The organism is Pseudomonas rhizophila (assembly GCF_003033885.1).
GTDB classification, from domain to species: Bacteria; Pseudomonadota; Gammaproteobacteria; order Pseudomonadales; family Pseudomonadaceae; genus Aquipseudomonas; species Aquipseudomonas rhizophila.
Window position 1 is genome coordinate 1,367,814 of sequence record NZ_CP024081.1, and the last position, 55,954, is coordinate 1,423,767.

Sequence of the window (55,954 nt, forward strand, 5' to 3'; positions counted from 1 at the left end):
AACCGCTTCGAATTCGCCGGCGTGGTCGATAGCATCACCCGCAAGCTGATCCGCCGCCATCCCCATGTATTTCCTACCGGTGACCTCTACGCGCCCGTGGACATCCCGCGCCTGAGCGAAGAACAGGTCAAGCAGCGCTGGGAAGAAATCAAGGCCGAGGAGCGGGCCGAGAAGGCCTCGGCACCGGAGCAGCTGTCGTTGCTTGACGATGTACCCGTTGCCTTGCCGGCGTTGTCCCGCTCGGCGAAGTTGCAAAAACGTGCGGCTCAGGTCGGTTTCGACTGGCCAGGCCCGTTGCCGGTGCTCGACAAGGTCCGGGAGGAGCTGGACGAAGTCCTCGAAGCGATGGCTGACAACGATTCGGTGGCCATCAGCGATGAGATCGGCGACCTGCTGTTCAGCGTAGTGAACCTGGCCCGGCACCTGAAAATCGACCCGGAAACGGCCCTGCGTGACGCCAATGGGAAATTCGAGCGACGTTTCCGATTTATCGAACAGGCATTGCGCGACACCCACCGTCCCATGGAAGATTGCACCCTCGAAGAGTTGGACGCCTTATGGGGCGAAGCCAAACGTCAGGAAAAGAATTTGCCCAGCTGTGGCTGAGGCTGTTGCCTAAGTGAGTAAGCACCATGAGCCTTTCCCTTCGCGACCAGTTGCTCAAAGCAGGGCTGGTCAACCAAAAGCAGGCCAAGCAGGTCGGCAAAGAGAAACAGAAACAGCAGCGCCTGGCCCATAAGGGCCAGATCGAACTGGATGACTCCCAGCAGCGCGCCGCCCAAGAGGCCATGGCCGAGAAGGTCAAGCGCGATCAGGAACTCAACCGTCAGCAGCAGGAAAAAGCCGAGCAGAAAGCCCGGGCCGCGCAGATCAAGCAATTGATCGAAGTCTCGCGTTTGCCGAAGCTGACCACTGAGGATTATTACAACTTTGTCGACGACAAGAAGGTCAAGCGCATCTCGGTCAACACGCTGATGCGCAACAAGTTGAGCAGCGGCTCGCTGGCGATCGTCCATCATGCCGGCGGCTACGAAGTGATCCCGCGCGAAGCGGCCCTGAAGATCCAAGAGCGCGATCCCAAGCGCATCGTGCAGCTCAATACCCAGACCGAAGAAGTGGATGCTGATGATCCGTATGCGGCGTATCAGATCCCTGATGATTTGATGTGGTAAGGATGAACTGAACACTAAACTGTGGGAGCGAGCCTGCTCGCGATGGCGGTCTGTCAGCCAACATTGATGTCGCTGATCCACCGCTATCGCGAGCAGGCTCGCTCCCACAGAGATTCTTATCGTTCAGGATTCTGTCATTTCAGCCGAGCGCTGCCTTTCCTGGCATTCCAGCTCGGCTTTGTAGTTATGGGCATCCGTCTCGGAGTGGAACATCCCCACCAGCAGGTCCTGTTGGTGTACATCCCAGATGCGGATACCGGCGGCAATACCTTCGTGGGACATGTGAGCGTCATCGCGTTCAGTTACTTTCACAGTCATCTTGCAAGCTCCAATCTCTGTTATCTGCAGCAAGGCGTGTGCAGGACTTTGTTATAGATTTGGGTAGCCGGCTAAGTAAATGCCTGGGCCTGTTAAGAAAATTTCATGAAAAACTCAGCGATCCCGCAGGTCAGGCAATGCGCGGCATTCGGTCGCAGGGTGTTTTTCATGAAGAAGTTTTCATGTTTCGGGGGGGTGAAATGTCGGGCAGTCACCTTGTGGGAGCGAGCCTGCTCGCGATAACGGTGTATCAGTCAATACCGATGCCGGCTGACCTAGCGCTATCGCGAGCAGGCTCGCTCCCACCGATTCATCTTCCACAGGCTGACTTTGCGCGGGTGCAGTTTTAGTGTTCAGGAAATCCGCGCATAAAAAGCCCCGCACTGGGCGGGGCTTCTCTTGATATCGGTGTGGATCAGCTGCCTTTGACAGCCTTGCCGTTGACCGTACCGTCCTGGAGCATGATGTTGTACTCCTTGCCGTCGGTCTCGACCTGTTGCAGGCGTACCAGCAGGTAATCCCAATCCTTGGCGAACCAGAGCACCGTGATGCGTTTGCTTTTTGTCGGGTCGCGCACGCGCTCGACCTTGATCGCGTCGATCTGGCCGGCTTTGGTATCGACCTTCTCCGGGCCCAGTACGCGGAAGTCGTAGGTGTCGATCTCGCCATCATCGACAACCTGATAACTCATGCTTTTCTTGCCGGCCGCCACGTCGTGCTGCAGGGCCAACTGATAAGTGGATTTATCGACCATGCCACGGTTGAGTGGCAGTTTGACCGGATCGCCGCGATCGGTGCCGGTGACCATCTTCGTGTTCCAGTCGAAATCCAGGTCGGCTTTCTTGGCCTTGCCCAAGCCGCCACGTTCAAAGTGGTAGGACTGTGGCAGCAGTGTGTCCTTGTCCAGGGTCAGGGTGCTTTCTTCCGTCAGGCTGGCGATCATCATCGAAGCCTTGAAGCTCAGCTTCCAGGTGCCGTTGGCCTCTTTGGTCAGGCTGCGCTCGGCGGTGCCGCTCATGGGCAGCTGTTTCCAGTCGGCGGTGTAGCTGGCGGAGAACGGTTGAAGGTCTGCGGCCTGTGCCAGGGGCAGGGCAAGCAGAGCGCAAGCGAAGAGCAGGGCGCGACGCATAAAATCTCCTAGTATCGAATCAAATGGCCGCTGGCGGCGAGCAACTGGCCGTCCAGTGAGGCACCGCGATCGTCGAGGGTCAGCCGGCCTTCGGCAAACCAACGCACGGCCATCGGGTAGATCTGGTGTTCCCGGGCGTGAACCCGTTGGGCCAGGCTTTGCGGCGTGTCGTGCAACTCTACCGGTATTACTGCCTGTACGACCAGTGGTCCGCCATCGAGTTCCTCGGTGACGAAGTGCACCGAGCAGCCATGCTCCGTGTCTCCGGCCTCCAGCGCGCGCTGGTGAGTGTGTAACCCTTTGTATTTGGGCAGCAGCGATGGATGGATATTGAACAGGCGGCCCTGGTAGTGACGCACGAAGCCGGCGCTGAGGATGCGCATGAAGCCGGCCAGGACCACCAGTTGCGGATTGAACGTGTCGATCTGTTCGATCAGCGCGGCATCGAAGGCTTCGCGGCCATCGAACGCTTTGTGATCCAGGACGCGGGTGTCGATACCCGCATCCCTGGCGCGTTGCAGGCCGTAGGCATCGGCGCGGTTGGAAATCACCGCGCGGATGCGGACCGGGCTATCGCCGGTCCGCGTGCTGTCGATCAGGGCCTGCAAGTTGCTGCCGGTGCCGGACAACAGCACCACGACATCACAGGTTGCAGACTTCTGTTCTTGCATCAGTGAGCCTTAAGGTTTTTCAGCTCGACCTGGGCAGCGCCTTCGGCGGCGGTACTGATCTGGCCGATGACCCAAGGTTGCTCGCCGGCTTCACGCAGTACATTCAAGGCCGTTTCAACGTGCTCCTGGGCCACGCAGATCACCATGCCTACGCCGCAGTTCAGCACGCGGTGCATTTCGGTTTCATCGACGTTGCCTTTCTCTTGCAGCCAGTCGAACACGGCCGGACGGGTCCAGCTCGCCACGTCAACCACCGCCTGGGCGCCTTTTGGCAGTACGCGCGGGATGTTGTCCAGCAGGCCGCCGCCGGTGATGTGGGCCATGGCCTTGACGGCGCCGGTGTCCTTGATCAGCTTGAGCAGCGGCTTGACGTAGATGCGGGTCGGGGCCATCAGCAGGTCGGCCAGTGGCTTGCCGTCGAGCTGGGTGTTTTCGATGTCGGCACCCGAGACTTCGATGATCTTGCGGATCAGCGAATAACCGTTGGAGTGCGGGCCGGACGATGGCAGGGCGAGCAGGGCATCGCCAGTGGCGACTTTCGAACCGTCGATGATTTCGGATTTTTCCACGACACCGACGCAGAAGCCGGCCAGGTCGTAGTCTTCGCCTTCGTACATGCCTGGCATTTCAGCGGTTTCGCCGCCGACCAGGGAGCAGCCGGACAGCTCGCAGCCGGCGCCAATGCCGGTTACCACCTGGGCGGCGGTGTCGACGTTCAGTTTGCCGGTGGCGTAGTAGTCGAGGAAGAACAGCGGCTCGGCGCCGCACACCACCAGGTCGTTCACGCACATGGCCACCAGGTCGATGCCGATGCTGTCATGCTTGTTCAGGTTCAGGGCCAGACGCAGCTTGGTGCCGACGCCGTCAGTGCCCGAAACCAGCACCGGTTGCTTGTAGCCGGCCGGGATCTCGCAGAGGGCGCCGAAACCGCCCAGGCCGCCCATGACTTCCGGGCGCGCAGTGCGCTTGGCGACGCTCTTGATGCGTTCGACCAATGCTTCACCGGCGTCGATGTCTACACCGGCGTCCTTGTAGCTCAGGGAGGGTTGCTTGCTCATGATCCAGGCCTTTAGGGGGGATTTCTGGGTAACGACCGACCGCCGGGGCCATTGAATAACCGTTGTACGAATTATTCCGGGTGCCCAGCCATTGCCGGTCTGCGAAGGCGCGCGATTTTATCAGGCTTGAGGGGCAGCGGCCATCCTCGCGCCGACGGGCAGGGACATATCCTTGGAAAAAAACCGATATTTCTCCTATTGGTGCTGCGCGATGCGTCTGTATAAGGTGTAGCGGTAACCGGCTATGGTTATGACAGTGCGAAACTTCCAGCGGGTGTGTGAATGTTTTGCCAGGTGCTGTGGTCACAGCCATGCTCAATTTTCTTCACACGGCCTGTTCCAGCCGTTATGTCCGGGAATCTTCCATGCGTTTTTTCAAACTCTTGTCTGTGGGCTGCCTGTCGTTGATCAGCGTGGCGAGCCATGCCGAAAACCTCAATAGCCTCTATCAGGTGCTCGAGCCGGTCAGCAGCCAGGCCCCGCAAGAACGTGACCAGGCGACTTTGCGCGCCCTCGACACGCTGGTGCTGCGCCTGACCGGCGATGCCAAGGCCGCGCAGAATCCCGGTCTGGCGGCGATCCGCAAGGATCCCCAGCAGATCATTCTTCAATATGGTTACGACGCCGGGCCGCCGGAAAGCCTCAAGGTGGATTTCGATCCAGCGAGCACTGACCGGGCCTTGCGCTCGGCGGGCTTGTCGCTGTGGGGCGCGAATCGGCCTGCGATCCTGGGCTGGTGGCTGAACGACTCGGCTGAAGGTTCCAACCTGGTAGGCGATGGCCAGGGCAGTGCCGAGCCACTGCGCCGCGCCGCCCAGCACCGCGGCCTGCCGCTGCACCTGCCCCTGGCGGATTTGAGCGAGCAGATCGTTGCTACCGCACCAAACCTGGAAGGCAGTGATCCGGCCCCGCTGCGCGAGGCATCGCAGCGTTATGGTGCAGACGCCTTGCTGGCGGTCCATGCCAAGGAAGAGGGCGGCCAATGGCAGGCGACCTGGCGCTTGTGGCAGGGTGACCAGCGCGAGCAGGGCAATGCCCAGGGCGCCGACCCTGCCGCCCTGGCTGATGCGGTGATGCTGGCGGTGAGTCAACGCCTGGCGCCGCGTTTCGTTACCAAGCCGGGCGTGGCCACCGAGCAGCTGCTGGAAGTGCAGGGCATGAACCTGGAGCGTTATGCGGCGCTTGGGCGTTTGCTCGAGCCGTTCGGTGGGCAGTTGCAGCGGGTTGAAGGGGACCGGATCATTTATCGAGTCAACGGCAGCGCCGAACAGTTGAAAGCGCAATTGGCCCTGGCGAAACTGCAGGAAATTCCTGCCGGCGAAGCCGTCGCGCCAGTGCCAGTACCCCAGCCAGCCGCTGATGGCTCCATTCCGGCCGCCGCGCCAGCGCCAGCGCCGACCGCCAACCTGCGGTTTCGCTGGTAGTTTTTCTTTCTTATATAGCTAGGAGTGGTTCATGGGCGATACGCGGCGTTGGTTCTGGTTGGGTGGGGTCGCCCTGCTGTTTGTGTTCATCTATTTGCTGCATCCGATCCTCACGCCGTTCCTGGTTGCGTTGCTCCTGGCCTATCTGTTCGACCCACTGGTAGATCGCCTGGAAAAACTCGGCCTGTCCAGGACCTGGGGCGTGGTGTCGGTGTTTGGGCTGATCATCTTGATTGTCATTGCTCTGATGCTGGTGCTGATACCGATGCTGGCCAAGCAACTGATGCGCCTGTACGAGCTGGCGCCGCAGATGCTCGACTGGTTACAGCACACTGCCGTGCCGTGGGTGCAGTCGAGGCTGGGGTTGGCTGAAGGCTTCTGGAAGTTCGACAAGGTCAAGGCGGCCATCAGCGAGCATATGGGCCAGACCTCTGACATCGTCGGTGTGGTGTTGAGCCAGGCCACAGCCTCGGGGCTGGCGTTGATCGGTTGGCTGGCGAACCTGGTGTTGATTCCGGTGGTGGCTTTTTATCTGCTGCGCGACTGGGACTTGATGATGGCCAAGATTCGCAGCCTGCTGCCACGCCATCGTGAAGAACGCATCATGACCCTGGCCGGCGAATGCCATGAAGTGTTGGGGGCGTTTGTGCGAGGGCAATTGTTGGTGATGGTGGCGCTTGGCTTCATCTATGCGGCGGGATTGATGCTGGTGGGCCTGGAGCTGGGGCTATTGATCGGCTTGATCGCCGGGCTTGCGGCCATCGTGCCCTACATGGGCTTCGTCATCGGTATCGGCGCGGCGTTGATTGCCGGCTTGTTCCAGTTTGGCGGTGATCTGTACCCGATGGTCGGCATCGTGGCGGTGTTCATGGTCGGGCAAGCGCTGGAAGGCATGGTGCTGACACCGTTGCTGGTGGGTGATCGCATCGGCCTGCATCCAGTGGCGGTGATCTTTGCGATCCTGGCAGGGGGTGAGTTGTTCGGTTTTACCGGGGTCCTGCTGGCGCTGCCGGTGGCGGCGGTGATCATGGTGCTGGTGCGTCATATGCACGATCTGTACAAGGATTCAGACATCTACAGTGGCGTCGAAGACCCCGAGCTATAGCGCCAATGGCGGGCGCGGCGGTTGTCCCAGCGTCAGGGAAACCGTCGCTCCATCGTTCTGTCGCTGCAAACCTTTGATTTTGCTCGTGGTCCGGCGCATTGTGCGGTCCGCGTCACGGGTATAAACTTTGCGCACTTTACACAGAGGCCACTAACGGTTCTTTTGGAACTGTTCAGTCAGCATGAAACCGATTCAGCTGCCCCTAGGTGTGCGTCTGCGTGATGACGCCACCTTTATCAACTACTACCCAGGCGCCAATGCCGCTGCACTCGGCTATGTCGAGCGGCTTTGCGAAGCCGACGCCGGCTGGACCGAGAGCCTGATTTATCTGTGGGGCAAGGACGGGGTGGGGCGCACGCATCTGTTGCAGGCCGCTTGCCTGCGGTTCGAGCAATTGGGTGAGCCGGCGGTGTATCTGCCATTGGCCGAGTTGCTGGATCGCGGCGTAGAGATCCTCGACAATCTTGAACAGTACGAACTGGTCTGCCTGGATGATCTTCAGGCGGTGGCCGGCAAGGCTGATTGGGAAGAAGCGCTGTTTCACCTGTTCAACCGGTTACGCGACAGCGGCCGGCGTTTGCTGATTGCTGCATCGACGTCGCCGCGGGAGCTGCCGGTGAAGCTGGCCGATCTCAAGTCCCGTCTCACCCTGGCGCTGATTTTCCAGATGCGCCCGCTCTCCGATGAAGACAAGCTCCGTGCATTGCAGTTGCGCGCTTCCCGGCGTGGCCTGCACCTGACCGATGAGGTCGGGCACTTCATCCTTACCCGCGGCACCCGCAGCATGAGCGCGTTGTTCGAACTGCTCGAACGTCTCGACCAGGCGTCGCTTCAGGCCCAGCGCAAGCTGACCATCCCTTTTTTGAAAGAAACCCTTGGCTGGTAGAAGTCGCAGCAATAGTGGCTTATAGCCTGTTTCTACCACGGCACAGCCCGCGTCCCTTCTGGGCTGCAGGCTGCAGAGGGTTGAAAACGGTTGGGGCGCTTAGATGTAAACCTAAAACCGAGAAGTCACATTTGCATCGATTGAATTTGCAAATGAGCTTGATAGTGGGCATAGTCTCGCCATCTTTACAACTTCAGCCACGGTCGTGCCCATGCTAAGTCGCTTCGCACCCCTGGTGCCTCTCGCACTCGTTACCCTGTTGTTCGGTTGTGCTGCCCACTCTCCAGTGTCCCAGCAAGCGCAACAACCACAGGTTCAAAATTCCGTTACTGCCCAGTCTTCCTCTGTTGCACTTGAGGAAGAAATGGCCACCGACAAAGAGCTGGCAGACTTCGCCGGCAGCAAGCCTTATCAGCTTCCGGTGCTGGCTGACAGCATCCTGGAGCGGGGCATGTCCTTGATCGGTACCCGCTATCGTTTTGGCGGTTCCTCCGAGGCCGGCTTCGATTGCAGCGGTTTCATCGGGTATCTGTTTCGCGAAGAGGCTGGCATGAGCCTGCCGCGCTCCACTCGCGAAATGATCAACGTGAAGGCCCCGCTGGTTGCTCGTAACGAGCTTGAGCCGGGCGACCTGCTGTTCTTCGCTACCAACGGTCGTCGTGGTCGCGTCAGTCACGCCGGTATCTACCTGGGTGACAACCAGTTCATCCATTCCAGCAGCCGTCGCAGCGGTGGCGTGCGAATCGACAGCCTGGGCGACAGCTACTGGAGCAAGACCTTCATCGAAGCCAAGCGCGCACTCGCGATGGCACCGACCGTGGTCACTGCTCGCAAGTAAGCTCACAGTTTGTAAGGCAAACTTAAAGTCTTACTTGAAGTTTGCCTCATAGCCGCTAGAATCCATGATCATTGATTGATGGCAATCCGCCTGCGTACTCCGCAGGCGGCTTTGTTTTCATGCCCACGGCAGAAAAGCCGCATCCAGATCAGGATTGTTCTGCATATGTCGACGTCGGCCCGCCTCGCTCTCATGCTCCTTGCCGCGCTGCTCAGCGCTTGCGCCAGCCGTACTCCGCCACCTGCGCCCGTGCGGGCTCCGGTGGTATTCGCACCCGCGCAAAGCTTTTCCCCGGTTGCCGAAGACGTGCTGTTCCGGGCGCTGGGGTTGGTGGGGACACCCTATCGTTGGGGCGGTAATACGCCGGATTCAGGCTTTGATTGCAGTGGCCTGATCGGCTATGTGTATCGCGATGCGGCCGGTATCTCCCTGCCGCGTTCCACCCGCGAGATGATTGGTATGCGCGCCCCGAGTGTCGGTAAGGAGGCGTTGCAGACCGGTGATTTGATTTTCTTCGCCACCAACGGTGGCTCTCAGGTCAGCCATGCCGGGATCTATGTCGGGGAGGGGCGTTTCGTCCACGCGCCAGCGACCGGGGGTACGGTCAAGCTCGATAGCCTGTCCAAGGCTTATTGGCAGAAAGCCTATCTGAGTGCCAAGCGTGTGCTGCAACCGGCGCATCTGGCGCGTAATCCCTGACGATTCAAGTTCGCTTTTTGCGCCGGCTCAGCAGAGCTCTTGTGGCGAGAGAACAATCCCTCGCCACAGGTTCCAGTGTTCAGGTCAGCTTCTTCAGCGGTTATTTAGCCCAAACCCGCCAAATCTTGTTCCCCACATCATCTGCCACCAACAGCCCGCCCTGTTTGTCGATCACCACACCCACTGGTCGGCCTTGGGCTTTTTCATCTGCATTCAGGAAACCGGTCAGCACATCCACCGGTTGCCCCACCGGCTTGCCGGCGTTGAAGGGTACGAAAATCACTTTATAGCCGCTGTGGGGTTTACGGTTCCATGAGCCGTGCTGCCCGATGAAAGCCCCTTCGGTAAACGGCGCTGGCAAGGTGCTGCCTTCGGCGAACGTCAGCCCCAGTGACGCGGTGTGTGGGCCGACGGCGTAATCCGGGGCGATGGCCTTGGCCACCAGTTCCGGTTTTTGTGGCTCGACCCGCTTATCGACGTGCTGCCCGTAATAGCTATAGGGCCAACCATAGAAGGCGCCGTCCTTGACTGAGGTGATGTAGTCCGGGACCAGGTCGCTGCCGATCTCATCGCGCTCATTCACCGCGGTCCATAGCGCGCCACTGCGCGGCTCCCAGGCCAGGCCGTTGGGGTTGCGCAGGCCCGAGGCGAAGATGCGGTGATTGCCGCTGGCACGGTCCACTTCCCAGATGGCCGCGCGGCCTTCCTCGGCCTCCATGCCGTTTTCCCCGACATTGCTGTTCGAACCGGTAGTGACGTACAGCTTGCTGCCGTCCTGGCTGGCGATCACGTTTTTGGTCCAGTGGTGATTGAGCGTGCCACCCGGCAGGTCGACGACCTTGGTCGGCTGCGCCTTGATTTGCGTATCGCCCTCTTTATAAGGGAAGCGAATCAGTCGGTCGGTGTCGGCCACGTACAGATCATTGCCCACCAGTGTCATGCCGAACGGTGAATTGAGGTTTTCCAGAAAGACCGTACGGGTTTCGGCGATGCCGTCATGATTGGCATCACGCAACAGGGTAATGCGATTGGGGCTGGGCACCCCCGCGCCGGCGCGGCCCATGACTTTCTCCATGACCCAGCCACGAATGCCTTTGGAGTCGTCCGGTTTGGGCGGCGCGTTGGTTTCTGCCACCAGCACGTCACCGTTGGGTAGCACGTAGAGCCAGCGTGGATGATCCAGCCCTTCGGCGAATGCGCCCACTTGCAGGCCCTGGGCCGGGGTAGGTTTGGCGCCATCCGGCCAGCCGATAGCCTCGGCAATGTTGACGGTGGGGATCAGGGTCTTGTTCGGTTCCGGCAGTTTTGGCGAGGGGCCAGTGCCGTCGGAAACCTGCAGTGTGGAGGACTCGCCGCAAGCAACAAGCCCTGCGGCCAATGCGACGATCAGAAGGTGTGGTGGCTTGAGCATGCGGGCTTCCCTATGAGTGCATGGTGGTTATTCATAGAGAAGCTTAGACCCGCGATGGTTCAACCGGTCAGCCGTGGGCCTGCTTGAACAGCACGGCGATGCCCGGATGATACTGCCCGGCCTCATTGCGCAACTTGCGATAGGCATAAGGGAAGTACCAGGCCACGGCGCAGGTATTTTCCTTCTGCAGTTCATCGATCATGTCCTGCAGTTCTTCCGGCGTGGCGCTCTGCTGGGCCTTTTGCGGTGCGACGAACAGGCAGCCCAATCGCAGGTCACTGGAATAGCTGATACGTTTGGCATCGCTGGTGATGTCGAGCAGCGGCTGGGTGAGATTGAGGTTCTTGACCTTCGGCCAGCGTTGAGTGGCCTGGATGAACGCGCGCTCCTCGGTGCCGGCGATGAACAGATCGGCGCTGACGTTGCGTTCGCCTTCTTCATTCTGTTTGCGAGTGGGGGTGTTCTGCAGCGTGACCATCTCGGCCATCCAGGCTGCGGCCGAGAGCAAGCCAAGATTGGCTTTTTCATCGAACCAGTAAGGTGTGTCGTTATCGCCGCGCACGGCGTTGTAACGGTCGATACAGTCAAACCAGCGTTCCAGCACCGGGCGCAGGAATTCCAGTTTTGGATTGCTGATGATCATGCCTTGCATGCTTTTGCCCTCTTGTTATTGTGATATCGGGTCGTGATGCCTATTTGATATCACTTGCCGCAGCATGGCACAAGATTGGCGTCATTTTATTGATCAGGGCCAATGTCCGCTGTTGAACCTGTGCCGGCTTTAATTGACGCTCCACCCCCAACCCTCTAACCTTCGCGGCTTGTTTCAGGTGCTCTGTGACCGGGCGATCGTTGGGTCGACAGAGTGAAACAGGGAAGCCGGTGAGTGCATACGAACCCGGCGCTGCCCCCGCAACGGTAAATGAGTCAACGCTGCGCCTGGCACTACACAGGCCACCAGCCACTGTGTCCGTAGACATGGGAAGGCGCGCAGCCCGGCATCACGCCGCTCATGAGCCCGGAGACCGGCCTGATTCATCCAACGGCATCACGGTGGGCGATGCCAGGCTTGTTGCCGTCTTTTTTGTGCCCGCCCGCCGTTATCCAATCCCAACGGAGAGCTCCCATGACCCACACCCCCGATCGCGACGAACGCCACCTGGCGCGCATGCTGCGCAAGAAAGCCGTGATCGACGAGCGCATCGCCAACTCGCCCAACGAATGTGGCCTGCTGCTGGTGCTGACCGGCAACGGCAAGGGTAAGAGCAGTTCTGCGTTCGGCATGCTGGCCCGGTCCATGGGCCATGGCATGCAATGCGGCGTGGTGCAATTCATCAAGGGGCGTAACAGCACCGGTGAAGAGCTGTTTTTCCGTCGCTTCCCGGAGCAGGTGCGCTTTCATGTCATGGGCGAAGGCTTCACTTGGGAAACCCAGGATCGCCAGCGCGACATCGCCGCGGCTGAAGCGGCCTGGGCAGTTTCGCGTCAATTGCTGAGCGACCCGTCCATAGGCCTGGTGGTGCTCGATGAACTCAACATTGCCCTCAAGCACGGTTACCTTGACCTGGACCAGGTGCTGAGCGACTTGCAGGCCCGTCCGCCGATGCAGCATGTGGTGGTGACCGGTCGCGGCGCCAAGCCGGAATTGATTGAACTGGCCGACACCGTCACCGAAATGGGCATGATCAAGCACGCGTTCCAGGCGGGTATCAAGGCGCAGAAGGGCGTCGAACTGTGAGCGATGTTCCCTTGGCGAGTCGTCACTGCCCGGCGGTGCTGATCGCCGCTCCTGCTTCCGGGCAGGGCAAAACCACGGTCACCGCCGCCCTGGCCCGCTTGCACCGCAAGCAGGGCCGTAGGGTGCGGGTCTTCAAGTGCGGACCTGATTTCCTCGACCCGATGATCCTGGAGCGGGCCAGCGGCGCGCCGGTCTACCAACTGGACATGTGGATGGTCGGCGAGCAGGAGAGTCGTCGATTGTTGTGGGAAGCTGCTGCCGAAGCCGACTTGATTCTGATCGAAGGGGTGATGGGGCTGTTCGATGGCACGCCATCGAGTGCCGATCTGGCCCGGCACTTCGGCGTGCCGGTGCTGGCGGTGATCGATGGCACGGCCATGGCCCAGACCTTCGGTGCCCTGGCCCTGGGCCTGGCGCGGTATCAGCCGGACTTGCCTTTCGCCGGGGTACTGGCCAATCGGGTCGGCACCTTGCGTCATGCGCAGTTGCTCGAAGGCAGCCTGACCGAAGGCCTGCGCTGGTACGGCGCCCTGTCACGGGAAACCGGTATCGAGCTGCCAAGTCGCCACCTTGGGTTGGTCCAGGCCAGTGAATTGAATGATCTGGACCTGCGCCTCGACGCCGCCGCCGATGCCTTGGCTGGCAGTTGTGAAGTGGCGTTGCCGCCGGCTGTGGAGTTCGTCGCGCCAGCGGTGATTGCCGCGCAGCCGTGGCTGGAAGGTGTGCACATCGCCGTGGCCCGGGACGAAGCGTTCGCCTTCACCTATGGCGCCAGCCTTGATTTGTTGCGAGCCATGGGCGCGCAACTGAGCTTCTTTTCACCTATTCATGACAGCGAACTGCCGGCGGCGGACAGCCTGTATCTGCCCGGTGGCTATCCGGAATTGCACCATGTTGCGCTGGCGCAAAACGCGCCGATGCTGGCGGCGATCCGCGCGCACCATCAAGCAGGCAAACCCTTGCTGGCTGAATGCGGCGGCATGCTTTATCTGTTGGACTCGTTGACGGATGTGGACGGCACCCGCGCCGAGCTGCTTGGGTTGCTGGCCGGTGACGCGCAGATGCAAAAGCGTCTGGCGGCCCTGGCGCTGCAATCGGTGGAGTTGCCGGAGGGCACTTTGCGCGGGCATACCTATCATCATTCCCTCACCAGCACCGGGCTGGAGCCGATTGCCCGAGGCCATAGCCCCAATGGCGGGCGTGGCGCGGAGGCGGTTTTCCGGCAGGGTCGGATGACGGCTTCCTATGTGCACTTCTATTTTCCGTCGAATCCAAGGGCGATTGCCGCGCTGTTTGCGCCTGATCCTGAGGCCGCTATCGCCAACAGGCTCGCCCCCACCTCTGATCACCTGACCCCTGTGGGAGCGAGCCTGCTCGCGAAGCGGTCATGACAGACAACTCCTTCTCCCAGGCCGAACGCGATGCCGTCTACCGGGCCATCGCCGAACGCCGCGACATGCGCCACTTCACCGGCGGCACCGTTGAGCCAGCGTTGCTGCGCCGCCTGCTGGAAGCCGCGCATCAAGCCCCCAGTGTGGGTCTGATGCAGCCGTGGCGGTTCATTCGCATCAGCGACCGCGCCTTGCGTGGGCAACTCCGTCAACTGGTGGAACAGGAACGCATCCGCACCGCCGAGGCCCTGGGCGAGCGCAGCGATGAATTCATGAAGCTCAAGGTCGAAGGCCTCAACGACTGCGCCGAAGTGCTGGTGGCGGCGTTGATGGATGATCGCGAGCGCTATGTCTTCGGTCGACGAACCCTGCCGGAAATGGACCTGGCCTCGCTGTCTTGCGCGATTCAGAATCTGTGGCTGGCTTCTCGCGCCGAAGGGCTGGGGATGGGCTGGGTTTCTCTGTTCGAGCCCCAGGCCCTGGCCGAGCTGTTGGGCCTGCCCGCCGGCGCCAAACCGCTGGCAATATTGTGCCTGGGGCCGGTCGAGGGGTTTTACCCGGCACCGATGCTCGCTCTGGAAGGCTGGGCGCAGCCGCGTGCGCTGGATGAATTGCTCTACGAAAACCATTGGGGAGTAAGCCCATGAGTGTGGCGTTGCTCAGTGCTGCCGCGGTGGCGCTGGATGCGCTGTTGGGCGAACCCCGACGCTGGCATCCGCTGGTGGCGTTCGGTCGCTTTGCCGATCGTATCGAACAACGTTTCAACTCCGGCGGGCGTGGCTGGCGCAGCCATGGCGTGACGGCGTGGATCATCGCCGTGGTGCCGTTGACCCTGCTCGCGACGGCGCTGTCCTGGGCGCCGTTGGTGGGCTGGCTGGTGGAAATCCTGGCGCTGTACCTCGCCCTTGGCCTGCGCAGTCTCGGGGAGCATGTCGAGCCAGTGGCCCGGGCTCTGCGCGGCGGGGATCTGGATGAAGCGCGCCGGCGGGTCGGCTATCTGGTCAGTCGCGAAACCGCTGAACTGGATGAGACTGCCGTTGCCCGTGCCGCCACTGAGTCGGTGCTGGAGAACGGCAGCGACGCGGTGTTCGCCGCGCTGTTCTGGTTCGCCGTCGCGGGCGCGCCAGGTGTGGTGTTGTACCGCCTGAGCAATACCCTCGACGCCATGTGGGGCTATCGCAACGAGCGCTTTGAGCGCTTTGGCTGGGCGGCGGCCAAGATCGATGATGGGCTCAACTACATTCCGGCGCGCCTGGTGGCGCTGACTTACGCCGTGCTTGGAAAAACCCGCCTGGCGCTCAAGTGCTGGCGCACCCAGGGCCCGACCTGGGACAGTCCCAATGCCGGGCCCGTGATGGCCGCCGGCGCGGGTGCGCTGGGGGTCGAACTGGGTGGCGCGGCGGTGTATCACGGCCAATTGCATCAACGTCCGCCCTTGGGCGAAGGCGCGCCGGCGAACGCCGACGCCATTGATCGCGGCTGGCAACTGGTTCAGCGTGGCGTATGGTTGTGGTTGCTGATTCTCTGCCTGGGAGCTGAGTTTTATGCTTGAGCACGGTGGGCGCCTGCGCAACGCGGCCCGGCAATACGCGATTGCCGAGGCGCACTGGCTGGATCTGTCCAGCGGCCTGGCGCCCTGGCCGTTCGACGTGCCGGCGATTGCACCGCGGGCCTGGGCACGCCTGCCTGAGACCGATGACGGGTTGGAACAGGCCGCCTGCGATTATTACGGCGCCATGCATGTGCTGCCGGTGGCGGGTTCGCAGATGGCCATCCAACTCTTGCCGCGCCTGCGTCGGGCCGGCAAGGTCGGCGTCCTCTCACCCTGTTACGCCGAACACGCCGAAGCCTGGCGCCGCAGTGGTTACATCGTGCGTGAAGTGCTGGAGCCGGAGGTGGACTTCTTCCTCGACAGCCTTGACGTGCTGGTGGTGGTCAACCCCAACAACCCCACGGGCTTGCTGTTGAGCCCCGAGCGCTTGCTGGACTGGCATGCCCGATTGGCCCAGCGCGGTGGCTGGCTGGTGGTGGATGAGGCGTTCATGGATGTCACGCCACAACTGAGCCTGGCCGCCCATGCCCATCAGGTCGGATTGATCGTGCTGCGTTCGTTCGGCAAGTTTTTTGGCCTGGCCGGGGCTCGCCTGGGATTTGTATTGGCCGAGCGCCACTTGCTCAAGTTGCTCGCCGAACAAGTCGGGCCTTGGGCCGTCAGCGGGCCGACCCGGGTGGTGGGCCAGGCGTGCCTGCTGGACACCGACGCCCAGGCCCGCCAGCGCCAACGCTGCGAAGACACCAGTCAGCGCCTGGCGCTGACGCTCGAACGCCACGGCTTCAAGCCTCAGGGCGGCTGCGGGTTGTTCCAATGGCTGGTCACTGAGCACGCCCAGGCACTTTACGATTTCATGGCCCAGCGCGGCATTCTTCTGCGGTTGTTTACCCATACCAGCAGCCTGCGCTTCGGGTTGCCGGCCGATGACGGTGAATTCCTGCGCCTGGAACAAGCTTTCGAGGCCTACGCCAAGGACATCCAATGACCACTGTAATGGTGCAGGGCACCACGTCCGATGCCGGCAAAAGCACTCTCGTCACGGCGTTGTGCCGCTGGGTCAGGCGTCAGGGGGTGAGCGTGGTGCCGTTCAAACCACAGAACATGGCACTCAACAGCGCGGTAACGGCCGATGGCGGTGAAATCGGCCGTGCCCAGGCCGTGCAGGCCCAGGCGGCCGGTCTCCAACCGCATACCGACATGAACCCGGTGCTGCTCAAGCCCAACAGCGACACCGGCGCCCAGGTCATTATCCATGGCCGCGCCGTCACCACCATGAATGCCGTGGCCTATCACGATTACAAAGCCATCGCGATGCAAGCGGTGCTGGCCTCCCACGAACGTTTGAGCGCGGCGTATCCGGTGGTGATGGTGGAGGGCGCGGGTTCCCCGGCGGAGATCAATCTGCGCGCCGGTGACATTGCCAACATGGGCTTTGCCGAGGCGGTGGACTGTCCGGTGCTGCTGATTGCCGATATCAATCGCGGCGGCGTCTTCGCCCACCTTGTGGGTACCCTGGAGCTGCTTTCGCCCAGCGAACAGGCGCGGGTCAAGGGCTTCATCATCAACCGTTTTCGCGGCGACATCGCCCTGCTGCAACCGGGCCTGGACTGGCTTGAGGCGCGCACCGGCAAACCGGTGATTGGCGTGTTGCCGTACGTGATGGACCTGCATCTGGAAGCCGAGGACGGTCTCGATCAACGGCAGGCCGACAAGGCCGAGCAGGTGCTCAAGGTAGTGGTGCCGGTATTGCCGCGCATCAGCAACCACACCGATTTCGATCCGCTGCGCCTGCATCCGCAGGTCGATCTGCAATTCATCGGCCCAGGCCAGCCCATTCCCGCGGCTGACTTGATCATCCTGCCGGGTTCAAAGAGCGTGCGCAGTGACTTGGCCTACCTGCGCGCCAACGGTTGGGAGACGGCCATCCATCGTCACCTGCGTTATGGAGGCAAGTTGCTAGGCATCTGCGGTGGTCTGCAGATGCTCGGCCAGCAGGTCCACGATCCGCTGGGGCTGGAAGGGGCCGCGGGCTCCAGCACCGGGCTGGGCTTGCTGGCTTTCGAAACGACCCTGGAACACGAGAAGCAGTTGCGCAATGTGCGCGGTCGACTGGCCCTGGAAGAGGCCGAGGTCAGCGGGTATGAAATCCATGCCGGTGTAACCTCAGGCCCGGCATTGGAAAACCCGGCGGTGCAGTTGGATAACGGTCGCTGTGATGGCGCCCAGAGTCTGGATGGGCAGATTTTCGGCACCTACCTGCATGGGCTGTTAGAGTCTCCGGCGGCCAGCAGCGCCTTGTTGCGTTGGGCCGGGTTGCAGAATGTGCAGGCGGTGGACTACCACGGGTTGCGCGAGCGGGACATCGAGCGGTTGGCGGATCTGGTGGAGCGGCATTTGGATACCGGGCTGTTGCGTGAGCTGTGTGGGATCTAGGGTGGCTGCACTGGCCTCATCGCGAGCAGGCTCGCTTCCACAAGGGACTTGTATGCATCGCACAACCACTGTGGGAGCGAGCCTGCTCGCGATGAAGCCGGCAGCAACACCGCCAATTTGAAAGGTAAAAAACATGCTGCAACTGATCCTCGGCGGCGCCCGCTCCGGTAAGAGTCGCCTGGCCGAAAAGCTCGCCACAGACAGCCGATTGCCCGTTACCTACATCGCCACCAGCCAACCCCTGGACGGCGAGATGAACGAACGGGTCGCCCAACACCGCGCTCGCCGTCCGGCCGAATGGGCGCTGGTGGAGGAGCCGTTGGCCCTGGCGCGGGTGCTGCGCGATAACGCCGGTTCAGGGCAATGCCTGTTGGTGGATTGCCTGACCCTGTGGCTGACCAATCTGCTGATGCTCGACAACCTCGAGCAGTTGACGGCCGAGCGTGACGCTTTGCTGGAGTGCGTTGGCGCGCTGCCGGGCGAAATCATTTTTGTCAGCAACGAGACCGGAATGGGTGTCGTGCCGCTGGGCGAGTTGACTCGCCGTTATGTCGATGAAGCCGGTTGGCTGCATCAAGCTTTGGCCGAACGTTGCCAGCGCGTCGTGCTGACCGTTGCCGGCTTGCCCCTGACTCTCAAAGGTACTGCGTTATGAATCATCGCTGGTGGCTGGACCCGTGCAAGCCCCTCGACACCCAGGCCCTGGAGCAGGCCGCGGTTCGTCAGCAACAACTGACCAAACCGGCCGGTTCCCTGGGGCGACTCGAGGCAGTGGCGGTGCAACTGGCGGGTTTGCAAGGGCAGGTCAAGCCGAGCCTGGATCAACTCTGGATCGCAATTTTCGCAGGTGATCATGGTGTGGTGGCCGAAGGCGTATCGGCCTATCCCCAGGAAGTCACCGGGCAGATGCTCCTCAATTTCGTCAGCGGCGGCGCGGCGATCAGTGTACTGGCGCGGCAACTGGGCGCCTCGTTGGAAGTGGTTGACCTGGGCACTGTGACGCCTTCGCTGGCGCTACCCGGTGTGCGGCATCTGAACGTGGGGCCAGGTACCGCGAATTTCGTGCAGGGGCCGGCGATGACCGTGACCCAAGGCGAGCAGGCATTGCTGGCCGGACGTGACAGTGTGTTGCGTGCTGTCGCCGCCGGAACGCAGCTGTTCATCGGCGGCGAAATGGGCATCGGCAACACCACGGCGGCCAGTGCCCTGGCCTGTGCCTTGCTTGACTGCCCGGTGACTCACCTGGTCGGGCCGGGCACCGGGCTGGACGCCGCGGGTGTCAGCCGCAAGGCTCAAGTCATCGAGCGCGCCCTGGCGTTGCACGGTGCACAGCGTAACGATCCACTGCAAACACTGTTCAACCTGGGCGGGTTTGAAATCGCAGCGTTGGCTGGCGCGTATCTGGCCTGCGCCCAGCAGGGCGTTGCGGTGCTGGTGGATGGTTTCATCTGCAGCGTCGCAGCACTGGTGGCGGTGCGTCTCAATCCTCAATGCAGGCAATGGCTGTTGTTCGGCCATCGCGGTGCCGAGCCGGGGCATCGGCACGTTCTGGAAACACTCGGCGCTGAGCCGCTCATGGACCTGGGCCTGCGCCTGGGTGAGGGCAGTGGTGCGGCGTTGGCGGTGCCGCTGTTGCGCCTGGCGTGTGATCTTCACGGGCAGATGGCGACGTTTGCCGAAGCGGCTGTGGCGGATCGCCCGGCATGACTTTGCACCTGGACCTGCTGCGCCACGGCGAGACCGAACTGGGCGGCGGGCTGCGTGGCAGCCTCGACGATGCCTTGACGGACAGGGGCTGGCAGCAGATGCGCGAGGCGGTCGCGGCGCGCGGGCCCTGGGATCGGCTGGTGAGTTCGCCGTTGCAGCGTTGCGCCCGTTTCACTGAGCAACTCGGCGTCCAGCTCGATGTGCCGGTGCACCTGGACAAGGGTCTGCAGGAGCTGCATTTCGGCGCCTGGGAAGGCTGCAGCGCGGCGGCGTTGATGGACACCGACGCCGAGGCGCTGGGCCGCTTTTGGGCCGATCCCTACGCATTCACCCCGCCAGACGGCGAGCCGGTGCTGGAGTTTTCGAAGCGAGTCCTGGCGGCGGTTGAACGCCTGAGGACCGCGTATGCAGGGCAGCGCGTATTGCTGGTCAGCCATGGCGGGGTGATGCGCTTGCTGCTGGCGCGAGCCCGGGGTCTGCCTCGGGAGCAGTTGCTCAATGTAGAAGTGGCTCATGGCGCGCTGTTTTCTCTTCGGGTGTCGCCTGGTTCGGTGTTGAAGGAAGAGGGCTGAAGATGCTGGCGTTCTGGATCGCCTTGCAGTTCCTGAGCAGCCTGCCGGTTCGCTTGCCGGGCATGCCTGAGCCTGCGCAGTTGGGGCGTTCGTTGCTGTTTTATCCGCTGGTAGGTCTGTTGTTCGGAGGCTTGTTGTGGGGGCTTGATGCCCTGTTGCTTGGCACGCCGCTGCTGCTCCATGGAGCCCTGTTGCTCACCGCTTGGGTGCTGCTTAGCGGCGGCCTGCACCTGGACGGGCTGGCCGACAGCGCGGATGCCTGGCTCGGCGGTTTTGGCGATCGCGAGCGTACGCTGCTGATCATGAAAGACCCTCGCAGCGGGCCGATTGCGGTGATTACGCTGGTGTTGGTGCTGCTGCTCAAATTCGCCGCATTGCTGGCCCTGATCGAGCAGCGACAAACCCTGGCATTGATCATCGTGCCGGTGTTGGGGCGTGGCGCGTTGCTGGGGTTATTCCTGACCACCCCATACGTGCGTGCCGGCGGGTTAGGGCAGGCGCTCGCCGACCATCTGCCGCGCCACAGCGGCTGGCAGGTATTGCTGGCCTGTGCGCTAGGGGGCCTGCTGGTGGCGGGCTGGGTCGGGGTATCGGCGCTGGTCATCGCTCTAACGGTATTTATCGGGTTGCGCCAGATGATGTTGCGCAGGCTGGGAGGGTGTACCGGGGATACGGCAGGCGCCTTGCTGGAGCTGCTTGAAATGGTGGTGTTGGTGGGGCTGGTGCTGATCTGGAATTGAGCGCTACCTGTCTGGCTGGGGATTCAGTTTGAAATTTCCTGAATTAAAATTTGCATTCCCTTAATCGCGGGTATATACACGCACTATGCTTGCCTCCCAATGTTTGTGCATCAACCTGCGTCGCGCCGCTCGGGGCGTCAGCAGGTATTACGACGGCGCCCTCGACGGCTTCGGGATCAACGTCGCCCAGTATTCCTTGCTGAGCAACCTGGCGCGCCTGGACCAACCGAGTATCTCTTCCCTGGCCGAGGCCATGGGCCTGGACCGCAGCACCCTGGGGCGCAACCTGCGGGTACTGGAAGGTGAGGGGCTGGTGGCGCTGGCCGAAGGTGAAGACTTGCGCAATCGCATTGTCGAACTCACTGAAGCCGGGCATGCCCGGCTGGCGGCGGCGTTGCCGGCCTGGGAAGCGGCGCAACAACGATTGATCGATAAGCTGGGCGCCGAAAAGCGCGCAACGTTGCTGGCCTTGCTGGATGAACTGGCGTGAAGCCGGTTCGTTCGAAGATAAGCGGGTATATACCCGTGACCGGAGAATAAAATGACATCGATGTGGCGTACCTGTGGTTGGGTTCTGGTGGGCGGCGCGCTGATCCTGGCGTTGTCCCTGGGTGTACGGCATGGCTTCGGGCTGTTTCTGGCGCCGATGAGTGCCGAGTTTGGCTGGGGTCGTGAGGTGTTTGCCTTCGCCATTGCCTTGCAGAACTTGATCTGGGGCTTGGCGCAACCTTTTACCGGGGCGCTGGCCGACCGCTTCGGTGCCGCGAAAGTCGTGCTCATCGGTGGCGTGCTGTATGCCCTCGGTCTGGTCTTCATGGGCATGGCCGACTCGCCATGGTCGCTTTCATTGAGCGCGGGTCTGTTGATTGGTATCGGTCTGTCCGGCACGTCGTTTTCGGTGATCCTCGGCGTGGTCGGGCGTGCTGTGCCGCCGGAAAAACGCAGCATGGGCATGGGGATCGCCAGCGCTGCCGGCTCCTTCGGCCAATTCGCCATGTTGCCTGGCACGCTGGGGCTGATTGGCTGGCTCGGCTGGTCTGCCGCGCTGTTGGCGCTGGGGCTGCTGGTGGCGCTGATCGTGCCGCTGGTGAGCATGCTCAAGGACACCCCTGCGCCGCTGACCGGTCATGAGCAAACCTTGTCCGAAGCGCTGCGCGAGGCCTGCAGCCACTCCGGCTTCTGGCTGCTGGCGGTTGGCTTTTTTGTCTGTGGGTTCCAAGTGGTATTCATTGGCGTGCATTTGCCGGCCTATCTGGTGGACCAGCACCTGGCGGCCAGCGTCGGCACGACCGTGCTGGCCCTGGTCGGCCTGTTCAATATCTTCGGCACCTACACCGCAGGCTGGTTGGGCGGTCGGATGTCCAAGCCGCGCTTGCTGACCGGGTTGTACCTGTTGCGGGCGGTGGTGATTGGCTTGTTCCTGTGGTTGCCGGTGACGACTACCACGGCTTACCTGTTCGGGATGGCGATGGGCTTTTTGTGGCTGTCGACGGTGCCTTTGACCAACGGCACGGTAGCGACGTTGTTTGGTGTACGAAATCTCTCAATGTTGGGTGGGATCGTGTTCCTGTTCCACCAGTTAGGTTCGTTCCTGGGGGGCTGGCTGGGTGGGGTGGTATACGACCGAACCGGCAGTTATGACTTGATCTGGCAGGTGTCGATCCTGCTCAGTCTGCTGGCGGCGGCGTTGAACTGGCCGGTGCGTGAGCGTCCGGTGGCGCGGCTGCAAGTTCAGGCAGGTGCGGCATGAGCCGCGTAGGCCCGTGGTTGATTGCTGCCGGTGCCGGCCTGCTGCTGGTGGTCGCCTGGTGGGGGTGGCATCAGGGCGGGCTGGCGTTGATGCAACTGGGTATGGGCACCTGCTGAGCGGTGGAGGCGCCGGGTAGGGGGGAGTAACGTCGGGGTCTGACGTGCTTTCAAGGAGATTGCGACATGCTGATGCGCAGGTTTGCTGTACCCGCTCTGCTGCTGGCTTTGACCGGGCACGTATGGGCCGCTGACTGCCCACCCATGCTGGAGGGCTCGCTGCCCAAGTTGCGGGCCAAGGAAAACATCGATCTGTGCCAGCGTTTCGCCGGCCAGCCGCTGGTGGTGGTCAACACTGCCAGCTTCTGTGGTTTCGCCCCGCAGTTCAAAGGTCTGGAGGCACTCAACCAGCGCTATAAAGGTGACGGTCTGCAAGTGCTGGGAGTACCGTCCAATGACTTCAAACAGGAATCCAAGGACGGCGAAGAGACGGCCAAGGTCTGCTACGTCAATTATGGCGTGACCTTCACCATGACCGAGCCCCAACCGGTACGCGGCGCGGACGCCATCCCGTTGTTCAAGCATCTGGCCGAACAGTCCGGGGCACCGAAATGGAACTTCTACAAGTATGTCGTGGACCGCCAGGGTAAAGTCGTCGCCAGCTTCTCCAGTCGGACCAAACCCGACGATCCTGAATTCATCCAGGCGGTAGAAGCGGCCATCGCCTCCCGCCCCTGATCGCCAGTCACGAAAAAGCCCCGCCTCTTTGCAGAGTGCGGGGCTTTTTTTCGCTTCAGATGGCGAGGGGTTCAGGCCCGCCATGAATCATCAGAAACGGTAGGTTGCACCGACACCGAAGCCATTTGCGCTGTTTTCGTATTCAGCGTTGTAGGACTGGCCCAGAGCGTTGCTGTGATTGACGCTGACTTTCTCTTCCTTGAGATAGGAATACGCCACGTCGATGGTCAGGTCTTCGGTCGGGCTCCAACCTGCACCCAGGCTGAAGATGGTCCGGTCGCCGGTAGGGATGCGTGGCGAGCGGTCGATGTTGTTGGTAGGTGACTGGTCGAAAGTCAGGCCGGTACGCAGCACCCACTGTTTGTTCAACTGGTAGGACGTACCGATGGCGTAGGCCCAGGTGTCATGCCAGTTCTGTTCCTCGGTAATGGTGCCAAGGAACGCAGGGGCCAGTGCACCACCGTTTGCAGGCGTGACGCCTTCGTTGTCCACGGTGATTTCTTTCAAGCGGCTCCAGCGAGTCCAGGTGCTGCCGGCATAAAGGGTCCAGGCATCGTTGAGCTGCTGGGTGACCGAAAAGTCCACCGATTCAGGTGTCGTGATGTCCAGCGAAGCGTCATAACGCGCCCCGCTCAGGAACCCGGCAGGAGTGCCGGCACCCGGGCTTACCTTGGTGTGGCCTTCAAGTTTGTACTTGACCTTGGAGTGGTAGGTCAGGCCAACACGAGTGGTGTCGGTCGCCTGGACCAGCACGCCGATATTGTAGCCATAGCCAATGTCGTCGCCCTTGATCTTCACTTCGCCATCGTTCGGTGAAAGCGGCGTGGTCAGGGTCGATTCCAGTGCGCCGGAAATGTGGTTGATGGTCGGGCCGAAACCGATCGACACCTTGTCGTTGAAGGCGTAGCTGACGGTGGGCTGGAAGGCGACGACTTTCACTTCGCTCTTGCTGCCGAAGTTGCGACCCTGGAAGCTGCTTTCATAATCGGTGATCAGGCCGAACGGTGCGTATACACCCAGGCCGAAAGCCCATTGATCATCGATAGGCTTGACGTAATAGCCCATCGGAACGGCAGTGAACGGCACCATGTCGCCCTTGTTGGTGCCCGATTGGCTACCGCTGGCGTCGTTGATGTCGGTGGACGCGTCGATAGCGGCCATACCGCCCGTAACTTGCTGGCGCTTGAGGCGCGACATGCCGGCCGGGTTGCCAAACACAGTGCTTGCATCATCGGCAGAGGAAGAACGCCCAGCGAAACCGGTGCCCATGCCACTGATGCTTTGTTCGTTCAAGGCAAAGCCACTGGCGAAAATCTGCGTGGATGCCAAGGTAACGGCAAGGCCAAGGGTGGTTTTGAGCATCATTTTTTTCATTGTTAGAACTCCAGGTGATCACCGGGGCGAAAATTACCAACATTTTCGTTTAAGCGCTATAGGCTGTATGGCTTGATTTAGAGCGGTTTTGTAGGACAATCAGACCAAATTCGCGGCTGTTGTAGGAACTTTCCAGATCTGACCTTAGCAGGCGACCTGATTCAGCGGCGAAACACAACTTTGCCAGGCGCAGGTGAAATCCCGCAGGCGCCCTTGAGGGTGAAATGTCTGGCGCCAGATCCGGGCCATGCCTAACAGGTCATCGGCTTCAGGAAGCGCGAGGTTCTGTTCCTCCACCAAAAGCCAGGCAATGGCGGTGGCGTAACGCAGATTGACGGTCAATTCCAGGTGCGGGCCGCTGAGAAAGGCGTGCTGGCTGGCCAGGCCCCGAACCAGGCTGGCTCGTTCCGGATCCAGAGCCAGGTAATGGTCCCAGAGCGCCCGGTGGCGGGGTTCGGGAATGCGGTACAGGCCGTGCCCGCGACGGTCATGCAGGGCTGATCCCAGGGCGGACTGGCTGGCGGCAATCCCCAGCAACAAGGATTCCGCCGTTGCACTGTGGCGCTCCAGGTACAGGAGCGTCGGGCGGATCACATATCGACACAGTTCGCTGGCAGCGATACCCATAAAACCCTCGAAACGTGAAAGGGGCAGAGCCTGAAATGGGTGTGGGCTTGGCAGCGGTGGTTCGGTTCAGGCTCCGCCGGAAGCGGATCATGCCGCTTGACTTGAAGTGTAGTGTCATATTCCCGCTGTAAAGGACTGTTTTTAAAACATCTTCGCCGAACGGTTATAACCGTTATATCCCCCGGTGCTTAAGCCGTTGCGCTTTATCGAGAAATTCTGGGCAATAAAAAACCCCGCTTTTGGGGCGGGGCCTTAGGGTTTCAGCCTTTGCGGCGTATCAGGCAACCAGTGCCTGACGGGTACGCTCGATCACGGCCTGCAGCGGTTCTGCGCTGGAGTACTGATCGGGGTACAGGCGTTCGCTGTGACGGGCGATGCCATGTTCGTTGACCAGCGTGAAGCTGAAGCAGCCTTTGCGAGCGGCCATGATCAGGCAGTTCATTGGGGCAAAAGCGTTGGTTAGGGTGCGGATGGCATCCTGTGTATGGATTTGAGTCGACATGTTATGGGTGTTCCTACAAATGACACGGTTAAGAACCGTGCAACGTTAAAACGTTCCAGTAACGTCGACCACCATTGGTCGAACGAAGAACCCGACTGGAACAAAGCAGCCAGTTTGAGCGCTATATAAAGTGCGCGCTTGGGCTGGCAGGTAGGTACTTAGGAGGGCAGGCAACACATCAAGGGCAAAGGTTCTGGGCCCGGGGTGAAGATCCTGATCAATTTTGCAGGCTGGTTCGGTCAGAGTAACGAGTCTGGCAACATCCTTTGCAATCGATCAAAGGCAGTGTTGACGCAAGAATTACCTGGAAACCATCGAGGGGGTCGGTCTCTTTTTGTCGGTGAGGCTTCTCTTGAAGAAGGCTGACCGTGGAGATGTATTCGACCCGGAATTGACTTTCAGCTTGGTACTAACGCCGCGGATAGTAACGGATCGAGTGGTCGAAGGGAAGGACGATGGGAAAAAATATCCTGCCTGGTCGCCGACTGATCGCTTGTTTGCCCATCGGTGATCGGCCATAGCACAGGAACCGATCAATGGTTTTGCGCTTAGCCGACGGACAACGGCCAGCACGTCGTCAGGTTATCCCCAGGTTTTACCGCGCAAATGAGCCAAAACGGCGCAACCATATAACCATTTCACGTGTTACTTGTGCACACTCGATGCGGTGGTTGTCACCGTATTGTCATGTGGAAACAATCTGGGGTGGGTGCCTGTATCCAAAATTTAAGTCAATGAAAAACATCGCTTTTTTTTACTGGTGAAAAAATCGTCAGTTTGAGCGCAGGCCCCGTTCCACAGGGCTTACGGCGACTTCAGGGGGGGTTGTCCACTGAGTTATCCACAGCTTCTGTGGATTGTCCCAAGCGCTTGCTCTAGCACGGGCGTGCCGGATTTTTTCGACTTTACCCGTGCGAAAAAAGGAGTAGAGTGGCGCGCCTTCCTGATCTGTCCCACAGTGCTTTATGAAGTTTCGCTCAGTATCAAATCCTGTTACCTCCACACCCGCCGGTGTTACCCCACCCAAACGCATTTCGATGCGCGTGGCCGAATGGCTGCTCGACAGCCCGCGCCTTGGGGAAAACACCAGTGTCAAACACTTGGCCGGCCGTTTACTCAAGCAACCAGCCCGGGAAGGCGTGGTAGCTGCGCAAAGTCGCCTCGGTCAGCTGATGTGCCGTGAATGCGGGAACGCGCGCGATCGCCGTATTGGCCAGGATCTGCTGCGTCAGGCTGCCAGGGCCGGGGATCATCGTGCGCGCCAGGCGCTGGGTGAAATCGAAGACTGAGCTGGGCATCCCCTGGCCGCTTGGTTAACCTGCGGGCTTTATTTCATCGGCGGGAATTGTCATGGCTATGGATTTGACCAGCCTGTTGTTTGGCCTGGCGGGTGCTGCGGTGCCGTTGCTCGCCCTGGCCTGGCACCTGCAACGCCAGGCCAGCGCCGCGCAAACCGAACTCGCGTTAATGGAGGAGCGTCTGGCCACCGCCCACATGGCCCACGACGGTTTGAACGCCCAGCTCGATGCGTGCCGCGATGAAATCAGCGACCTGGGCCAGGCCAACGCCGCCCGGCAAGCCGAGCTTGCCGCCGCTTGTCGCGAAGTCGAGTTGTTGCAGATCGAACGCGACAATGCCCGAGACGCAGCCCACGCCTGGAACTTGGAGCGCGCCGCAAAAGAAGCGGAATTGCGGCGTCTTGATGCCCAGGCGGCTTCGTTGCACGCCGAACTGCGTGAGCAACAGGAAAGTCATCAGCAACGTCTGGACGACCTGCAAGGTTCGCGAGACGAGTTGCGGGCACAGTTCGCCGAGCTGGCAGGAAAGATCTTCGATGAGCGTGAGCAACGCTTCGCGGAAACCAGTCAGCAGCGCTTGGGGCAGTTGCTCGACCCGCTGAAGGAGCGCATCCAATCCTTTGAAAAACGTGTCGAGGAAAGCTATCAAGCCGAGGCGCGGGAACGCTTCTCCCTGGGCAAGGAGTTGGAACGGCTGCAACAGCTGAACCTGCGCCTGAGCGATGAAGCGACCAATCTGACCCGTGCCCTCAAAGGCCAGAAGACCCAGGGTAACTGGGGTGAGCTGATTCTGGAGCGGGTGCTTGAACACGCCGGCCTGGAGAAGGGCCGCGAGTATCAGACCCAGGTCAGCCTCAAGGGCCCGGACGGCGAACGGTTCCAGCCGGACGTGCTGATTTACCTGCCCGGCGACAAGCAGGTGGTGGTGGATTCCAAGGTCAGTCTTACGGCCTATCAACAATATGTGGCCGCCGAGGACGACAGCATCGGCCAACTCGCTCTCAAGCAGCACGTGGTCTCTTTGCGGGCCCACGTCAAAGGTCTGGCCGGCAAGGATTACAAGCGCCTGGATGGTTTGCACAGCCTGGATTTCGTGTTGTTGTTCGTACCGATCGAGGCCGCGTTTTCTGCCGCGCTGCAAGCCGAATCGAACCTGTTCCAGGAAGCCTTCGACCGCAACATCGTGATCGTCAGCCCGACGACGCTATTGGCGACGTTGCGGGTGATCGACAGCTTGTGGAAACAGGAGCGCCAGAGTCAGAACGCCCGGGAAATCGCCGAGCGGGCAGGGTGGCTGTACGACAAGTTCGTACTGTTCATTCAGGACCTGGACGAAATAGGCAGCCGTTTGCAGCAACTGGACAAAGCCTATAGTGCGGCGCGCAACAAACTCACAGAAGGGCGTGGCAATCTGATCAGCCGCAGCGAACAACTCAAATTGCTCGGCGCCCGGGCCAGCAAAAGCCTGCCAGCCGAACTGCTCGAACGGGCAATGACCGATGTCGATGGGCTGCCCGAACTGCCTGAAGAGACCGAAAAGCCTCAGGCTTGATGTAAAAACCTGGGCTTGATGCCAGGCAGTGTGTGCCTGACAGTGGGAAATCGATTCTCTACAACGGCAAATGCCGACTCAACAACGCCCTCAATGCGGCCGGTTTCACCGGTTTGGCCAAGTAGTCCAGACCCGCCGCATGCACCTGCGCCACCGTCTCGGGGCGGCCATCGGCGCTGATCACCACGCCTGGTATAGGTTCACCCATACGGCTGCGTAACCAGGCCATCAGCTCGGTTCCGGTTTCTCCATTGTCCAGGTGAAAATCCACCAGGGCCAGTTGCGGTCGGCCTCCCTCGCTGAGCAAACGCTCGCACTCCTGGCGGTTGCGCGCGGTCCACACCTGGCAGCCCCAGCGAGTGAGCAGGCTGTTCATGCCGATCAGAATGCTGTCTTCGTTATCGACACACAGCACCTGGGCGCCTTTTGGTAAATGACCGTTGAGTTCGGCTGCGGGCTTGGGCAAGGCAGTCTGCGCCTGGGCCAGCGGTACGCTGACGCTGAAGACACTGCCGCGCCCCGGCCAGGAACGCACCCGCAAGGTGTGACCCAGCACGCGGCACAGCCCGTCGGCGATCGCCAGGCCCAGGCCCAGGCCTTTTTCCGCACGGGTCTGATGGCTGTCGAGACGTTTGAACTCTTCGAAAATGACCTGCAGTTTGTCTTCGGCGATGCCCGGGCCGCGATCCCACACCTCCAGGCACAATTCGCCATTGCGACGGCGAACGCCCAGCAGTACCGGGCCTTTGGCATAGCGGAAGGCATTGGTGAGGAAGTTCTGCAACACACGACGTAGCAACTTGATGTCGCTGTCGACCCGTAGTCGTGAGCCCCGCACCCGGAATTTGAGGCCTTGTTCCTGGGCCAGTACCTTGAACTCGGCGCCCAGGGTATCGAACAGTTCGTTGAGGGCAAATGGATTGCGGTCAGGGTTGATCTTGCCGTTTTCCAGGCGGGAAATGTCCAGCAGATCGGTGATCAGGTCTTCGGCCGAGCGCAGCGAACTGTCCAGGTGGTGTACCAGTTGCCGGGCCTCGCTCGGCAAGGCGTCGTGCTGATGGGACAGCGCTGCGGAGAACAGGCGTGCGGCGTTGAGCGGCTGCATCAGGTCATGACTGACTGCTGCCAGGAAACGGGTCTTGGATTGGTAGGCCGACTCGGCGGTGCCTTTGGCTTCGGTCAGGGCCATGTTCAGTTGCGACAGTTCCCGGGTGCGTTCCGCCACCCGTTGTTCCAATCCTTCATTGGCTTCCGTCAGGGCCTGTTCGGCTTCGCGGAAAGCGGTGATGTCGGTAAAACTCATGACAAAACCGCCGCCGGGCATGGGGTTGCCGATCAGCTCGATCACCCGGCCATTGGGAAACAGCCGTTCAGAGGTGTGTGCACGGCCCTGGCGCATCCAGTGCAGGCGTCGAGCGACATGGACCTCTGCTTCGCCCGGGCCACAAAGGCCGCGCTCGGCGTTGTAGCGGATGATGTCGGCGATGGGCCGACCCACACTGATCAAACCGTCCGGATAGTTGAACAGCTCCAGGTATCGGCGGTTCCAGGCCACCAGCCTGAGGGACTGATCGACCACGCTGATGCCTTGGGTGATGTTTTCGATGGCACCTTGCAGCAGTGCACGGTTGAATTGCAGTACTTCCGAGGCTTCATCCGCGATTCGGACCACATCCTCCAACTGCATCTCCCGACCTTCAATCGCGGCTTTTACTACTGCGCGCGTCGACGAAGCCCCCAGCACACCCGCCAGGAGCCGTTCGGTGTGGGCGATCCATTCGCTGTCGGCATTCTGGTTCGGGTTGAAGCCTTTGCCCTGGCGGTAGGCAAAGCGAATGAAACTCTGGCGCGCCCGTTCTTCGCCAACGAAGCGCGCGGCCAGTTGCAACAGGTCATCTATGTGCACCGCCAGCATCGAGCGGGGGTTGGGGCGGGCGCTGATTTCCTGGCCGATGAAGCGTCCGGCCTGCCAGTGTTCCGACACGCGGGTGCGCGACAGTACGGAGATCCAGGCAAACAGGGTGAAGTTACCGGCCAGGGATAACACGACCCCTTGGGTCAGCGGTGAAATCGGCAGGTTCAAGGGGTTGCCATGCAGCCACGCAAGCCCCGGGAAACTGTTCAGCGACCAGCCCAGGCTGTGGGCCGCGATCGGCAACACCAAGGTGTAGAACCACAGGAAAATCCCCATGGCGAGGCCGGCGAACACCCCGCGACGGTTGGCCTGTTTCCAGTACAGCGCGCCGAGCATGGCAGGCGCCAGTTGGGTCACGGCGGCGAAGGCGATCTGGCCGATGGTCGCCAGGCTCGCCGTCGACCCCAGCAGGCGGTAGCTGACATAGGCCAGCAGCAGGATCACCACAATGCTCACCCGGCGAACCGACAGCATCCACTGGCGAAACACTTCAAAGGGCCGCTCGGCGTTGTTGCGGCGCAACAGCCAAGGCAGCAGCATGTCGTTGGACACCATGGTGGAGAGCGCGACACTCGCCACGATGACCATGCCGGTGGCCGCCGAGGCGCCGCCAATGAACGCAAGCACCGCCAGCGCCGGGTGGGCCTGGGCCAACGGTAGGCTGATGACGAATGAATCCGGCAGCACCGAGTCGGGCAGCATCATTTGCCCGGCGAGGGCGATGGGCACCACGAACAACGCCGCCAGGGCCAGGTAGGCGGGGAACACCCACTTGGCCAGGCGCAGGTCCTGGGGCTCGATGTTCTCGACCACGGTCACGTGAAACTGCCGCGGCAAGCAGATGATCGCCATCATCGCCACCCCGGTCTGCACCACCATGGACGGCCAGTTGATGGTTTCTTTCCAGTATTGTTCCAGCCGCGGCGCGAGCATCGCCTGGTTGAACAGATCGTCGAATCCGTCGTAGAGCCCGTACGTGACAAAGGCGCCAACGGCAAGGAAGGCGAACAGCTTGACCAGCGATTCAAAGGCAATGGCCAATACCATGCCTCGGTGGTGCTCGGTGGCGTCCAGGTTGCGGGTGCCGAACACGATGGTGAACAGCGCGAGGATCAGTGAAACGATCAGCGCCGTGTCCTGGGCGCGGGTGCCCGTGGTGTCGGCCCCGGCGCCGATGAGCAGGTTCACCCCGAGCACGATGCCCTTGAGCTGCAAGGCAATGTACGGCAACACACCCACCAGGCAAATCAGGGCAATCACAATCGCCAGGGACTGGGATTTGCCATAGCGGGCGGCGATGAAGTCAGCGATGGAGGTGATGTTTTCCTGCTTGCTGATCATCACCATTTTCTGCAAGACCCACGGGGCCAGCACCAGCAACAGGATCGGCCCGAGGTAAATCGGCAGGAATGACCAGAGTTGTTCGGCAGCCTGGCCCACCGCGCCAAAAAATGTCCAGCTGGTGCAGTACACCGCCAGCGACAGGCTGTAGACCCACGCCCGCACCCGAGGGGGCAACGGTGTGCTGCGCCGGTCGCCGTAGAAGGCGATGGCGAACAGGATGGCCATATAGGCCAGGGCAACAACGGCAATCAGCCCGCTGGACAACGACATGGAAGCTCCTGAACGAAAGACCCCGGGGGCAGTGCCCGGCAGAACAGTCTCGCATGCCCGCTCGGGTTCGTCAGTGTCGACCAAGGTCGAGGCGTGTCGAGGTATCGCCGGTTGCGCTCAGCAATGGGGCATGGGGTGTGCTGGTCGGCCTCATCGCGAGCAGGCTCGCTCCCACACTGGATCTTCGGCGAAGATGGATTTTGTATTCACAACTGCTCAAATGTGGGAGCGAGCCTGCTCGCGATGGCGGTATTACTGGGCCAACGCGATATCCACCAACCGATACAACTCCTCAACCGCCAACGGCGCGGTGGCAAAGAGGATGCGAAACACCGTCGGCGCGACCACCACATTGATCAGTCGCTCGACCCCGGGGTTTGGCTCGTCAGGATAGCGATCCAGGATCGTCTGCAACTGGCCGCTGATGATTCCCACGCAATAGCCCGGCGTGGCGCAGGCCTGAATGTCGCGCATCATGTTGCGACCGGGCTCGGAGCTCATTTCGTCCAGGTACTGTTCGGCCCAGGCGCGAAGATCCCCGCGCAGGCTGCCGGTGTCCAGCGGTGCGCAGTCCGGGCGCATGCGGGCAATCGCGACGTCACCCAGCAATGCCGGCAGGTCGCCCCAGCGCCGGTAAATGGTGGACGGGGTTACGCCTGCGCGGGCCGCGATTTGCGGTACGGTCAGGGTGGCGCGGTCCTGCTCCTGGAGCAGGCTGCGAACCGCCGAATGAATCGACTCTTGTACCCGGGCGCTTCTGCCGCCGGGACGTAAACCTTCTTTAATAGCCATGGATCGGACCTTAACACAAAGAATTTGCTTTAAGCGCGCGTCGATAGCACACTCCGCAAAAGCAAAAAATTAGCTTTTGTGGATCGCCTTGTGGAGTGTGCCCATGTCCCGTCCAGCTTCGACCCGTGCCAGTTTGATATTCCTGGCGATCACCCTGCTCGGTTTCCTCGCAGCGTCCAGTGCGCCAACCCCGCTGTATCACCTCTACCAGGAACAGATGCAATTTTCCCCTGGGGTCCTGACGCTGATTTTCGGTGTGTACGCGTTCAGTCTGTTAGCGGCGTTGCTGACCGTGGGTTCGTTGTCGGATTATCTGGGACGCAAACCGGTGATTTTCGTAGCGCTGTTGCTCAACATGCTGGCAATGCTGCTGTTTATCAACGCCGACAGTATCGCCTGGTTGATCGGTGCACGGTTGATTCAGGGCTTCGCGACGGGCATGGCCACCAGTGTGCTTGGCGCTGCCTTGCTGGACTTCGATCGTCGGCAAGGTCCGCTGATCACCAGCGTCGCGCCCTTGCTGGGCATGGCTTGCGGAGCATTTGGCTGCGGCATGTTGGCCGAGTTCGCGCCGTTGCCCCTGCAACTGACGTACTGGATTCTGCTGGGATTGTTCCTGATCCAGGCCATTTACCTCTGGTTTCTGGCCGAGAGCGTCAGCCCGCAGCCCGGTGCCTGGCGATCTTTGCGCCCCACCTTGCATGTGCCGATCCAGGCACGGCGCGCCTTGTGGCTGATACTGCCCTTGAACCTGGTGGCCTGGGCGGTGGGCGGCTTCTACTTATCACTGGCGCCGTCATTGGTGCGGGCCGCAACCGGCACCACCTCCAACCTGATTGGCGGCGCGCTGGTGGCGGTGCTGACGCTCACCGGAGCGTTGAGTATCTACACGCTGCGCAACCAGATGGCCGACAAAATGCTGCGCCTGGCCGCCAGCCTGTTGATGGTCGGTCTGGCGCTGGTATTGATCGCGGTGCACGCTGCTAGCTTGCCGTTGTTCTTCGTCGGCACGCTGGTCACTGGCAGCGGTTTCGGCGCGGGCTTTCTGGGAGCATTGCGCAGCATCATGCCGTTGGCCTTGCCCCATGAACGGGCCGGGTTGATGTCAGCGTTTTATGTCCTCAGCTATCTGGCTTTCAGCCTGCCGTCGCTGCTGGCGGGAAGCCTGACCCGGGTCTTTGGGCTGATCCCGACCACCGATGGCTATGGCGCGGTGTTGATTGTGCTGTCGACCGTCGCCTTGCTCGGGCTGTCGCGTCAGGCGCGGCCAGCGCCTGGTTTGGGTTAACCTTGGCGCCTGTGTGTTTTCTTTGGGGCGATCTGGGTTGAACATCATCCGCAGCAAATCCTTCACCGGCGACCGCGCCTGGGCGGCGTTGGATATCGCCGACATGAACGGCATTACCACGCGTCTGCACTGGACCGATCAGCCCTACAAATGGCACATCAATGAAGGTCAGGAAGTCTTCGTGGTGCTCGATGGGCAAGTGCAGATGTGCTATCGGGAAGACGGTATCGAAAAAGATACCTTGCTGAGTGCGGGGGATATTTTCTATGCATCGGTGGGCACCGAACATCTGGCCAAGCCATTGGGAGAGGCGAGAATTCTGGTGATCGAGACCAAGGGCAGTATCTGATCAATATTTGCATAATCGATAATATATAGAGAAATTACCCGTTATATAGATATTCGATTTGAATCTAGCATGGCTCTATCTCGTCCCAGAGCAGGAGTTCGCCATGCCATGCTGTGCTGCAACCAACCGTTTGCGCCCACTCAGTCATTTGCCCAGGCCATTGGAAGCCATTCGCCAGTTCACACCTAACTGGTTTGCTGTCGTCATGGGCACCGGTGTATTGGCCCTGGCCCTGGCGCAATGGCCGGGGGATGTCCCAGGCCTGCGCGGCCTGGCCGAAGGGGTATGGTTGTTCAATGTCCTGTTGTTCGTGTTGTTCACTGGGCTGTACACCGCCCGTTGGGTGTTGTTCTTCGACGAGGCCCGGCGGATTTTCGGTCATTCAACGGTTTCGATGTTCTTCGGCACCATCCCCATGGGGCTGGCGACCCTCATCAATGGCTTGTTGGTATTCGGTTTGCCACGGTGGGGCGAGGGCGTGGTGCCGCTGGCGGAAACGTTGTGGTGGATCGACGTGGCGATGTCCTTGGCCTGCGGCGTGCTGATTCCGTTTTTGATGTTCACCCGCCAGGAACACCGGATCGATCAGATGACCGCCGTGTGGCTATTGCCCGTGGTGGCCGCTGAAGTCGCCGCCGCCAGTGGCGGGTTGTTGGCACCGCACTTGGCAGACGCTCATTCGCAACTGGTGATGCTGGTCACCAGCTACATCCTCTGGGCATTTTCCCTACCCGTAGCGTTCAGCATCCTGACGATTCTGCTGCTGCGCATGGCCCTGCACAAACTACCCCACGAAAACATGGCCGCCTCGAGCTGGCTGGCCCTCGGCCCGATCGGGACCGGTGCTCTGGGCATGTTGTTGCTGGGAGGCGATGCGCCGCTGATTTTTGCCGCCAATGGCTTGCCGGGCTTAGGTGAAGTCGCCGCCGGCGTGGGCGTGGTGGCCGGTATCACCCTGTGGGGCTTCGGGTTCTGGTGGATGCTGATGGCGCTGCTGATCACCGCACGCTATTTGCGCACTGGCATCCCGTTCAACCTCGGGTGGTGGGGCTTTACCTTCCCCTTGGGCGTGTATGCGCTGGCAACGCTGAAGCTGGCGAGCTTGCTGAGCCTGGGTTTTTTTACTGTGTTCGGTTGTGTACTGGTGGCGATGCTGGCGGTGATGTGGCTGATCGTCGGCCGCCGCACGGTGCTCGGCGCCTGGCACGGTGAGCTGTTCGTGTCGCCATGCATTGCGGGGCTGGCGAAATAATCGTTAAAGACAGGTAATGTGTGGCCTGGATCGAAAAACCTCATTCCAATAAGCGACCACGCCACTCAGGAACATGGAAGATGAGTCACCCCTCGCAGTTCACCTTGCTCCGCACGCGGCGTTTCCTGCCGTTTTTCATCACACAGTCCCTTGGCGCGTTCAACGACAACGTGTTCAAGCAGTCGTTGATCCTGGCGATTCTCTATCGGCTGACCATCGAGGGCGACCGCTCGATCTGGGTCAATCTGTGTGCGCTGCTGTTTATCTTGCCGTTCTTCTTGTTCTCGGCACTGGCAGGGCAGTTCGGGGAAAAATTCGCCAAGGATGCGTTGATTCGTCTGATCAAATTCGGCGAAATCGCCATCATGGCGATCGGCGCGGTGGGTTTCCTGTTCGATCACTTGTGGTTGATGCTGGCGGCGCTGTTCGCCATGGGTACCCAGTCGGCGCTGTTCGGGCCGGTGAAATATTCGATCCTGCCGCAAGCGCTGCGCGAGGACGAACTGGTCGGCGGCAATGGCCTAGTGGAGATGGGCACATTCCTGGCGATCCTCTTGGGCACTATCGGCGCTGGGATCATGATGTCCTCGGCGCATTACGCGCCGGTCGTGGCAACGTCGATTATCGTTATCGCCGTAGCCGGTTACCTGGCGAGTCGCGGCATTCCGCGGGCGGCGGCAGCTTCACCGCAGATGCGCCTGAACTGGAACATTTTCAGCCAGTCCTGGGCCACGCTTAAACTGGGCCTGGGACAAACCCCTGCGGTGTCCCGCTCCATTGTCGGCAACTCGTGGTTCTGGTTTGTCGGGGCGATTTATCTGACACAGATCCCGGCCTACGCCAAGGACTGGATGCACGGTGATGAAACCGTGGTGACCTTGATCCTGACGGTGTTCTCGGTGGGGATCGCCGTGGGTTCGATGCTGTGCGAGAAGCTGTCCGGGCGTAAAGTCGAGATCGGCCTGGTTCCCTTCGGCTCGTTCGGCCTGACCGTATTCGGGCTGCTGTTGTGGTGGCATTCCGGCGGAATTCCTGGCAGCGCCGAGGGCTACGGCTGGCTCGAAGTGCTCGGTTTCGGCCACGCCTGGCTGGTGCTGATCGACATCCTCGGGCTCGGTGTCTTTGGTGGTTTCTACATCGTGCCGCTGTACGCACTGATCCAGTCGCGCACCGCCGAGAATGAGCGGGCGCGGGTCATCGCCGCCAACAACATTCTCAACGCGCTGTTCATGGTGGTCTCGGCGATTGTCTCCATTGTCCTGCTGGGCCTGCTGGAACTGTCGATTCCCCAGCTGTTCCTGGTGGTGTCACTGCTGAACATTGGCGTGAACACCTACATCTTCAAAATCGTCCCTGAGTTCAGCATGCGTTTCATGATCTGGCTGCTGAGCCATTCCATGTACCGCGTGGAACATCGCAACCTGGATGCGATTCCCGATGAAGGCGCCGCGCTGCTGGTCTGCAATCACGTGTCCTTCGTTGACGCGTTGCTGATCGGTGGCGCGGTGCGTCGGCCGATTCGCTTCGTGATGTACTACAAGATCTACAACCTGCCAGTGCTCAATTTCATCTTTCGCACCGCCGGGACGATTCCAATTGCCGGGCGCCAGGAAGACATTCATATCTACGAAAGCGCTTTTACACGCATCGCTCAATACCTGCAGAACGGCGAGTTGGTGTGCATCTTCCCCGAAGGAAAATTGACGGCCGATGGTGAGATCAATGAGTTCAAGGGCGGACTGACGCGCATTCTTCAGGAAACACCTGTGCCGGTGATTCCCCTGGCGTTGCAGGGGTTGTGGGGCAGTTTCTTCAGTCGTGACCCGAACAAGGGGCTGTTTCGCCGGTTGTGGTCGCGGGTGACGTTAGTGGCGGGGCCGGCGGTCGCCGTTGAGGTGGCGGAACCGGCGAAGTTGCAGGCGTTGGTGGGGGAGTTGCGCGGGGCTGTCAGATAACGAGAGACGCCTTGTGAAAGTAGGTATGTGAGAGCAAAGCTTGCTCGCGATAGCGTCCTTGAGACCGCCTCGCGGGCAAGCCTTGCTCCCACAGGTCCAGCCCTACAAGCCTCTGTGTCTACAGAGATTGTTCCTGCAGGTGAGTTCAGGCGCTGGCCTTAAGTCCGATCAACCCGGCAACGATCAACGCCACACTGGCTAGCCGAACCAGCGCCATGGATTCACCAAACAGAATGATTCCGGCAATCACCGTGCCCACGGCACCGACACCGGTCCAGATGGCATAGGCCGTGCCCAGGGGCAGTTCCTTCATCGCAAGGCCCAGCAGGCCAAGGCTGATAGCCATGGCCGCAACGGTCAATACGGTAGGGAGCGGGCGGCTGAAACCGTCGGTGTACTTCAGGCCGACAGCCCAACCGACTTCGAACAGGCCGGCAAAAAACAGAATGATCCAGGACATCACACACCTCCATCGATGGATGGGGTCGTCCCCGGATTTAGGTCGATCGAGTGGCGGGGTCGTCCCCGCGATGGGCATATAGATTGCCCATTATTGACCACTCGATCAAGTCTGTCTTTCAGTCCGCCGCTTGGCGGGCGAGCAGTTCACGGTCCTGCTTTTCGCTCATACGGCGGAAATACGTCGAGAGCAGCGCCCCGGAAATATTGTGCCAGACGCTGAACAGCGCGCTGGGCACCGCCGCCAGCGGCGAGAAATGCGCACTGGCTAGGGCTGCGCCCAGACCGGAGTTTTGCATGCCCACCTCCAGCGACAAGGTCTTGCGCTGGGCCAGTGGCAACCCGAACAGGCGAGCGGTGAAGTAACCCAACAGGTAACCGAAGCTGTTATGCAGCATCACGATCGCCATGATCAGCAGGCCGGACTCGGCGATCTTCGCCTGACTGGCCGCCACTACCGCCGCAACAATGATCACGATGCTCACTACCGAGATCAGCGGTAGCACTTCCACCGCGTGACGAACCCGCTCTCCCAACAGGCGTTGAGCAACGATGCCCAGCACGATAGGCAGCAGTACGATCTGCAGGATCGACCAGAAAAGCGCCGAGAACGACACCGGCAACCAGGCGGAAGCCAGCAGCCAGATCAGCGCCGGGGTCAGCAAAGGCGCGAGCAGGGTGGTAATGGCCGAAAGCGACACGGCCAAAGCCAGGTCGCCGCGGGCCAACCAGGTCATGACATTGGAGGAGGTGCCGCTCGGACAGCAACCCACCAGAATCACCCCGACGGCAATCTCCGGTGGCAGGCTGAATACTTGGCAGAGCAGCCACGCCACGCCGGGCATGATGACAAATTGTGCAATCACCCCCAGGACCACCCGCCCTGGATGACGGCCCACTTCGGCAAAGTCCTCCAGCTTGAGCGCCAGGCCCATGCCGAACATCACCAGCCCCAGCAAGGGGACGATGGCGACTTTCAGGTCGACGAACCATTGCGGTAGCAAGAATGCCAGCACGGCAAAAAACAGCACCCAGTAAGCGAAGGTATTGCCGACAAAACGACTCAATGCAGCCAGTGCGCGCATGACCTGATCCTTATTATTAAGTAGCACCACAAAAACAATGTGGGAGCGAGCCTGCTCGCGATGGCGGAGTATCAGGCAACCTGTCGGTAACTGTCACTCTGCCATCGCGAGCAGGCTCGCTCCCACAAGGGTAATCATTGGGCTGTCAGATCCCCTGAGGCATCTCTTCACCACCCAACGCTTCTACCAGCGCCGGCAGGAACTCGCCAAACGTCAACATCATCAGCGTGAAGCTGGCGTCCAGTTGGCCGAGGGCCTCGTCGCCGCCGTCCTGTTCCGCCTGGTCCTGCAGCAAGTCTTCGAACTTCAGGCGCTTGACCACCATTTTGTCGTCGAGCACGAAAGACAGCTTGTCCTGCCAGGCCAGCGACAGTTGGGTCACCACCTTGCCGGTGTTCAAGTGCAACTGGATTTCGTCGCTGGTCAGGTCCTGACGCTTGCAACGCACAATGCCGCCATCTTCGTGAGTGTCGCGCAGCTCGCATTCATCCAGCACGAAGAAATCGTCGGCGGCTTTCTGAGTCTTGACCCAGTCGGTCATGATGGCGGTGGGTGCGGTTTTCACAGTCAGTGGGCGCACCGGCAGCGAGCCGAGGACTTCGCGCAGGGTGGAGAGCAGGTCTTCGGCGCGTTTCGGGCTGGCGGAGTTGACCAGGATCAGACCCTGTTTCGGTGCGATGGCAGCGAAGGTGGACGAGCGACGAATGAACGCGCGAGGCAGAAACGCCTGGATGATTTCATCCTTGAGCTGGTCCCGTTCCTTTTTATAGACCTTGCGCATTTGTTCGGCTTCGATCTCTTCGACCTTTTCTTTCAGGGCATCGCGTACGACGCTGCCTGGCAGGATGCGTTCTTCCTTGCGTGCGGCGATCAGCAGGAAATCCTGGCTGATGTGCACCAGAGGTGCGTCTTCGCCTTTACCGAACGGCGCGACGAAACCGTAAGTGGTCAACTCCTGGCTTGCACATGGACGCGCCAGTTTGCTGGCCAGTGCAGTTTCCAACGCCTCGGCATCAAAAGGCAGATCTTGGGTCAGGCGATAGATAAGCAGGTTTTTGAACCACATGGGGTGAGTCTCTCCTTTATACAAAGGGGGGCATTATTCTCTTCGCGGCGCCATAGGCCAACCCTTCGCTAAGCCTTTGGAAGGCCTGAAAAAATTAAATTAAAAAGTGCTTGCCAGCTTTGAGGACGCTCCGTAGAATGCGCGCCACACCGAAAGCGAAGGGTGATTAGCTCAGCTGGGAGAGCGTCTGCCTTACAAGCAGAATGTCGGCGGTTCGATCCCGTCATCACCCACCATTCGCTCCAAAGTGTTACGCGCAGCGGTAGTTCAGTCGGTTAGAATACCGGCCTGTCACGCCGGGGGTCGCGGGTTCGAGTCCCGTCCGCTGCGCCATATTCGGTAATCTGGAACACTGAACGCCAGATCACCACAGAAAGCCCGCTAACGCGGGCTTTTTGCTGTTTGCAGTTCCTGCGGTGCACGTTAATCACATTTTTTGCTGAATAGTTAATTAAATCAGCACGTTACGAAAATTTGTGAGAGAATGCGCCCCGCATCGAAAGTGAAGGGTGATTAGCTCAGCTGGGAGAGCGTCTGCCTTACAAGCAGAATGTCGGCGGTTCGATCCCGTCATCACCCACCAAGCTTTCAATGTTACGCGCAGCGGTAGTTCAGTCGGTTAGAATACCGGCCTGTCACGCCGGGGGTCGCGGGTTCGAGTCCCGTCCGCTGCGCCATATTCGCTTCCACTTAGGCCCACTGAACGCCTGGAAGCTACCGAATAAGCGGCCCTTGGCCGCTTTTTTCGTTTATGGCGTTTCATCGCAATCCATCAGCAGCCCAGCAAACGGCACGGCCGTGATATAGCAGGTGCTGCCCCTCGGCGGATATGAGCATCAAATGGGTATGTGGGTCGTCGACAAGACCTGGCGCAACCCCATGAACGAGCGGATCTGCCGAACACCGGGCAGGTAAAGCAACTGTTCGGCATGCAGTCGATTGAAGCTGTGGCTGTCCTTGGTTCGCAGCAACATGAAATAGTCGAATTCTCCCGTCACCACATGGCATTCCATACAGCCGGATACCTTTTGTGCGGCCGCCTCGAAATCTGCAAAGGATTGCGGTGTGGAGCGGTCCAGTACCACGCCGATCAACACCACCATTCCCGCGTCCAGCGCCTCACTGTCCAGCAATGCGACGATGCCCTTGATCAGGCCGGCCTGCTTGAGCCGTTCGACGCGCCTGAGGCAAGCCGGCGCGCTCAGTTTCACCTTCTCTGCAAGCGCCACATTGGAGATGGAGGCATCGCGCTGCAGGGTCTTGAGAATCGCTCGGTCGGTTCGATCAAGCGGTTGCGGCGCCGCAGCTGTTTCTTCAGGCTTCTTGTGATTATTTGTTGCGCTCATCTCTCTTCCCGAACAACTAAAGTATGTTCTGTAATTGTTTGCGTAAATAATAGTTCTTTAAGTACCTTAGACTTGCAACACATATTTTTCATATTCTTCTTAATATTGAACTCATCGAAGCCCCCCTGAAATAGCCTGGAAGGCAGCCTTTGTCTTTCGGCCTGGTGCTTGGATATTCAATACACAAGGAGCAGAGTCATGAACCTGAATCGTTTCGAACGTTATCCGCTGACCTTTGGTCCCTCTCCCATCACCCCCTTGAAGCGTCTCAGCGAACATTTGGGCGGCAAGGTGCAGTTGTATGCCAAGCGTGAAGACTGCAACAGTGGCCTGGCTTTCGGCGGGAACAAAACCCGCAAGCTTGAATACCTGATTCCCGAAGCACTTGAGCAAGGCTGCGATACCCTGGTTTCCATCGGCGGAATCCAGTCGAACCAGACCCGCCAGGTAGCCGCCGTCGCTGCTCACCTGGGCATGAAGTGCGTACTGGTGCAGGAAAACTGGGTGAACTACTCCGATGCGGTGTATGACCGGGTAGGCAATATCGAGATGTCCCGGATCATGGGTGCAGAGGTACGTCTGGACGCCGCCGGGTTTGACATCGGCATTCGTCCTAGCTGGGAGAAGGCCATGAGCGACGTGGTCGAGCGAGGTGGCAAGCCATTCCCGATCCCGGCGGGGTGTTCCGAGCATCCCTACGGCGGCCTCGGGTTCGTGGGTTTCGCCGAAGAGGTACGGCAGCAGGAAAAAGAACTGGGCTTCAAGTTTGATTACATTGTGGTCTGTTCGGTGACCGGTAGTACCCAGGCCGGCATGGTGGTCGGTTTCGCTGCCGACGGCCGCTCGAAGAACGTCATCGGTATCGACGCCTCGGCCAAACCGGAGCAGACCAAGGCACAGATTCTGCGCATTGCCCGGCACACCGCTGAGTTGGTGGAGCTGGGTCGGGAGATCACTGAAGAGGACGTGGTCCTCGATACGCGCTTCGCCTACCCGGAATATGGCTTGCCCAACGACGGCACGCTGGAAGCTATCCGACTGTGCGCGAGCCTTGAGGGCGTACTGACAGACCCGGTGTATGAAGGTAAATCCATGCACGGGATGATTGATATGGTGCGTCGTGGTGAGTTCCCTGAAGGCTCGAAAGTGCTTTATGCGCATTTGGGCGGGGTTCCCGCGCTGAACGCCTATAGCTTCCTGTTCCGCAACGGATGATTGCGCTTCAAGTCCGTAAAGCGTTGACGCTAGCGGTGAGTAAGTTGTGGCGGGGAGCAAGCTCCCTTGCCACAGGTTCAATGTCGCACTTGCTGAGCCGCGCGGGACCCGGCCCCATCAGGCGCTATAGCGCTCTTGCAAGACACTTTTTGCCAGGTCCCTGGCCACCGACAAGATCTCCTCCACCTGCTTATCCATCGCGGCATCGGTTAACTCGACTTTACCCAGTTTAACGAAGCGCAATGTGTGGCCGCAGACAGATCCCAGCCAAGTCAGGCTGGGCAATGGGCTGACTTCGACATCAAGCAGGTAGCAGCCTTTCGATACTGAGCGCAGCAACTGGCTGGCATGACACAGGCTGGATGGATTCGATTCCGATGCCTCAGACCCGGCTCTGAGCCAGTCGAGCATGAACTCATGCGACTGCTTGACGACCAGATAGGCCACCTGGTCCCAGTCCTTGATCGCCAGCTGCAACGTGTCGATGAAGTATTCGGGCAGTTCGGCACTGGTGACAATAACGACACCCACATCCGTTAATGGCGCTTTTATCCAGACTGCGGATTGCGAAATCGTATGCATGAAAGTACTCCCGGTGATGGGTAGAGGCTAATTGCCTCAACGGTTCTCGCCGACGGCCAGAATGGTTGCCACCAAGGCCTGGGCGCGTGGAACCAGCGTGTCCAGTTCCAGGTATTCACGATCGGTGTGGACTTTGCCACCCACCGGCCCCAGACCACACAGGGTTGGAATGCCCAAGCTGGCGGTGAACCCGGAATCGGCGCAGCCGCCGGTGAATTCGCCCTCGACACTGAAGCCTAGCGCCAGTGCTTGTTGTTGATAGATGTGCAGCAGTTGCTCGCTGTGCCGTGCTTCCATCGGCAGGAAGGTCGTCGCTTCCTTGAGGATGGCGCTCGTGCCGGGCAGTTCCTCTTCAGCGACGATGCCTTGGATGGCGGCGAATATCTGCTCCCAGTGTTGCGACTCGATAAACCGTACATCCAGCTTGGCCGAGGCGTTGGGCGCGACAGTGTTGCTGGAGGTGCCGCCGGCGATCAGCCCGATATTGGTGGTGATGCCTGCGGGGTAATCGGTCAGGGCATGCAGTTTGACGATCTTTCGGGCCAGCGCCTCGATGGCGCTGGCCCCGTCGGCATGGTTGACGCCGGAGTGCGCAGCGCGGCCGCTGACTTCGATGACCAGTGTGGCCCCGCCTTTACGGGCGCTGACCACATTGCCGCTGGCCCGTCCCGGCTCGGTATTGAGTACGGCGCGGGCTGATTTGGCGGCGCTTTCGATATGGCTGCGGGCGCTGCCAGAGCCGATTTCTTCGTCACCGGTATAGAGCACCTGCACCGGGCAGGGCAAAGGACCGACGCGCTTGAGTGCCTTGAGGGCGAAGCAGTTGAGCACCAACCCACCTTTCATGTCGGCTACGCCGGGGCCGTAGGCGAGGTCGCCATCGCGGCTGAAGCCACGGGTGGTGGTCGTGCCCTTGGGGAATACCGTGTCGCGATGGCCCAGCAACAGCACCGGCTTGCCAGCCTCGCCGGGTACTTGGGCAAGCAGTACGTCGCCAAAACCTTCGACCGGCATCCGCTTGAGCTCGATACCGTCGGCCTCCAGTTCCGCTGCGAGCAATGCGCCCACGGCATCGACCCCCGCCTTGTCATAGCTGTTGGAATCGGTATCGACCAGACGCTGCAACAACGACTCCATGGCGGGGCGCTGGCCGGCGAGCCAGTCCAGCGCCTGTTGGTGGGTCTCGCTCATTGCGCACGCTCCCGTGCCCGATGTTCCTCGCTCAGACGTGCCGCATCGTTGCCCAGGTCCCAGAACAGCCCGGCCATGATCTGCAGACTTTCTTTGACCACCGGTGCCAGCAAGTGCTCGTTGGGCGCATGTTGTGAACAGGCCGGGTACGAATGCGGCACCCACAAGGTCGGCAGGCCGAGCACGTCGGCAAACACGTCGTTGGGCAAGGAGCCGCCAAGGTTGGGCAGCAGCGCCGGTTTCTTTCCGGTGGTTTGCGTCAACGAGTCGAGCGCCCAGTTGACCCATGGGCTTTGCGGGTCCAGCCGGGTGGCGTGCATGACATCGATGCGGCTTTGCTTGACCTCGACATTGTTGAAACCATGGGCATCCAGGTGAGCGCGCACGGCGGGGATAAAGGTCGTGTAATCGCTGTTTACCACAAAGCGGATATGGCAGTGAGCGTTGGCCTTGCCGGGGATTGCATGCACCGGGGCGTCTGGATTGCCAGTCTTGAAGGCAATGACATCGAGGGTGTTCCAGCCAAAGACTTTCTCGCTCAGCGACAGATCCGGGTGGCCCCAGTTGGCGTCGATTTGCGGATCATCCGGCCCGCCACCGACTTCGATGTCGGCCAGCGCCTGTCGCACCGAATCCGGCAGTGCGCTGGGCTGCAAGCCCTCGACTTTTACCCGGCCATGTTCGTCGATCATGCTGGCGATGGCGTTGGCCAGGATGATGCCGGGATTGGCCAGCAGCCCGCCCCAATTACCGGAGTGGTGTGCGCCTTCGCGCAGATTGACCGCCAGCTCGAAGTTGAACACCCCGCGTGAGCCTAGAAAAATGGTAGGCCGTGTTGCGGCCAGACGCGGGCCGTCCGAGGCGATGAAGATATCCGCCGCCAGCTCCTTGCGGTGGGCGGCACAGAACGCATTGAGGCCGGGGGAACCTTCTTCTTCGCCCATTTCCAGCAGCAGTTTGACGTTGAAGCCGAGCTTGCCTTCGCGGGCCTTGAGGGTCTGCTCCAGCGCGGTGATGTTGATCAGGTGCTGGCCTTTGTTATCGGCGGTGCCGCGCCCGTACCAGCGATCACCTTCGACGGTGACTTGCCACGGTGACAAGCCTTCACGCCATTGTGCCGCATAGCCGCGCACCACATCACCATGACCATAGCTGAGTACGGTGGGCAGCTGCGGGTGTTCAATGCGCGTGGCGATCATGAATGGTCCGCGTTCCGCTACCGGGTTGTCGTAGATTTTTACGCTGAAACCCAGCGCCTCGACATGCGGAGTGATGAACTCGTTGAGGTAGCGATACAACTCAGGTTGGCTGTCTTGCGCCTGGCTTTCGGTGGGCAGGGCGACACTACGTTCGAGCAGGTTGAAAAAAGCACCGTTGTCGAACTGTTCGAGGGTGTTGCTGATGGCCTGGGAACGACTCATGAGTGGACAAGCTCCAGTGTTTGGGTGGGACTGTCGTGCAGGTGGCAACGTACGTTGCCGCCGATAATTGGATCGTTGGCCGGATAGGCCGTTTTGCAACGGTCCATGCAGTTCGGGCAGCGCGGGTGAAAGGTGCAGCCGGTTGGCGGGGACATCGGGTTGGGGAAGGCGCCGTGCAGGCCGATGTCTGGAATGCCCAAGCGCGGATCGGGGGTCAGCACCGAATCGAGCAATGCGCGGGTATACGGATGGCCGGGTTCGGCGAACAGCGACTGGCGGGTGCGTTCTTCGACAATACGCCCCAGATACATCACGGCCACCCGGTCGGCGAGGTGCTCGATAACCGCCAGGTTGTGGCTGATCAGCAAATAGGTCAGGCCGAATTCGCGCTTGAGGTCTTGCAACAGATTGAGGATCTGCGCCTGCACTGACACGTCCAGCGCCGAAGTCGGCTCGTCGCAGATCAACACATCAGGACGCATGACCAGCGCCCTGGCAATCGCCACGCGCTGGCGCTGGCCGCCGGATAACTGGGCTGGATAGCTATCGATCACGCGCTTGGGAAGGCCGACTACATCCAGCATTTGTTCGGTTTTCTTGCGGCGCTCGGTGGCCGTGCCGATGTCGTGGACGATCAACGGCAGGGTGATGATTTCGCGCAGGGTCTTGCGGGGGTTCAGCGATGAATACGGATCCTGGAAGATCGGCTGGATACGCCGGGACATCTCCTTGCGATCTGTCGCTGGCAGATGTTTGCCATTGACCAGCACGTCGCCTTGAGTGGGCTGTAGCAGGCCGAGCAGGATCTTGGCCAGGGTGCTTTTGCCGCAACCGGACTCACCCACCAGACCGAGGGTTTCACCGCGCATCAGGCGCAGTGATACGCCATCAACCGCTTTCAGTGTGGCGGCAGGTTTGAAAAAGCCTTTGCTGATACGGAACTCGCGACGGATATCGCACAGCTCCAGAGCGATGTCTTTTTTCATGAGCGGGCACTCTCTTTAACCAGCATCGGTTTCAGGCCGGAAGCCGCCAGCAGGCAGCGCGCCATATGTCCGTCCTGGTGCACTTCGGGCACATCCCGGGCACACGCCTGGACGGTGTGCGCGCAACGATTGCGAAAGGCACACCCGTGTTGTTCACCCACCAGGCTCGGCACCAGACCGGGAATCGAGCCCAGCGCTTCGCCCGGTTTGGTCCGCCCTGGAATCGGGATGCTGGCCAGCAGGCCACGGGTGTACGGATGCCGCGGGTTCTCGAAGAGTTGTCGGGCGGGAGCGCTTTCGACGATTTCCCCGGCATACATCACGGCCACCCGGTCGGCGATGCGGGCCACCAGGCCAAGGTCGTGGGTGATAAAGATCACCGCCAGCCCCAGTTCTTTCTGAATATCGCGGATCAGGCGCAGGATTTGCGCCTGAATGGTCACGTCCAGTGCGGTGGTCGGCTCGTCAGCGATGATCAGGTCGGGCTCGCACATCAACGCCATGGCGATAATCACCCGCTGGCGCAACCCCCCGGAGAGTTGATGCGGGTACTGACGCAGACGCTCGCCGGCATTGCTGATGCCGACCTTTTCCAGCATTTGCGCGGCGCGGGCCAGCGCATCCTTGCGCGACACCTTGCGGTGCCGGGTCAGCACTTCACTGAGCTGGTCGCCAATGCTGTAGGCCGGGTTCAGCGCGGTCATGGGCTCCTGGAAGATCATCGCCAGACGGTTGCCGCGCAGGTCGCACATGCTTCGCTCGCTCTGGCCGAGCAGGTCGATGCCGTCCAGTGTCAGTCGGCTGGCGGTGCGCTTGGCCTTGCGGGGCAGCAGGTCCATGAGTGCCAGCGAGGTCAGGGATTTGCCGCAGCCGGACTCTCCGACAATGCACAGCATCTCGCCGCGCTCGACCTGAAAATCCAGGCCGCGCACCGCATGCAGCATGTCATCCGCTGTCGGGTTATGGCCCATGGGAATGTCCACCCGCAGGTTTTCAACATGGAGTAGTGCCATGTCCGGTACTCCTCTATCAGTCTCAGTTGCGGCCATCGGGCAGGATCAGATCGCGCAGGCCGTCGCCGACCAGATTGATGCCCAGCACCAGAATCATCAGGGCGATACCTGGGATGGCGATGACCCACGGGGAGAAGAACATGTAGGGTTTGCCCTCTGCGATCATCAGTCCCCAGGACGGCGTCGGCGGTTGTACGCCCACCCCGAGGAACGACAGCGCTGACTCCAGCAGGATCGCGTGGGCCATTTCCAGGGTCGCGACCACGATCAGCGCGCCAACCAGATTGGGCAGGATTTCACTGACCAGAATGCGCAGGGTCGAACAGCCCAGGGCTTGTGCCGAGGCAACATATTCGGCATCGCGAATTTGTTGCACCGAGGCCCGAACCACCACGGCGAAGCGGTCCCAGAGCAGGCAACCGAGCAGAATGATCACCACCTTCAGCGAGCCGCCCATCAACGAGGCAGAGGCCAGGGCCACCATGACCACAGGCAGCGCCAGCCGAGTGGTGATCAGGTAGCTGATAAACGCATCCACCTTGCCACCGTAGTAACCGGCCAGCAGACCCATGACGGTGCCGATGACGCCGGAAATCAGCGCCGCCGCAACGCCGATAAACAGTGAAATACGGGCGCCGTAGAGCAACCGTGAGAGGTAATCGCGGCCCAGCTTGTCGGTGCCCAAGACATATTCCCAAGTGCCGTTAGCCATCCAGACCGGAGGCTTCATGCGCAACATCACGTCTTGCGCATAAGGGTCATAAGGCGCCAGCCATGGCGCGAACAGCGCACCAGCAAAAATGATCAGCAGCAACGCACTGCCGATGGCGAAGCCGCGGTGGCGAAAGCTTTTGCCAAGCACCCGGCTCAGGCTACTTGGTGGGGGCAGGTAGTCGTTGATCGCGAGGGTAACGGGGGTACTCATGAAGGGCTCCTAGCGCACGCGAATGCGCGGGTCGAGCAGTGCGTTGAGCACATCGGCCAGCAAGGTGAGGATGATGTAGATCACCGCAATCAACAGGACCACGGCCTGGACTACCGGGAAGTCGTCACGGGCGATGGCGTCCCAGGCGAGTTGTCCGATGCCTTGCAGGGAAAACACGGTTTCGATCACCACCGAACCGCCGAGCATGAAGCCGAACTCCACCGCTGCCAGTGCGACGACCGGAATCAATGCATTGCGCAATGCATGCTTGAACAACACCTGCGCAGGGCGCAGCCCCTTGGCGCGAGCGGTGCGGATGTAATCGCAACTGAGCACATCCAGCATGCCTGCGCGGGTCAGGCGCATGATGGCCGGCGTTGCGTAGTACCCCAAGGCAATGGCCGGCATGACGAAATGCAGCATGCTTGAGTTGCCGGAGACTGGCAGCCACTTGAGCGTCACCGCAAACACTACGATCAGCATCAGCGCAAACCAGAAACTGGGCATTGCCTGGCCCAGTACCGCGATGCTCAAGGCCAGTCGATCAACCCAGGTGTCGCGTTTGATCGCGGCCAGTACGCCCAGGGGAATCGCCACCAGCAAGGCGATACCCAGCGCCATGGCACCTAACCCGAGGGTGATCGGCAAACGGCTGGCGACGAGGTTATAGACCGACTCCTGAAAGAAAAAGGAGTTGCCCAGGTCCAGCCGCAGCAAACCGCCCAGCCAGTTGACGTACTGGGTGGGAAGCGGTTTGTTCAAGCCGTATTGCACACGGATCTGTTCGATCTGTTCGCTGGTGGCTTCCGGCCCGCCAATGGCCGTGGCCAGGTCGCCGGACAGATGCAACAGAGAGAAGCTGATCACCGACACGGTAATGGCGACGCAAAAAGCGATGCCCAGACGGCGTAGAAGGAACCCAAGCATGGCAAGTTTCCTCATGTTCAATGGATGACAGGTGGAGGACGTGGCCGTGGGGGGCTGGCCCACGCGCCACGGAATCGCTCGCTCAATCCGCCCGGTTGCGGATTACTTCCAACTGGACTGAACGAAACGCGGCAGTTCATCCGGATACGGCGTGAATGCCAGTTCGGAGGTGTAGGCGTAGTTCATCGAGTAGTTGAACAGCGGGGCCCAGTACGCCTGTTCGCTGATGCGCTGCAACGCCTTGCGGTAGTTGTCCTTGCGCACTTGCGGATCGAGGGCGTTATCGGCGCTCTGCAACCAGTTTTGGACTTGCGGGTCTTTGATGTTGTCGTCCGGATTGCCCTTGAACCAGGTGCCGGCCGACGCCGAGGTGTCGAGGATCGAGAACGAGCCCCAGGCCTGGAACGACATGGGCACCTTTCCGCCACGTTGCTGATCTCGTAGGGCGGCGTACTTCAAGTAGCGCAGCTTGGCGTTGATGCCCACCGCCCGCAGGTTGCCGATGATGGCTTCGACGTAATCACGGTCGCGATAAGCGAATATTTCCGTCTCGAAGCCATTTGGGTAACCGGCCTCGGCGAGCAGCGCGCGGGCTTTGGCCGGGTCAAAGTTGTAGACAGTGGCCGCAGAGGTATCGCAACCGAACTGGCGTGGATAACACGCAACCTGTAAGGGCTTGGCTTCGCCACCCACCAACTGCGTCGCCAGTGCCTCGCGGTTGATCGCATGGTTGATCGCTTGACGCACCTTGAGGTTTTTCATTGGCGAGTTTTCGCTGGAGGTGCCTCGAGCATCAAGAATCAGGAAACCGATGCGCATGGTTTCGGCGCTGGTTACGGTGAGGTTCGGTATACCTTTGAGGTCGATTGCCTGATCCGAGGTGACGCGCCAGATCCAGTCGACACCGCCGGTCATCAACTCGGCCAGGCGAGTTTCTGCATCCGGGATTACCCGAAACTTGAGGTGAGCGATATGTGGCTTGCCCTGTGGGCTGTCCGCAAAGTAGTCCTTGTTGATCGCCATGCTCACGCCTTCGCCGGCCACCACCGACAGGGCTTTATACGGTCCGGTGCCCACTGGCTTGCGACTGAATTCGGCCAGGCCGACCTTCTCGAAGTATTGCTTGGGGAACATCGGAACGGCGTTGGACAGGTATTCCAGCGCAGGAGGGAAAGGCTTCTTCAAATACAGGCGGACACTGTAGTCACCGGTTTTTTCGGCGCTCTTGATCCAGTCTACGTTTTGCACGGTCACGACTTTCGCTTCGGGCGACACCACGTAGTTGAGGGTGAACACCACGTCGTCGGCGGTGAAGGGGTCGCCGTTGTGAAATTTGACGCCTTTGCGTAGCTCAAGGTCGATGGTGGTGTCGTCGACCTGTTTCCAGCCGGTGGCCAGCATGGGCTTGTATTCGCCGCTGGTGGGATCGCGGTAGATCAGGTTGTCCCAGATCAGCCGGCCGAGAATCACTCCTTCGCGGAGATCGTTGTGATAGGGGCTGACGTTTTCAGGTTCGCTGTCGGAAGCGTAAACCAGGGTGTCGTTGGCTTTGTCGGCATGAGCCGCAAAGCTGTTGATCAAACCCATCAGCGCGATACTGCAGGCGAAACCTTTGATGCCCATGCCGTCGTCTCCGTTGGCGAGAGTGGTTGAATCAAAGGGCAGCGAATCGCAAATGCGGTAAATGAGGAGGAGAAGCTCAGGCGATGTTTTTTTTGGTCTGGACACGAATGTAGGGAAAGGCTATCAATGCCACAAGTACAATCTTTCGATACTTTCTTTGCCAAAAAGGCAATGCTCGGAGGTTCCGATGCAGTTGTATGGCGTGCAGTCCACGGCATTGCGCTATTTCCTGGAAGTAGCCAGGTGCGGATCGGTCAGTGAAGCTTCGGTGCGGCTCAATGTTGCGGCGTCAGCGGTGAGCCGACAGATTTCCAAGCTTGAGTTGGCTCTGGATGCCAGCCTGTTTGAGCGTCGTGCCCGAGGCATGGTGCTCAGCGAGGCCGGGACGCGATTGGCGGCTTATGCGCGCAAGTCGCAGCTTGAGGCTGAGCAGGTGGTGCTGGAAATTACCGAGCTGCATGGCTTGCAACGGGGGCATGTGCATGTCGCCTGCTCGGAAGGTTTTGCATTGGAGTACATGCCCAGGAGCATCAGCGCATTCAGGCGTGAGTACCAGGGCATCCATTTCACATTGGAGGTTTGCGCGCCTGCGCAAGCGACTGAAAAAGTACGTTCCGGCGAAGCCGATCTGGCGATGACCTTCAGCCTGTCGCCGCAGAAGGAAATCAAGGTCGAACATGTCTTGAGCGGGGCTATTTTTGCAGTGGTTTCCAATTCCCACCCCTTGGCCGGGCGTGAAGCGGTCAGCCTCGCCGAGTTGCAACCCTGGCCCATTGCGTTGCCTAAGGCCGATACCACGATACGGCAACTGTTCGACATTTGTTGTGGTGTACAGGGGTTGTTGTTCGATCCGGTACTGACCACTAATTACGTGGCCGCGCTTTACAGCTTCGTCCGCGAGGAAGGCGTCATTAGCCTGGCCAGCGAGATGACCTTGCACAAACAGGTGGCGGACAAGCAGTTGCAGTGCCTGCCAATCCTGGATGAAGGGATGCAGGCACGGCGCATCGAACTGCAAAGCATGGCTGGACGCAATTTGCCGGCGGCGGTTTCTGCGTTCAAGGATTTTCTGATTGCAGAACTGGTGAACACCAAGCACGGTTGAAGTGGCGAGGCAACGGCGCAAGGCTGTTCGCTTATCCCCGATGGGCTGCGCAGCAGCCCCAAAAAAAAGATTGAATCCCACGCTCCGTTATTTACTGCTCGGCATTGCGGCTATGACGGTAATCGCTGACCGCCTCATACACCGCTTTGCGCAAACGGTTGATGCCGCCGATGGGGCGATGGGCCTCAATGCCGAACCACGGGTTGAAGGACTGGTTGTCGCAGGCCAGGTTCAGCTTGGGCGTATCGAAATCCTGGGCCGGCACGGTGATTCGCGCCACTGTCTCGAACGGTGCGTCACTTTCTCGCCATTCAATACTGGTGTCTTCGATCGGCATGAACTTGCTCGGGTCCTGGCGCTGGATCTGCAGGACAAAACACGCCGGTATCCGGTCTGTGGATAACTGTTGCGTCAGTGTACTTCGCAAGAAATTCGGCAGTGCCTGGTTTTGTGCGGGCAGGGTGTAGCTCGGGCAGTTATCCGGGTCGGGCGCTACGCGAAATTTCGCGTTGGCCTCGCCAAACTTGTAGGGCGATACCGAAAAATACGTGGTCTGGGTCGGGCTGTCAGGGGCCGGTGAAAGTGTCTCCAGGGCGATGAACAGGTGGCGGATCTGCCAGCTCCGGGGATCCAGGCTCGGAAAGAACGCCATCGCCTTTTTTCCATCGGCCTGGGCGGCTACATTCTGACGATATTCGGCGACATCGCTGACGAAGAAGTTCGGATGATTGAACATCACAAAATCCTGTTCACCTTGTGACAGTCGGTCCCCCAGCAATTGTTTGCCCGGCACGCCCAGCAGCTTGATCGCCATCCCTCGCGCATCGCGCAGGCTGTCGAACTGTGGGTAGGCGTTGCCGTTGGACAAGCGAATCGTCGCTTGCCAGACCTTCCCCGGCTCGGCAAATACACCCTGGCGCAACGGTGCTGGCAGATTGTCCGGCACCTGCACTTGCGCCATGACGCAGCCGTGGGCTTTGGCATGGGCATCACGCAGGTAGCGCGTGCCTTCGCGGTGCTGATCGACGATACGGATGGCGGTCTGGATGATGTCCTGGGTCATGGCCGCTTCGCCGGGTGGAATCTGCTCTTTATCCGAGACCGGCCCGCTGTGTTGCCAGGCGAACCAGGCCGTGGCCAGCGCCCAGCCGAGCAGCCCGATGCCCAGCAACCACAGGAGCGTCTTGCCCAAAAAGGCGCCGAGGCGCAGCCAGAGCGTAATCAGCATGGGTCAATCCTTTTGCCTGAGGGGTTCATCATCACAGTTGCGACTCCAGCGGCCCGCCCAGTACCTTGAGGTACTCCAGCAACGCCCAGCGTTCCTGTGGCTGCAGCAGCCGACCGATCACGCCGTTACCCCGCTCACCAGCGCGAAACTCATGACCACTGTTGTGGTTGCCGGTAATCCGGGTGTCGAACAAAAAGCCATTCGTGAAGGCTTCTGTGCGATAGCCCAGGTGCCGTGGGTCGTATTCGAAGCTGCCTTTATAGAAGGTGATCGCCCGTTCGTCCTGAGGGGACAGCAACTGATAGATCGTCGGCACCGAGCCGTTATGCAGGAAGGGCGGCGTGGCCCAGACGCCAGCCAGGGGCCGGGCTTTGTAGGCGCGCAGCTCGCGCACGCCGATGGGCAGGCCAAAACCGTCCAGCGCCGGACGCTCCAGCGGTGTGACGCCCGCGTCACGGTAAGCCCGCTCTTCCACGAACGCGGTAACGTAGGCCAAGCCTTTGGCGACTGAAACCTGGCTCAAATCCAGCGGCGTCGTCGGGGTCGGATGCAGTTGTACGTCCAGTTTGGCCAGTTCGGCCGGATTCCATTGCAGGCTGGTCAGATCGAAACGGTGGTCGGCAATGTTGTTAGCGGTACCCGGATCGGTGCCGATCACCTTCACCGGCAACATGTTCAGGTGCTGGACGGGCCTGTCAGGACCTTGAACCACGTTGGGGACATGGCAGCCGGCACAGTTTTCGACGAACAGCGCCCGGCCTTGTGCGGCCAACGGCATATCGATAGCGCCAAGCAGTTCCTGAGGCCACTCCGGGGCCTTGAGCAACTGCAGGGTTTCTTCAATCTTGTGCAGATCGCGAACGCGCACGCTGGAGGGGTATCGCGCATCACCTTGCAATGGTTTGCCCTGGGCGTCGAAGAAATTCAACGTGGCGCCGACACCCAGTGCTTCGCCGACGTTGCGGGCCATCGGTTGCTGGGCCGAACCGTTCCACTGCACCCAGTCGAATGTCCATATGTCCCACAACTGCGGGTAATCCACAGGTGCGTTGGCGACCCGGTAATTCTTGTCGGAGATGGCATCGCCGAAGCTGGCATTGGCAATCCGTCCAAAGGCATCTGTACGGCCAGGTCCTTCTTCGGTGGGGTAGAGGCCGCGATGAGTGTCGTTCCAGGCCACGCGCAAGAATGTATCCAAGGAGGCTTTGAATGATTTGCGCAGCTGTTCATGGCGGGCGTCGTAGTCCTGCCCCAGGACCTGGCGGGCAAAGCGTTCGAATTTCCAGGGGTTGTAGTAGGTCGAGGCCAGGCTGGCGACCAATGCTTGTCCGAAACTGCCACCGCGTAATGTAGGAACGCTGGAAGGCAGGACGTGCTGGGCCGAGCCCCCGTCGATCCGTATCGCCTGGCCCTTGAAGCGCAGCTCACCGGTGTGACAGGCGGCGCAGGTGATATCCAGGAACTGGTCGGCGCTGCCCGGATTCTGGTGGCGGGTGAAACCTACGGGCAGATTGCCGGGATTGTCCGCCGAGGGTTTCTGCGCCGGGTCCACCAGAAAGCCGAATCGAGCCAGGTATTCAGGCGAAGCGAAGCGCTGTTGCGAGAACGGCAATTCGAGGGCGGTGAACCAGTCGTAGCGCAGGCCTTTGACTTGAGTGCCCTGAGGGGTGAAATAGTACGTCTGGCGTTCGGCGGCGCTCCATTGATCCAGATAATGCACCTGTTCCACCGGTGTATAGGTCGGCAGACGAGGATTGGCAACGTAATAGAGCACCACGGCCACGGCGATGACGAGCAGCGCAAGGAGCAACAAGAGAAGGCGAGATAGCAGGCGCACAGTAACGTCCTTGTTTTTTTTGATATGCCCTTATGCCTCAGTGCCGCGTGGCCGGCAAGTGGCCATTACCGATGGGGCTGCGGGGGAGTGGCAATTTGT

General features: G+C 60.5%; 53 protein-coding genes, 4 tRNA genes and 1 riboswitch (1 of these 58 running past the window's edge). Of the genes, 32 read left to right on the forward strand and 25 right to left on the reverse strand.

The features are described 5' to 3' along the window. On the forward strand, nt 1-606 hold the 3' portion of the coding sequence (gene mazG, locus CRX69_RS06350) for a nucleoside triphosphate pyrophosphohydrolase (protein WP_047228730.1). It extends 228 nt beyond the left edge of the window; 606 of the gene's 834 nt are visible here — the last part of the coding sequence; its start codon lies beyond the left edge, outside the window; the stop codon is at nt 604-606. A 26-nt stretch (nt 607-632) separates the two neighbouring features. Further along, nucleotides 633-1,172 carry a DUF2058 domain-containing protein gene (locus tag CRX69_RS06355; protein WP_030142404.1) on the forward strand — a complete coding sequence of 180 codons (540 nt, stop codon included), beginning with the start codon at nt 633-635 and terminating at the stop codon, nt 1,170-1,172. 123 nt (nt 1,173-1,295) lie between these two features. On the opposite strand, the gene CRX69_RS06360 is transcribed toward CRX69_RS06355, so the two are convergent. The 4 genes from CRX69_RS06360 to purM all read right to left on the reverse strand — a co-directional run bounded on the left by CRX69_RS06360 (nt 1,296) and on the right by purM (nt 4,348). Beyond that, nucleotides 1,296-1,490: a hypothetical protein gene (locus CRX69_RS06360; RefSeq protein WP_047228729.1), complete on the reverse strand. Its 195-nt coding sequence runs from the start codon at nt 1,488-1,490 to the stop codon at nt 1,296-1,298. Nucleotides 1,491-1,905: 415 nt separating this feature from the next. Then, on the reverse strand, nt 1,906-2,619 hold the full coding sequence (locus CRX69_RS06370; RefSeq protein ID WP_047228728.1) for a DUF3108 domain-containing protein: 714 nt from the start codon (nt 2,617-2,619) through the stop codon (nt 1,906-1,908). An 8-nt stretch (nt 2,620-2,627) separates the two neighbouring features. Next, a complete protein-coding gene (purN, locus tag CRX69_RS06375) occupies nt 2,628-3,290 on the reverse strand; it encodes a phosphoribosylglycinamide formyltransferase (RefSeq protein ID WP_047228727.1) in 663 nt (220 codons plus the stop codon). After that, nucleotides 3,290-4,348 (reverse strand): phosphoribosylformylglycinamidine cyclo-ligase, encoded by a 1,059-nt coding sequence (gene purM / locus CRX69_RS06380; RefSeq protein ID WP_092457205.1) that lies wholly within the window; start codon nt 4,346-4,348, stop codon nt 3,290-3,292. The genes purN and purM overlap by 1 nt, the downstream gene beginning before the upstream one ends. Before the next feature lie 365 nt (nt 4,349-4,713). On the opposite strand from purM, the gene CRX69_RS06385 reads away from it, so the two are divergent. The 5 genes from CRX69_RS06385 to CRX69_RS06405 all read left to right on the forward strand — a co-directional run bounded on the left by CRX69_RS06385 (nt 4,714) and on the right by CRX69_RS06405 (nt 9,300). Next, nucleotides 4,714-5,772 (forward strand): DUF2066 domain-containing protein, encoded by a 1,059-nt coding sequence (locus tag CRX69_RS06385; RefSeq protein WP_107321738.1) that lies wholly within the window; start codon nt 4,714-4,716, stop codon nt 5,770-5,772. 31 nt (nt 5,773-5,803) lie between these two features. Then, nucleotides 5,804-6,877: an AI-2E family transporter gene (locus CRX69_RS06390; RefSeq protein ID WP_107321739.1), complete on the forward strand. Its 1,074-nt coding sequence runs from the start codon at nt 5,804-5,806 to the stop codon at nt 6,875-6,877. 181 nt (nt 6,878-7,058) lie between these two features. Next, a complete protein-coding gene (gene hda, locus CRX69_RS06395) occupies nt 7,059-7,763 on the forward strand; it encodes a DnaA regulatory inactivator Hda (RefSeq protein WP_003178999.1) in 705 nt (234 codons plus the stop codon). A gap of 211 nt (nt 7,764-7,974) precedes the next feature. Continuing rightward, on the forward strand, nt 7,975-8,601 hold the full coding sequence (locus tag CRX69_RS06400) for a C40 family peptidase (protein WP_047228723.1): 627 nt from the start codon (nt 7,975-7,977) through the stop codon (nt 8,599-8,601). A gap of 165 nt (nt 8,602-8,766) precedes the next feature. Further along, complete coding sequence (locus tag CRX69_RS06405; RefSeq protein ID WP_047228722.1) at nt 8,767-9,300, forward strand: C40 family peptidase; 534 nt, start codon at nt 8,767-8,769, stop codon at nt 9,298-9,300. 100 nt (nt 9,301-9,400) lie between these two features. Here CRX69_RS06405 and CRX69_RS06410 read toward each other — a convergent pair whose 3' ends face one another. Continuing rightward, complete coding sequence (locus CRX69_RS06410) at nt 9,401-10,711, reverse strand: PQQ-dependent sugar dehydrogenase (protein ID WP_047228721.1); 1,311 nt, start codon at nt 10,709-10,711, stop codon at nt 9,401-9,403. 67 nt (nt 10,712-10,778) lie between these two features. Further along, nucleotides 10,779-11,363, reverse strand: coding sequence for a hypothetical protein (locus tag CRX69_RS06415; RefSeq protein ID WP_047228720.1), 585 nt, complete (start codon nt 11,361-11,363; stop codon nt 10,779-10,781). Between the two features lie 159 nt (nt 11,364-11,522). Continuing rightward, a riboswitch (cobalamin riboswitch) is annotated at nt 11,523-11,759 on the forward strand. A 78-nt stretch (nt 11,760-11,837) separates the two neighbouring features. Here CRX69_RS06415 and cobO point away from each other — a divergent pair. The 13 genes from cobO to CRX69_RS06480 all read left to right on the forward strand — a co-directional run bounded on the left by cobO (nt 11,838) and on the right by CRX69_RS06480 (nt 23,328). Beyond that, the gene (cobO, locus tag CRX69_RS06420) at nt 11,838-12,449 is read left to right on the forward strand and encodes a cob(I)yrinic acid a,c-diamide adenosyltransferase (protein ID WP_047228719.1); all 612 of its coding nucleotides are present in this window, start codon (nt 11,838-11,840) and stop codon (nt 12,447-12,449) included. Continuing rightward, the gene (locus tag CRX69_RS06425) at nt 12,446-13,840 is read left to right on the forward strand and encodes a cobyrinic acid a,c-diamide synthase CobB (protein WP_047228718.1); all 1,395 of its coding nucleotides are present in this window, start codon (nt 12,446-12,448) and stop codon (nt 13,838-13,840) included. Before cobO ends, CRX69_RS06425 begins: the two co-directional genes overlap by 4 nt. Next, the gene (bluB, locus tag CRX69_RS06430; protein ID WP_047228717.1) at nt 13,837-14,487 is read left to right on the forward strand and encodes a 5,6-dimethylbenzimidazole synthase; all 651 of its coding nucleotides are present in this window, start codon (nt 13,837-13,839) and stop codon (nt 14,485-14,487) included. The genes CRX69_RS06425 and bluB overlap by 4 nt, the downstream gene beginning before the upstream one ends. Next, a complete protein-coding gene (gene cbiB / locus CRX69_RS06435) occupies nt 14,484-15,392 on the forward strand; it encodes an adenosylcobinamide-phosphate synthase CbiB (protein WP_076383759.1) in 909 nt (302 codons plus the stop codon). The genes bluB and cbiB overlap by 4 nt, the downstream gene beginning before the upstream one ends. After that, nucleotides 15,385-16,377, forward strand: coding sequence for a threonine-phosphate decarboxylase CobD (gene cobD, locus CRX69_RS06440; RefSeq protein ID WP_047228715.1), 993 nt, complete (start codon nt 15,385-15,387; stop codon nt 16,375-16,377). The genes cbiB and cobD overlap by 8 nt, the downstream gene beginning before the upstream one ends. Continuing rightward, on the forward strand, nt 16,374-17,825 hold the full coding sequence (locus CRX69_RS06445; RefSeq protein ID WP_107321740.1) for a cobyric acid synthase: 1,452 nt from the start codon (nt 16,374-16,376) through the stop codon (nt 17,823-17,825). The genes cobD and CRX69_RS06445 overlap by 4 nt, the downstream gene beginning before the upstream one ends. Nucleotides 17,826-17,958: 133 nt before the next feature. Further along, on the forward strand, nt 17,959-18,480 hold the full coding sequence (gene cobU, locus CRX69_RS06450; protein WP_107321741.1) for a bifunctional adenosylcobinamide kinase/adenosylcobinamide-phosphate guanylyltransferase: 522 nt from the start codon (nt 17,959-17,961) through the stop codon (nt 18,478-18,480). Then, a complete protein-coding gene (cobT, locus tag CRX69_RS06455) occupies nt 18,477-19,532 on the forward strand; it encodes a nicotinate-nucleotide--dimethylbenzimidazole phosphoribosyltransferase (RefSeq protein WP_107321742.1) in 1,056 nt (351 codons plus the stop codon). Before cobU ends, cobT begins: the two co-directional genes overlap by 4 nt. Then, entirely contained in the window at nt 19,529-20,104 is a 576-nt protein-coding gene (cobC, locus tag CRX69_RS06460) for an alpha-ribazole phosphatase family protein (protein WP_076383763.1), read from the forward strand. Before cobT ends, cobC begins: the two co-directional genes overlap by 4 nt. Before the next feature lie 2 nt (nt 20,105-20,106). Further along, a complete protein-coding gene (locus CRX69_RS06465) occupies nt 20,107-20,844 on the forward strand; it encodes an adenosylcobinamide-GDP ribazoletransferase (RefSeq protein WP_107321743.1) in 738 nt (245 codons plus the stop codon). Between the two features lie 85 nt (nt 20,845-20,929). Beyond that, entirely contained in the window at nt 20,930-21,334 is a 405-nt protein-coding gene (locus tag CRX69_RS06470; RefSeq protein WP_047228709.1) for a MarR family winged helix-turn-helix transcriptional regulator, read from the forward strand. A 51-nt stretch (nt 21,335-21,385) separates the two neighbouring features. Further along, nucleotides 21,386-22,594, forward strand: coding sequence for an MFS transporter (locus CRX69_RS06475; RefSeq protein ID WP_076383765.1), 1,209 nt, complete (start codon nt 21,386-21,388; stop codon nt 22,592-22,594). Nucleotides 22,595-22,776: 182 nt separating this feature from the next. Beyond that, nucleotides 22,777-23,328 carry a glutathione peroxidase gene (locus CRX69_RS06480; RefSeq protein WP_047228707.1) on the forward strand — a complete coding sequence of 184 codons (552 nt, stop codon included), beginning with the start codon at nt 22,777-22,779 and terminating at the stop codon, nt 23,326-23,328. Nucleotides 23,329-23,418: 90 nt separating this feature from the next. Here CRX69_RS06480 and CRX69_RS06485 read toward each other — a convergent pair whose 3' ends face one another. The 3 genes from CRX69_RS06485 to CRX69_RS06495 all read right to left on the reverse strand — a co-directional run bounded on the left by CRX69_RS06485 (nt 23,419) and on the right by CRX69_RS06495 (nt 25,831). After that, the gene (locus CRX69_RS06485) at nt 23,419-24,702 is read right to left on the reverse strand and encodes an OmpP1/FadL family transporter (RefSeq protein WP_047228706.1); all 1,284 of its coding nucleotides are present in this window, start codon (nt 24,700-24,702) and stop codon (nt 23,419-23,421) included. A gap of 144 nt (nt 24,703-24,846) precedes the next feature. Continuing rightward, a complete protein-coding gene (locus CRX69_RS06490; protein ID WP_047228705.1) occupies nt 24,847-25,329 on the reverse strand; it encodes a hypothetical protein in 483 nt (160 codons plus the stop codon). Between the two features lie 277 nt (nt 25,330-25,606). Then, complete coding sequence (locus tag CRX69_RS06495; RefSeq protein ID WP_007898912.1) at nt 25,607-25,831, reverse strand: hypothetical protein; 225 nt, start codon at nt 25,829-25,831, stop codon at nt 25,607-25,609. A gap of 965 nt (nt 25,832-26,796) precedes the next feature. Between CRX69_RS06495 and CRX69_RS06505 the strand changes: the two genes are divergently transcribed. Together CRX69_RS06505 and CRX69_RS06510 are read left to right on the forward strand one after the other, a co-directional pair. Then, complete coding sequence (locus CRX69_RS06505; RefSeq protein WP_076383767.1) at nt 26,797-27,120, forward strand: SEL1-like repeat protein; 324 nt, start codon at nt 26,797-26,799, stop codon at nt 27,118-27,120. Nucleotides 27,121-27,298: 178 nt separating this feature from the next. Next, nucleotides 27,299-28,681 (forward strand): DNA recombination protein RmuC, encoded by a 1,383-nt coding sequence (locus CRX69_RS06510; protein ID WP_177513934.1) that lies wholly within the window; start codon nt 27,299-27,301, stop codon nt 28,679-28,681. A 58-nt stretch (nt 28,682-28,739) separates the two neighbouring features. On the opposite strand, the gene CRX69_RS06515 is transcribed toward CRX69_RS06510, so the two are convergent. Further along, nucleotides 28,740-32,210, reverse strand: a complete 3,471-nt coding sequence (locus tag CRX69_RS06515; RefSeq protein ID WP_047228702.1) for a hybrid sensor histidine kinase/response regulator — start codon at nt 32,208-32,210, stop codon at nt 28,740-28,742. Between the two features lie 252 nt (nt 32,211-32,462). Next, nucleotides 32,463-33,002, reverse strand: a complete 540-nt coding sequence (locus CRX69_RS06520) for a TetR/AcrR family transcriptional regulator (protein WP_076383769.1) — start codon at nt 33,000-33,002, stop codon at nt 32,463-32,465. Nucleotides 33,003-33,105: 103 nt separating this feature from the next. Between CRX69_RS06520 and CRX69_RS06525 the strand changes: the two genes are divergently transcribed. The 4 genes from CRX69_RS06525 to CRX69_RS06540 all read left to right on the forward strand — a co-directional run bounded on the left by CRX69_RS06525 (nt 33,106) and on the right by CRX69_RS06540 (nt 37,846). Further along, nucleotides 33,106-34,290: an MFS transporter gene (locus tag CRX69_RS06525; RefSeq protein ID WP_107321745.1), complete on the forward strand. Its 1,185-nt coding sequence runs from the start codon at nt 33,106-33,108 to the stop codon at nt 34,288-34,290. 37 nt (nt 34,291-34,327) lie between these two features. Beyond that, a complete protein-coding gene (locus CRX69_RS06530) occupies nt 34,328-34,639 on the forward strand; it encodes a cupin domain-containing protein (RefSeq protein WP_076383771.1) in 312 nt (103 codons plus the stop codon). Between the two features lie 103 nt (nt 34,640-34,742). Continuing rightward, nucleotides 34,743-35,891, forward strand: coding sequence for a TDT family transporter (locus CRX69_RS06535; protein WP_076383772.1), 1,149 nt, complete (start codon nt 34,743-34,745; stop codon nt 35,889-35,891). Nucleotides 35,892-35,971: 80 nt separating this feature from the next. Continuing rightward, on the forward strand, nt 35,972-37,846 hold the full coding sequence (locus tag CRX69_RS06540) for an MFS transporter (protein ID WP_107321746.1): 1,875 nt from the start codon (nt 35,972-35,974) through the stop codon (nt 37,844-37,846). Between the two features lie 145 nt (nt 37,847-37,991). Here CRX69_RS06540 and sugE read toward each other — a convergent pair whose 3' ends face one another. The 3 genes from sugE to rdgC all read right to left on the reverse strand — a co-directional run bounded on the left by sugE (nt 37,992) and on the right by rdgC (nt 40,456). After that, the gene (gene sugE / locus CRX69_RS06545; RefSeq protein WP_047228696.1) at nt 37,992-38,306 is read right to left on the reverse strand and encodes a quaternary ammonium compound efflux SMR transporter SugE; all 315 of its coding nucleotides are present in this window, start codon (nt 38,304-38,306) and stop codon (nt 37,992-37,994) included. A 118-nt stretch (nt 38,307-38,424) separates the two neighbouring features. After that, nucleotides 38,425-39,390 (reverse strand): bile acid:sodium symporter family protein, encoded by a 966-nt coding sequence (locus CRX69_RS06550; RefSeq protein WP_107321747.1) that lies wholly within the window; start codon nt 39,388-39,390, stop codon nt 38,425-38,427. Between the two features lie 145 nt (nt 39,391-39,535). Then, nucleotides 39,536-40,456, reverse strand: a complete 921-nt coding sequence (gene rdgC / locus CRX69_RS06555) for a recombination-associated protein RdgC (protein ID WP_047228694.1) — start codon at nt 40,454-40,456, stop codon at nt 39,536-39,538. Nucleotides 40,457-40,616: 160 nt separating this feature from the next. On the opposite strand from rdgC, the gene CRX69_RS06560 reads away from it, so the two are divergent. From CRX69_RS06560 to CRX69_RS06575, 4 genes are all read left to right on the forward strand, one after another. After that, nucleotides 40,617-40,692, forward strand: a tRNA-Val gene (locus tag CRX69_RS06560). Between the two features lie 20 nt (nt 40,693-40,712). Next, a tRNA-Asp gene (locus CRX69_RS06565) sits at nt 40,713-40,789 on the forward strand. Nucleotides 40,790-40,963: 174 nt separating this feature from the next. Then, nucleotides 40,964-41,039: transfer RNA gene (locus tag CRX69_RS06570), tRNA-Val, on the forward strand. Nucleotides 41,040-41,056: 17 nt separating this feature from the next. Beyond that, a tRNA-Asp gene (locus CRX69_RS06575) sits at nt 41,057-41,133 on the forward strand. Nucleotides 41,134-41,292: 159 nt separating this feature from the next. Here CRX69_RS06575 and CRX69_RS06580 read toward each other — a convergent pair. Continuing rightward, a complete protein-coding gene (locus tag CRX69_RS06580; protein ID WP_047230462.1) occupies nt 41,293-41,802 on the reverse strand; it encodes an Lrp/AsnC family transcriptional regulator in 510 nt (169 codons plus the stop codon). A 198-nt stretch (nt 41,803-42,000) separates the two neighbouring features. Between CRX69_RS06580 and CRX69_RS06585 the strand changes: the two genes are divergently transcribed. Beyond that, a complete protein-coding gene (locus CRX69_RS06585; protein WP_047230463.1) occupies nt 42,001-43,017 on the forward strand; it encodes a 1-aminocyclopropane-1-carboxylate deaminase in 1,017 nt (338 codons plus the stop codon). A gap of 117 nt (nt 43,018-43,134) precedes the next feature. Here the strand turns inward: CRX69_RS06585 and CRX69_RS06590 are convergent, their stop codons facing one another. From CRX69_RS06590 to CRX69_RS06625, 8 genes are all read right to left on the reverse strand, one after another. Beyond that, the gene (locus CRX69_RS06590) at nt 43,135-43,599 is read right to left on the reverse strand and encodes a hypothetical protein (RefSeq protein ID WP_047230464.1); all 465 of its coding nucleotides are present in this window, start codon (nt 43,597-43,599) and stop codon (nt 43,135-43,137) included. 36 nt (nt 43,600-43,635) lie between these two features. After that, the gene (locus CRX69_RS06595; protein ID WP_047230465.1) at nt 43,636-44,790 is read right to left on the reverse strand and encodes a M20 family metallopeptidase; all 1,155 of its coding nucleotides are present in this window, start codon (nt 44,788-44,790) and stop codon (nt 43,636-43,638) included. Further along, nucleotides 44,787-46,211 carry a M20 family metallopeptidase gene (locus CRX69_RS06600; RefSeq protein ID WP_047230466.1) on the reverse strand — a complete coding sequence of 475 codons (1,425 nt, stop codon included), beginning with the start codon at nt 46,209-46,211 and terminating at the stop codon, nt 44,787-44,789. The genes CRX69_RS06595 and CRX69_RS06600 overlap by 4 nt, the downstream gene beginning before the upstream one ends. Further along, nucleotides 46,208-47,197, reverse strand: a complete 990-nt coding sequence (locus tag CRX69_RS06605; RefSeq protein WP_107321748.1) for an ABC transporter ATP-binding protein — start codon at nt 47,195-47,197, stop codon at nt 46,208-46,210. Before CRX69_RS06605 ends, CRX69_RS06600 begins: the two co-directional genes overlap by 4 nt. Continuing rightward, complete coding sequence (locus CRX69_RS06610; RefSeq protein WP_107321749.1) at nt 47,194-48,210, reverse strand: ABC transporter ATP-binding protein; 1,017 nt, start codon at nt 48,208-48,210, stop codon at nt 47,194-47,196. Before CRX69_RS06610 ends, CRX69_RS06605 begins: the two co-directional genes overlap by 4 nt. 22 nt (nt 48,211-48,232) lie before the next feature. Next, nucleotides 48,233-49,135 carry an ABC transporter permease gene (locus tag CRX69_RS06615; protein WP_047230469.1) on the reverse strand — a complete coding sequence of 301 codons (903 nt, stop codon included), beginning with the start codon at nt 49,133-49,135 and terminating at the stop codon, nt 48,233-48,235. Nucleotides 49,136-49,144: 9 nt separating this feature from the next. After that, nucleotides 49,145-50,062, reverse strand: coding sequence for an ABC transporter permease (locus tag CRX69_RS06620; protein WP_047230470.1), 918 nt, complete (start codon nt 50,060-50,062; stop codon nt 49,145-49,147). 102 nt (nt 50,063-50,164) lie between these two features. Then, the gene (locus CRX69_RS06625) at nt 50,165-51,685 is read right to left on the reverse strand and encodes an ABC transporter substrate-binding protein (protein WP_047230471.1); all 1,521 of its coding nucleotides are present in this window, start codon (nt 51,683-51,685) and stop codon (nt 50,165-50,167) included. A 187-nt stretch (nt 51,686-51,872) separates the two neighbouring features. Here CRX69_RS06625 and CRX69_RS06630 point away from each other — a divergent pair, with 187 nt between their 5' ends. After that, on the forward strand, nt 51,873-52,790 hold the full coding sequence (locus CRX69_RS06630) for a LysR substrate-binding domain-containing protein (RefSeq protein WP_047230472.1): 918 nt from the start codon (nt 51,873-51,875) through the stop codon (nt 52,788-52,790). Between the two features lie 91 nt (nt 52,791-52,881). Here CRX69_RS06630 and CRX69_RS06635 read toward each other — a convergent pair whose 3' ends face one another. Continuing rightward, nucleotides 52,882-54,018: a catalase family protein gene (locus CRX69_RS06635; protein WP_107321750.1), complete on the reverse strand. Its 1,137-nt coding sequence runs from the start codon at nt 54,016-54,018 to the stop codon at nt 52,882-52,884. A 31-nt stretch (nt 54,019-54,049) separates the two neighbouring features. Further along, nucleotides 54,050-55,855: a di-heme-cytochrome C peroxidase gene (locus tag CRX69_RS06640; protein WP_047230474.1), complete on the reverse strand. Its 1,806-nt coding sequence runs from the start codon at nt 55,853-55,855 to the stop codon at nt 54,050-54,052. Nucleotides 55,856-55,954 lie beyond the last annotated feature (99 nt).

Coding starts and splice junctions, on each gene's coding strand:
- CRX69_RS06355 (WP_030142404.1), top strand. CDS start 633: ATGAGCCTTTCCCTTCGCGACCAGTTGCTCAAAGCAGGGCTGGTCAAC.
- CRX69_RS06360 (WP_047228729.1), bottom strand. CDS start 1,490: ATGACTGTGAAAGTAACTGAACGCGATGACGCTCACATGTCCCACGAA.
- CRX69_RS06370 (WP_047228728.1), bottom strand. CDS start 2,619: ATGCGTCGCGCCCTGCTCTTCGCTTGCGCTCTGCTTGCCCTGCCCCTG.
- purN (WP_047228727.1), bottom strand. CDS start 3,290: ATGCAAGAACAGAAGTCTGCAACCTGTGATGTCGTGGTGCTGTTGTCC.
- purM (WP_092457205.1), bottom strand. CDS start 4,348: ATGAGCAAGCAACCCTCCCTGAGCTACAAGGACGCCGGTGTAGACATC.
- CRX69_RS06385 (WP_107321738.1), top strand. CDS start 4,714: ATGCGTTTTTTCAAACTCTTGTCTGTGGGCTGCCTGTCGTTGATCAGC.
- CRX69_RS06390 (WP_107321739.1), top strand. CDS start 5,804: ATGGGCGATACGCGGCGTTGGTTCTGGTTGGGTGGGGTCGCCCTGCTG.
- hda (WP_003178999.1), top strand. CDS start 7,059: ATGAAACCGATTCAGCTGCCCCTAGGTGTGCGTCTGCGTGATGACGCC.
- CRX69_RS06400 (WP_047228723.1), top strand. CDS start 7,975: ATGCTAAGTCGCTTCGCACCCCTGGTGCCTCTCGCACTCGTTACCCTG.
- CRX69_RS06405 (WP_047228722.1), top strand. CDS start 8,767: ATGTCGACGTCGGCCCGCCTCGCTCTCATGCTCCTTGCCGCGCTGCTC.
- CRX69_RS06410 (WP_047228721.1), bottom strand. CDS start 10,711: ATGCTCAAGCCACCACACCTTCTGATCGTCGCATTGGCCGCAGGGCTT.
- CRX69_RS06415 (WP_047228720.1), bottom strand. CDS start 11,363: ATGCAAGGCATGATCATCAGCAATCCAAAACTGGAATTCCTGCGCCCG.
- cobO (WP_047228719.1), top strand. CDS start 11,838: ATGACCCACACCCCCGATCGCGACGAACGCCACCTGGCGCGCATGCTG.
- bluB (WP_047228717.1), top strand. CDS start 13,837: ATGACAGACAACTCCTTCTCCCAGGCCGAACGCGATGCCGTCTACCGG.
- cbiB (WP_076383759.1), top strand. CDS start 14,484: ATGAGTGTGGCGTTGCTCAGTGCTGCCGCGGTGGCGCTGGATGCGCTG.
- cobD (WP_047228715.1), top strand. CDS start 15,385: ATGCTTGAGCACGGTGGGCGCCTGCGCAACGCGGCCCGGCAATACGCG.
- CRX69_RS06445 (WP_107321740.1), top strand. CDS start 16,374: ATGACCACTGTAATGGTGCAGGGCACCACGTCCGATGCCGGCAAAAGC.
- cobU (WP_107321741.1), top strand. CDS start 17,959: ATGCTGCAACTGATCCTCGGCGGCGCCCGCTCCGGTAAGAGTCGCCTG.
- cobT (WP_107321742.1), top strand. CDS start 18,477: ATGAATCATCGCTGGTGGCTGGACCCGTGCAAGCCCCTCGACACCCAG.
- cobC (WP_076383763.1), top strand. CDS start 19,529: ATGACTTTGCACCTGGACCTGCTGCGCCACGGCGAGACCGAACTGGGC.
- CRX69_RS06465 (WP_107321743.1), top strand. CDS start 20,107: ATGCTGGCGTTCTGGATCGCCTTGCAGTTCCTGAGCAGCCTGCCGGTT.
- CRX69_RS06470 (WP_047228709.1), top strand. CDS start 20,930: ATGCTTGCCTCCCAATGTTTGTGCATCAACCTGCGTCGCGCCGCTCGG.
- CRX69_RS06475 (WP_076383765.1), top strand. CDS start 21,386: ATGACATCGATGTGGCGTACCTGTGGTTGGGTTCTGGTGGGCGGCGCG.
- CRX69_RS06480 (WP_047228707.1), top strand. CDS start 22,777: ATGCTGATGCGCAGGTTTGCTGTACCCGCTCTGCTGCTGGCTTTGACC.
- CRX69_RS06485 (WP_047228706.1), bottom strand. CDS start 24,702: ATGAAAAAAATGATGCTCAAAACCACCCTTGGCCTTGCCGTTACCTTG.
- CRX69_RS06490 (WP_047228705.1), bottom strand. CDS start 25,329: ATGGGTATCGCTGCCAGCGAACTGTGTCGATATGTGATCCGCCCGACG.
- CRX69_RS06495 (WP_007898912.1), bottom strand. CDS start 25,831: ATGTCGACTCAAATCCATACACAGGATGCCATCCGCACCCTAACCAAC.
- CRX69_RS06505 (WP_076383767.1), top strand. CDS start 26,797: ATGAAGTTTCGCTCAGTATCAAATCCTGTTACCTCCACACCCGCCGGT.
- CRX69_RS06510 (WP_177513934.1), top strand. CDS start 27,299: ATGGAGGAGCGTCTGGCCACCGCCCACATGGCCCACGACGGTTTGAAC.
- CRX69_RS06515 (WP_047228702.1), bottom strand. CDS start 32,210: ATGTCGTTGTCCAGCGGGCTGATTGCCGTTGTTGCCCTGGCCTATATG.
- CRX69_RS06520 (WP_076383769.1), bottom strand. CDS start 33,002: ATGGCTATTAAAGAAGGTTTACGTCCCGGCGGCAGAAGCGCCCGGGTA.
- CRX69_RS06525 (WP_107321745.1), top strand. CDS start 33,106: ATGTCCCGTCCAGCTTCGACCCGTGCCAGTTTGATATTCCTGGCGATC.
- CRX69_RS06535 (WP_076383772.1), top strand. CDS start 34,743: ATGCCATGCTGTGCTGCAACCAACCGTTTGCGCCCACTCAGTCATTTG.
- CRX69_RS06540 (WP_107321746.1), top strand. CDS start 35,972: ATGAGTCACCCCTCGCAGTTCACCTTGCTCCGCACGCGGCGTTTCCTG.
- sugE (WP_047228696.1), bottom strand. CDS start 38,306: ATGTCCTGGATCATTCTGTTTTTTGCCGGCCTGTTCGAAGTCGGTTGG.
- CRX69_RS06550 (WP_107321747.1), bottom strand. CDS start 39,390: ATGCGCGCACTGGCTGCATTGAGTCGTTTTGTCGGCAATACCTTCGCT.
- rdgC (WP_047228694.1), bottom strand. CDS start 40,456: ATGTGGTTCAAAAACCTGCTTATCTATCGCCTGACCCAAGATCTGCCT.
- CRX69_RS06580 (WP_047230462.1), bottom strand. CDS start 41,802: ATGAGCGCAACAAATAATCACAAGAAGCCTGAAGAAACAGCTGCGGCG.
- CRX69_RS06585 (WP_047230463.1), top strand. CDS start 42,001: ATGAACCTGAATCGTTTCGAACGTTATCCGCTGACCTTTGGTCCCTCT.
- CRX69_RS06590 (WP_047230464.1), bottom strand. CDS start 43,599: ATGCATACGATTTCGCAATCCGCAGTCTGGATAAAAGCGCCATTAACG.
- CRX69_RS06595 (WP_047230465.1), bottom strand. CDS start 44,790: ATGAGCGAGACCCACCAACAGGCGCTGGACTGGCTCGCCGGCCAGCGC.
- CRX69_RS06600 (WP_047230466.1), bottom strand. CDS start 46,211: ATGAGTCGTTCCCAGGCCATCAGCAACACCCTCGAACAGTTCGACAAC.
- CRX69_RS06605 (WP_107321748.1), bottom strand. CDS start 47,197: ATGAAAAAAGACATCGCTCTGGAGCTGTGCGATATCCGTCGCGAGTTC.
- CRX69_RS06610 (WP_107321749.1), bottom strand. CDS start 48,210: ATGGCACTACTCCATGTTGAAAACCTGCGGGTGGACATTCCCATGGGC.
- CRX69_RS06615 (WP_047230469.1), bottom strand. CDS start 49,135: ATGAGTACCCCCGTTACCCTCGCGATCAACGACTACCTGCCCCCACCA.
- CRX69_RS06620 (WP_047230470.1), bottom strand. CDS start 50,062: ATGCTTGGGTTCCTTCTACGCCGTCTGGGCATCGCTTTTTGCGTCGCC.
- CRX69_RS06625 (WP_047230471.1), bottom strand. CDS start 51,685: ATGGGCATCAAAGGTTTCGCCTGCAGTATCGCGCTGATGGGTTTGATC.
- CRX69_RS06630 (WP_047230472.1), top strand. CDS start 51,873: ATGCAGTTGTATGGCGTGCAGTCCACGGCATTGCGCTATTTCCTGGAA.
- CRX69_RS06635 (WP_107321750.1), bottom strand. CDS start 54,018: ATGCTGATTACGCTCTGGCTGCGCCTCGGCGCCTTTTTGGGCAAGACG.